Raw genomic sequence first — 57,671 nt, 5'->3', positions numbered from 1 at the left:
GGAGAAGTAAGTCATTTTCAAGCTTTAACTGCAGCATTATCAGCTACAGTTGGTTTAGGGAATGTAGCGGGAGTTGCTATTGCATTGTCTATCGGTGGTGCTGGAGCGACATTTTGGATGATTTTAGTTGGACTTTTGGGCATGGCATCTAAGTTTGTAGAATGTACACTTGGTGTTGCTTACAGGGAAATAGACGAAAACGGAACGGTTTACGGAGGTCCAATGTATTATTTGAGTAAAGGATTGAAAGAAAAAGGGTTAACTGTTTTAGGGAAGTTGTTGGCTGTTATTTTTGCAATCATGTGTGTAGGTGGATCTTTTGGAGGCGGTAATATGTTTCAGGCCAATCAGGCATTTAAATTATTTGAACATGTAACCGGTGCCGAAAATAGTTTTATTTACGGAAAAGGATGGTTGTTTGGATTAGTAATGGCAATTTTTGTAGGAATAGTAATTATTGGTGGTATTAAAAAAATAGCCAAAGTAACCGATAAAATTGTGCCTTCTATGGTGGTAGTCTATATACTAGCAGTCCTTACGGTGATAGTTATTAATTATAAAGTGATTCCTGATGCGATTTATGCTATCATTGATGGAGCTTTTAGTGCAGAAGGAATAACAGGAGGAATGATTGGAGTAATGATACAGGGATTTAGAAGAGCTGCTTTTTCTAATGAAGCAGGAATTGGATCTGCTTCCATTGCGCATTCAGCTGTTAAAACCAAATACGCAGCAAGTGAAGGCTTAGTAGCATTATTAGAGCCTTTTATTGATACTGTAGTAATTTGTACAATGACTGCTATTGTATTGATCATCACTGGACAGATTCAGGTAGGAGCAGAAATTTCTGATGAACAAGGAGTATTATTAACCGCAAGTGCACTAGAAAGTGGTATCTCCTGGTTCCCATATATCCTAAGTTTGGCTGTAATCCTTTTTGCCTTTTCATCTATGATTTCCTGGTCTTATTATGGATATCAGGCTTGGTCCTATTTATTCGGAAGGAAAAAATATGTGGAGTATATCTACAAGAGTCTATTCTGTATCTGTGTAATTATTGGTTCCGCAGCAAGTTTGACTGCTGTAACAGATTTTTCTGATGCTATGATCTTTTCAATGCTAGTTCCTAATATGATAGGATTGTTTTTAATGGCCCCGAGAGTAGCTAAAGAACTGAAGAAGTATAAACAAGCTATTTCTAACAATAAAACCTTATGAAATATTTATTTTGTTGGTTTTTGGCATAAGATTTGATATTATTTAGGTGTATAGAATTTATCAAGATCTTGTGTGAGGACATTGGTTCTAAGAACTAAAGATAGTACGGGAAAAAAGATAAGAAAAACGCTCGAGTAAAACTCCGAGCGTTTTTTTATGAATATCGATTAAGAGTTAATTTCTTTTCCTATTTTTAGGTGTAATTAAAAGAAATATGGAGAGAATACAGGAATATCTAGAGATCGCTGTTGATAAGATTGTGTTTTTTGCACCCAGGATTATTGGAGCTGCATTGATACTTTGGATAGGATTCAAAATTATTAAGAGAATACTTAAGCTTATAGAAGCTGCATTGAAGCGCATGAATATATCTGATACAATGCGGCCGTTTCTAGCCTCAATTATATCCGTATTATTAAAAATTGCTATTCTTTTTATTGTTATTTCTATTTTAGGTGCTGACCTATCTGGTTTCGTAGCAATTCTGGCAGCTGTTAGTTTTGCAATAGGTCTTTCTCTTCAAGGGAGTTTAGGTAATTTTGCCTCAGGTATACTTATTATGTTTCTAAAACCTTATCAAATAACAGATTGGATAGAAGTGGATGATAAGTTTGGTAAAGTACAGGAGATAGGTATTTTTAGTACTACCGTAAAAACACCAGGAAATAAAATTCTAATTATTCCTAATTCTAAAATAACAGATGATGTTGTAACAAATTATTCTAGAGAAGGGGTAATACGATTAGAAATTATTGTAACGATGCCTTACAGTGAGGATTTTCCTAAAGTAAAGAAGATTATAGAGGATACATTGAAACCTATAGAAAAAATATTAGACACTCCTATTCCTGAGATAGGAATAGAAAATTTTGACTCACATAGTGTTTTAATAGCGGTACGACCTTATGTAAAACCCGATGACTTTTGGCAAGTGACTTTTATTGCTCATCAGGAGATTAAAAGAGCCTTCAGCGAACATAATATCAAAGTGGCATACTCAGAGGGAGTAGAATTAGGAAGCATTGGAGCTTAGTCGGAATTCACAACTTTTGTAGTTAATAAAACAAATGGCACTTTTTTTGTAGCTTTTTGTCAATAAAACATTTTAAGGTGAAATCGTATTCTATTAAAACTATTCTATTTTGTGTGTTTCTGTGCTCTGGTATATTTATTTATGGTCAAAGCACATTGAAATTAAAAAAAGGAGAAGTAATTGATTCTCTTACTGTGCCTTCTAGTGAAGGAAGTAATTATAGTATATATCTACCCAAATCTTTTGATCTTAATAAAAGTTGGCCAATACTTTTTGGATTTGATTCGAATAACAATTCTAACAAAATAACAACTCTTTTTAGTAAAGCTGCAGAAGAATTAGGGTTTGTCGTGGTAGTAACCAATTTTTCCGAAAAATCAAGTATTAATGACAAATCAAAATATGTTGCTTTTTTTATGGAACATATTTTTAATCTCTTCCCAATTCAAAAAAGAAGAGTTTATGTTGTAGGAATTGGTAATGACGGACCTTTAAATAGTCTATTGCCTCTTATATATGAAGAGTTTAATGGCGTAATAGCCGTAGGAAATAGTTATTACTATAATGAGTCTGTTAAGGTGCGAAGGGATTTTTCTTATATCGGAATGGTTGGTAATAAAAATTATAGGTACCAAGACTTTTTTAACACGAAAAAGTACTTAAGACGACGAGCTGTAATTTCTGATATTTATACCTATGAAGGAAATGAAGAACTTCCTTCAGAAGATTTAATGGTAAAAGCATTGACTTCTTTTACATTACAAGATATGCTAAAAGGTAAAATACAGACAGATTCTATTTGGGTTAAGAATATTTTTAAAAAGAACTTAGAAGAGGTAACTCTATTGAAATCACAAGGTAAATATGTGATAGCTTATGATGAATTAACCAGAATGAGAGATAGATATCGTTTGTTTTTTGATGTTGATCAACTTAAAGAAGAGCAAAAGGGAATAAGAAAGATTAATAGCTATAAAAAGGAGAAAAGACTGAGATCAAAGTATCATAATAGAGAAAAATTATTACGAGAGACATTTATTTTGTCACTAGAAGAAGATATAGAGCTTAATCAATATGATAATTTAGGTTGGTGGCAGTATAGAATGAACGAACTTGATGAGTTAGGAAAAAGCAAGGAAAAGTATGCAACTAATATGGTACTGAGAATAAAAGATTTCCTAAAGAAGGTATTAGTAGATTATAAAACGGATACAGTTAAAGAAGAAAAAGAAATAGACAAAAAAATATTCGTAAACATCTTAAGCACTATAGTTGATAAAAATGATTTTGAATCTTATCGAAAAATTATTTCTCTAAGCGCTATAGATCAAGATAACTCTACTGCACTTTTTTATTTAGAAAAAATGCTTCAGAATGGATATAAAGAACTAGAATCGCTTTATAATATAGAAGGTACCTTAGCTCTAAGGATATCCAAAGAGTATAATAATATTATCAAAAAGTACTTAGGAACTTCAAAGTATTTCACATTCAATTAGTGGTTTAATAGGTTGAAGATGTATTTCAACGGTATTATTAAGCGTTTGATCGTTATTTTGTTAATAACTTTTTATTTGGTTACGGTTTTAACGCAATAAATAATATATCTTTATAACACGTAAAATATACAAGATGTGTATTACAGATTAACATATCAAGAAGTATGACGATATTGATTTGAAATTTTAATTTGGAATGCACATTGGGATAAATTAAGTGTGAGGACATTAGTCTAAAGACCCTAAATCTAAAAACTAAAGAGAGTACATAATTTGCCCGATAACAGAAAGCGACCTTTGTAAAAGGTTGCTTTTCTTTTTTTTGATACCTTCTATTCTTTTATTTCATGCTAAATCAGGGAATTAGTAAACGAAAAACAAATTAATAATTTCTTTCTGAAGACTATAAAAAGTAAAAAAATTGATGTTTTTGTGTATTTCATCGAATATTTTAGTTTTTTATCGTTATTTTTTTTGTATTAACAATTTTTTTATAATATATTTACATCAACATAAAAAACTATGATGTATGGCCAGAATTAACATTTTAAATTGTATGACGATATGGATTTAAAATTTTAGTTTGGAATACGTCAGGGCCTGTTAGGTGTGAGGACATTAGTCTGAAAGACCCCAAATCTGGAAGCTAAAGAGAGTACATAATTTGCCCTAAAATTGATGAAAGCGTTCTGTAAAAGGAGCGCTTTTATATTTTCAATCAATTTTTAGTGGTTATTTCGAAATTACTAAATGAGGAACATCTTCTAATTTCCAGTCAATTACAAGCCCTCCAGCTAATGATCGTGCAATTTCTGGTCCATATAGATATTCACACAGATATAAAGCTGCCTCAAAACTTTTAGCACCACCAGCAGAGGTGATGTATTTTCCATCGTGAACAAATAAAACATCTTTTCTAATATCAAGATCAGGAAACATACTCTGCATTTTATCTATATCGCTCGGAAAAGTTGTAGAAACTACATTGTTTAGTATTCCAGCTTTAGCTAAAACAAAAGCCCCATCACAATGTGAAGTCATATAGATAGCAGTTTGATTTACTTTTTTTACGAAATCAATCATGGCTTTATCGTCTAAGTCTGTATCTAGATGATGTTCTGCAGAGGGTATAACCAGAATATCAATTTTTGGTAAAGAATCTTTTAAATAATTATAATCAGGTATGATCTTCACTCCTTCAAAAGTTGTAATAGGTGCATCCGTTTTCGCTACCGTAAAAACATTCATCTGCTTAATGTTTTTACGATATTGTGTATGCTGAAAAATATCAAAAGGCGCAGTGAATTCTGTGTTATAAGTACCATTCATTACTAAGAAAGCCACATTGTATCGGTTAGGCTCTAACGTAGGAAATGTCTTTTGGGTTTCCACTGTTTCAATTGATTTTTCTTGTTTTTTTTCTTCTTGACAACCAATAGTTACTATGGATAGAATGATGTATAATATGTGTTTCATGATATTGTTTTTTAAACAGGTTTAAGCGTACGTTTCGTGTCTTCTTTATTCACTTTTAGCTTTACAATAAACAACAAAAATGTTCCAATTGATGCGATTCCAGCCATTAATAACCAGGTATTATTATAACCATATTGATTAATAAATTGCATCCCTGAGTTATGTCCGAATATATGAGCTAGAGAAAATGACATACTATACATGCCCATATAAGCACCTTGTCTTCCTCTCTTAGCTCTATCTAAGGCAAATGCATTTCCAAATGGGAACGAGATCATTTCTCCGATCGTTGCTATGATCATACCGATAATAACAATACCGATCCAAGGAGTAATTAATAAAAGTATAAAACTAATTCCAGTAAGGATAAATCCACTAATTACACTGCCGATTTTAGAAAATGAAGTAGACTCTAGATATGCTATTAATGGCATTTCAAAAATAAAAATTAATGCTCCATTTAATGCTAATATGAATCCTATATTCCTTTCAGATAAAAAATGCACTTCTTTATAATATAGAGGAATCGTTGAGAAGTATTGCACAAATATGAATCCAAATAAAGTTAATGCAATAAGAAAAAGGATATAAACTCCATCGCTGTGAGCAGGAGTAGGATTGTCTATTACAACTTCTTTATCAATTATTCTGGCTTTTTTGGGATTCAATGTTTTGATCATAATGAAACTGGCAATGATACACGTAATTCCGTCTATCCAAAATAATCCAGAATAACCAATAGTAGCAATAATTAAACCACCCAAAGCTGGCCCCATTGAAAACCCTAGGTTTATAGCTAATCTTATAAAAGTTAATGATCTTGTCTTGTTTTCTGGTTTGCTATATGCACTTAATGCAACAAAAAATGCTGGACGTGCGGCATCCGCGATTGCAATGAGGACAAAAAAACTAATACAGATACTCCAGAAACTCGAAAAACATTGAACAACAAAAAATGAAATACCAGTTAATAGAAGAGATCCCAAAATTACTTTATAATATCCAATTCGATCACTTAGTTTACCTCCAGTCCATGCTCCTAATAAAGAACCTAAACCATAACTAGTCATTACCCAACCTATCTGACCAAATGAAAAGCATAACTCATCAGAAAGATATAATGATAAAAAAGGTATCACCATAGCGCCCATTCTGTTAATCAATGTAATAAGTGCTAACCACCAAACTTCTTTTGATAAACCAGAAAAAGTATCTATATAATTTAATAAAAGTTTCTTCAATGTATTGGAAGTTGGTTTGTTAACAACCGATAAAAGTAACTTTTTGTCGAAAAACTAGATACAATTTTAGAGAAAATTAACTTGTTTATTACTAATGCTTTGTACTTTTGCAAAAAAATAGGGGACAGTGTACAGATTATCTTTTTTACTAATGCTATTCTTTAGCCATATAGTGGCTCAGGATTCTACAACTATTAAAAAAATATTAGCATTTCAGGAAGAGCTTAATAAAGAATTTTCTTCCGAAGAAAAATCACCGTTAACACCAAAAGATTTTAAAGCATTTAAGGAGTTAGATTTTTTTGATATAGATACTTCATATAGTGTTTTGGCAAAATTTCTCAGAACACCATACGAGACTCCTTTTATTATGAAAACTACTACAAATAGAGAACCTGTGTATGTTAAATACGGTGAAGCTCATTTCATACTACAGGAAAAAGAATGGATATTGAATATATATCAAAGTCAAGGGTTAAAAACACAGCCTGAGTATGAGAATTACCTTTTTCTTCCTTTTTCCGATTTAAGTAATGGAGAAACTAGTTACGGAGGAGGACGTTTTATAGATCTTAAAATTCCTGAAGGGGATATGATTTTGATTGATTTTAATACTGCCTATAATCCATACTGTGCTTATAGTGCCAGGTATTCGTGTCCGATTCCTCCAGAAGAAAATCATTTAGAGTTGGAGATTCCTGTCGGTGTAAAAAAGTATAAAAAACACGAAGCAAATAGATAAAAAAAAGCACTCTGATAATTTCAGAGTGCTTTTAGCATAAACAAACAATATATTAAACTATAATATATTAAAACTTATAGATTGCTCCAAGAACAAAAGAAGAAAGGCTACTTGAGGCTTCAAGATCTTTATTTATAAAAGCATCATCAGAAGAATCTATTCTGAATTCTGGCTTAAAAGTAAGATCACCTACAGCATAACTTCCTGTAAGTGTTATAGCCGTTACATCAACATCATCTATTACATCACTATCCACAAACTGATTAAAATATTCTCCTCTTAATCCAATAGCAAAGCTTTCTGTAGCCTGAAACTGAGGATATATAGCAGCTCCGTAGAATCCTGACCCATCAGTGTCTAAATATGTTCCGTTAAAGCCTAAATAAAATTTCTCTGATAAATCCCATCCCGTAGTCAAATCTACTTGAAAAGTTGGTTCAGAAGGTCCTGGCTCTCCTTCATTTCCGTATCTAAAGTTAAGATAAGCACTACCATTATCAGCAGCATATCCTACTTGTGCTCCAAAAATATACGTATCGAACGGATTATTTTCTGTATAATCTGTTGGATTCATAATCGCTACCATTGCGGACCAATTATCATTGATTGTAAAATCAGCCTTCAGTCCTGTATGAGAGAAAGGTCCAAAAGAGAACATGTACGAGGTAGAGTAATTAAAGTTACCTGTTGGAGAAATTACCTCATAACCTAAATAGGTATTAAAGTTACCAATGGTAAGCTTGAATTTTTCAGTAACATTCCAGTAGGCATACAATTGATTCACAATGTTTGCAGAACCAGTAGAATTGAATACAGCGTCTTCACCTCTTGGGCCATATACAAGATCTGCTACAAATCCTACTTTTTCTCCTTCATACCCAAGAATTACATTGGCCATACCTAAAGAGAACCCAGATTGATTAGCAAATGAAGTACCTGGTGCTATAAAGGAATCAGCAGTTGTAGGATCATTATCAAAATCCCTAGCATTATTAGGAGCTCCAATATTAGTTCTAAAATATCCATCTACAGATCCGTTAACAGAAAAGTTATCGAACCATTTTTTTTCTTCTTCCTCTTGTGCGATAGACGCAAAGCTAATAAGTGCTAAAGAAAAAAGACATGCTTTTTTAAAAAGTTTTGTTACGGTTTTTGTTTTCATAATAAACATTAATTGGTATTAATTTGTTTTAATTGGAGCTGTAAAACTATGTTAAAACATTTTTACCCCAATAAAAAAAAGGGTATAAGGTGTTATTTTTGTATATTTTTAATTTTATACCCTATAAAAATTAGACATTAATGTTTATTTAGTGGTTTTTTGAGAATTTGAAAGTGCATATTTGATACTTTACAGGTTTAATATATAATAAGTATGTAAAAAGTGTAAAGTATTGTTAGAAAAAAGTGACTTATTAAGTTAAAAATCTCAAAAAAAAACCTGCTCTATGAGCAAGTTTTTTTTTGAAGTATATGTGATTTCAATCTAGTTTACCGCCTGATTGCCGTGTTCTCCTGTTCGAATTCTGTAGGTGTTCTGTATATCGGATACAAAAATTTTCCCATCTCCCACTTCTCCAGTTTTAGCTGTGTCCATAATTGTTTGTACGGTTTTTTCTTCGAATTCATCAGATACAACTATAGAAAGATATCTACGTTGTATATCTGATGTACTGTAACTAATTCCTCTGTATACTTGTCCTTTTTTTTCATTGCCTACACCTGTTACATCCCAGTATGTAAAGAAGTTTACTTCTATTTCATGCAATGCATCTTTAACCGCTTTAAATCTTGATTTACGTATAATAGCTTCTATTTTTTTCATGTAATGTTAGTTGTTTTAGAGGTTGAAAAAATTTAAAAAATTGGAGCACAATCCAGAAAGCAATATATTAATATCAAAATGAGTTCATTAAAGGTTCAAATACTTTGATTTTCAAATTGTTTTCGACAAGCTCAGATTGCTAAGTTTTTATTCTTATAACTTTTTAGGTGGTCACCTTTATTTTACAATCCACATACCTAAAAATACTAAAAGAAATCCTATAACGAAAGAACAAATAGTGTAGATACTAAAACTCACGAAATCACCTGATCGCAAAAGCATGTGATTTTCATAAGCAAAAGTAGAAAAGGTAGTGAACCCTCCACAAAACCCTGTAGCGAGTAATAAAACCGAATTTTGCGACAAGACATTGTTTTTAAGTGCTAGCCCCAGAATAATACCTATCAGAAAGCTTCCAAGAATATTAGCAGTAAAGGTTCCATAAGGAATTCCATTAGTGTCATTATTTAGATACTTACTGATAAGGAATCTGGCAACGCTACCAGTCCCTCCTCCAATAAATACTAGTATTAACTGTTTCATTTGTGAATGTAGTTGTCGACTAGATGAAAAATTATTTTTTACTTTATAGGGATGTATATTTCTGTAATCCACTCAGCAGGATTAGGCTGCAGACCTGGGTCTACTCTATACACTTCAAAAGCAGGCGATATCGAATTAAGTTCTAAACCATTATCATTAATATATTTATAACCTGTTTCCCAAGCTTCTTTTAGATTTGCATAATCTCCTTTTAACGTAGTTTTCACCACTTTTTGTTTTGGTAAAAAGTCACATCGTATATTGCTATCTGCAGGAGTGATTACTTCATCCCGTACTGGTATTGCGGTTGAATAAATAGCGGTTCCTTGTTCTTCATTAAATTCATTATAAATAGTTAACGGCATTCCAGTTTGAGGTAGATTGTTTTGTCTTACATATGCCATTACTGCAGGTAACATTTGTGCCATTTTTTGAGAAATATCGGCAATGGGTGATGCAGTTGCGCTATACATATAAAAACCACCACGATGTTCAGTTATTCCGTCTACGCTTATAGAATGTTCTTTCATTTTTTCATTAACGAAAACGTCTAGTTTTTCTAATCCTTTCTGATACATCGGTTTAATGCTTTGAGATAACGTGCTGTCTTGAGTCATCCAGAATGCTTTTTCCATAAAAGACTGTTCTCCTTTCATACCCCAAGTTACTTTGGTTTTTTTGTTTTCTAACTTCTCAAATTTCCAGTATACATCACTAATACTTTCTCCCATCGGGGTAATAAAAGTAATTTTTTGGTCGATACTGGTAAACGGAGCTGTTTTTATAGTTTTCATACTTCCATTTCCTTGAGTTTCACTTTTCCAACTGTAAGACGCACCATCACCACTAGTTTGATTGCTGTACTCCATAATCATATCATCCGAATCATCCATCCAAGGACCCCACTTTTCCCAAGTCTTGTATTCATTAATTGTATTGAAAACCAATTCATCCGGAGCATCAATAACTCTACTTTCTTCCGCTTGATAGTTACCGTCTTTTGTTACAACGTATACACTTCCTCCAATAACTATGAGCAATAAGAGAAAAAATAAATATTTTATGATTTTCATGTTAGTTAGTTTAGATTGTTTCTGTAGCTAATATAGTCAATTTTTGAGATGGTTTTTTAGTTTAAAGATTTTGAGGGTGTTGGCTGTTTTGGTTTTGAAATCTCACAACATTATGACGAATTATAAACTAAAAATCTTGATTTTTTTTATTTCGTTACTTTTGCTGGGAACAATAAACATAAACAAATGAAACTTAATCGTATAATATTTTTTATGACTGTTAGTACAATGCTAATAGGTTGTAAAAAAGATCCAAGTATACAGGATCAAATCAGTCAACAGGAAACTGAGCAAAAAATAGTAGAAGAAAAATTCGACTATGTTGTGGAGCAGTTTGCGGATATTAAAGTACTGAGATATCAAATTTCAGGATGGGAAAACCTTTCATTAAAAGAACAAAAGCTAGTATATTATCTTACACAAGCTGGTCTAAGCGGAAGAGATATTATGTGGGATCAAAATTATCGTCATAATCTCCAAATTCGTAAGGCGTTAGAAAAAGTGTATACCTCATATGCCGGAGATAAAACTAGTAATGATTGGAAATCTTTTGATACTTACCTTAAAAGAGTATGGTTTTCTAATGGGATTCATCACCATTATAGTAATGATAAGATTAAACCAGAATTTACGAAAGATTTTTTAGCTTCGCTTTTAACGGAAACAAAAACGGAGTTGTCTAAGGATGCAATTGATATTATCTTTAATAAAGAAGATGTTAAAAAAGTAAACCAAGCAAAAGGTATTGATAATGTAGCAATGTCTGCAGTTAATTTTTACGGACCTGGAGTAACTAATAAAGATGTTGAATCTTTTTATAGTAACATGAAATCTCCTGATTCTTTGAAACCATTATCTTATGGTTTAAATTCTCAACTAGTAAAGGAGAATGGAGAGCTTAAAGAAAGAGTATATAAATCAGAAGGGTTATATGGTGCAGCAATTGATGAGATTATCAAATGGTTAGAAAAAGCACAAAGTGTAGCAGAAAATAAAGCGCAAGGAGATGCATTGGCATTATTAATACAATATTATAAAACGGGTGATCTAAAAACTTGGGATGATTATAATGTAGCTTGGACCAAAGCAACAGAAGGGAATATTGATTATATTAATAGTTTTATAGAGGTATATAACGATCCTCTTGGGTATAGAGGTTCTTATGAAACAATTGTGCAGATTAAAGATTTTGATATGTCTAAGAAAATGGCGGTTTTATCAGAAAATGCACAATGGTTTGAAGACAATTCTCCATTAATGGATGAACACAAAAAAGATAGTGTAGTAGGAGTGACTTATAAAGTTGTAACGGTAGCAGGAGAAGCTGGAGATGCTTCACCAAGTACACCAATTGGAGTAAATCTTCCGAATGCGAACTGGATTAGAGCAGCTGTAGGATCAAAGTCGGTGTCATTGGGTAATATTATTGGAGCTTATAATAATGCAGGTAGTTCAGGTCGTCTTAAAGAATTTGTTCACGATGATGAAGAATACGAATTAGAAAAAAAATATGGGCAGTTAGCAGATAAATTACATACTGCGCTGCATGAAGTTGTAGGTCACGCTTCTGGTCAGTTAAACCCAGGAGTTGGCGAGACTAAGGAGACACTAAAGAACTATGCATCTACAATGGAAGAGGGACGTGCGGATTTAGTTGGATTATATTACTTAATGGATCCCAAATTACAAGAATTAGGATTAGTAGAAGACTGGGAAAAAGTTGGAAAAGCTGCCTATGATGGTTATATCAGAAATGGATTGATGGCTCAGTTAATACGACTTAACTTAGGAGATGATGTAGAAGAAGCACATATGCGTAATCGTCAATGGGTAAGTGCTTGGGCTTTTGAGCAAGGAGCAAAAGATAATGTAATTGAGAAAGTTACCAGAGAAGGTAAAACCTATTATAACATTAATGATTACGGAAAGTTACGTGAAATCTTTGGTCGTTTATTGCGTGAAACGCAGCGTATCAAATCTGAAGGAGATTTTAAAGCTGCCGAAGCATTAGTAGAAGGATACGGAGTGAAAGTTGATCAAGCAATTCACGCAGAAATTCTAAAAAGAAATGAACAGTTTACATCTGCTCCTTATAGTGGATTTGTAAACCCTGTTTTAGTTCCAGAAATGGATGAAAATGGTGAAATTACTAAGATCAATGTAACACAGCCTAAAGGTTTTGTTACTCAAATGTTAGACTATAGTAAAACTTATGGCTTCTTGCCTGAGGTGAATTAGTTGCTAAGACTATAATCATTGAAGCGTCCTTTAGATACCTAATTCTAAAGGACGTTTTATTTTTAGAATTTATAAGTAAGCCCCATTTTGAAATTTGTAAATCTATTGGCTGCATTAAAAAGTTGAACACCGTCGTCAGTATTGAAGAATTCACGTCTTGGAGCGTTAATATGGATATATCTAAATGACCCGGTAATACTTATGTTTTTATTGAAATTAATACTTGCTGAGCTAATCCATTCTACTCGATAATCAATTTTGCTATTTTCAAATTCATTTTCCAAAGTTATAAAAGTAACCTGGTTGTTTAGATCATTATCCGAAATACCAGGTTTAAAATAAAGTTTCGAATTAAAAGAAAATTGATCTAATTGAAGTTCAATATTTGGGCCGGCAACCAATCTAAAGATATTAACAGGGCTGAAGTTTCCAATAGAATCTATGTTGTTGCCAAAAAGTTTCAAATCATCACTTGTTTTTTCTGATTCATAATTAATCCCTAGCAAAAATGACAAGCGAACCTTACTTTCCATTTTTTGAATTGACTTAATGGACCTGCCGAGGCTCTTTTTCAATGCTTTACCCTCTTCTTCTGTGAGATTTGCTCGATTACAGATAGTATTGTTGCAAAAAGCGGCAAAGAAAACTTCATTGTTGTCAGATTCAAGGCTGCTATTGGTTTTTGTAGTCGAGTCGGTTTCTATCTCAAAATCTGTTATTTCTTTATACTTTAAGCTTCCTTTGGTAGTTAGTAGTTTCTGGTTTTTCTTATCTGTTCCTTTTTGTGCTCGCTTACCTGATAAGTATATATTCCAAACTGCTCCAATTCCAGTTTCGTATCGTTGACTAATATTTAGAAAATTATTTGTTGTTCGTTTTATAAATATATATCCTTCATAATTAAGTTTGTTGCCTATATGATGATCATATGACATGCTTAGATCAGAAAAGTTTTCTACAAAATTCCCATTTTGAAGTTGCACATTTAATTCAGAATTGAACTTAAAGTCTCCAGGAAAAAAACCTCTTCTTATTTTTGCAGATACATTGAATTGGGTTAAGTCTGTGTTTTGGGAGTTGTTAAGAGTCAATCCAAATCCGAATTTACCTTTAAATTGAGTTTCTGTTAATTCTTGATGTTTAGCATTTTTTAAAAACTTTGCATAAGGAGTAGGTGTTTTTATATTAGCATCTTTTTTATTTTTGTAATGATCTATAATTAATTTATCAAAGACAGTTATAGGGTCTGTTTTTTTTTGACCAGAAACTTTAATTGTTATTAAAACAAAAATTAGTAAAGTATATTTTTTCATTAGAACAGCGTTTTAGTTTCTCAAAACTACCTTAGAATCAAGCACAAAAAAATACCCGTAGCAGGGTATTTTCGGTCAGGTTTTTAACAAGCCTCAGTCTTCAGAAATCATACTTTTTCTCAATGGCATATCGTAATAATTCTCCTTTTCCATGAAGTCCAAGTTTACGAATAATGTTTTTGCGATGTGTTTCTATGGTAGATACAGAGTTAAATCGAATGGCTGCAATTTCTGAGGAAGTTTTTCCTTGTCCGATAAAGGTTAGGATTTCTCGTTCACTTTTTGATAAAACCTGTTTTTTTGATTGTTGTTCGGTGTCTTCAGAGAAAAAAGAAGGATCAATAGTGGCATCATAATAGGTGTTTCCTTTCATTACTTCTTGGATGGCAGTCAGTACTTCTTCTAGTGGAGAGTTTTTAAGTAAATAACCCGAAGCACCTGCTACTACCATTTGTCTCACGGCATCTTCCTGATCAAACATAGAGAAGGCTATAATCTTAATGTGCGGTAGTTCTTTTTTAATTATTTTGGTGGCGGCAATTCCATCGATTTTAGGCATACGAATATCCATGAGTACAACTTTGGGTTGTTTTCTTCTTACGATGGCTAATAATTCTTCACCGTCATTAGCCATACCTACAATACTGATGTCTTCTTCATATTTTAGTAATAAATGAATACCATCGATTAAAGATTGGTGATCTTCGGCTATAGCTACGGTAATCATATCGGTATATTTATGATAATATTAGTTCCTTTCCCTAAGGTAGAATCAATCTCAAAAGTTCCTTCCAAGTATTCTATACGTTTTTCAATACTTTTTAGTCCCATTCCATCTTTTTCTGGCAGTATTTTAGCATCAAAGCCTTTTCCATTGTCCTCTACAATAATATTAAGTAGCGAATCATGATTGGTCAGGGATATATTGATTTCTGATGCATTAGCATGTTTAATAATATTAGTAATGAGTTCTTGTATCATCCTAAAAATGGAAATTTCTAGGGTATTATCCAATCGTTCATTCAGTCCATAATCTTGTACTTCAATTTGCAATGCATTACCATTAGAAGCTTTTTTTGTTAGATTTTTAATGGCTGGTAATAATCCCTGTTTCGCCATTACTCCACTATTCTTTTCATGGGCTATAGTTCTCACTTTCTCGTAGGCTTCATCGAGTAGGTTATTTGTTTTACTGTATAGCTCTTCTATGTTCCCTACTTTAGGATTGTTTCTATTGTTTTTTAGATGATCAAAATGTAGTTTAACAGTGGCTAGTGTACTACCTAAGTTATCGTGTAGATCATTCGCTAATCGTTGCCGTTCTTTTTCTTGTCCGGAAATCATGGCATCAATTGCTGTGAGTTCTTGTTCTTTAAGTAGTTTTTCTGTTTTTTGAATTTCTATTTCGCGCTCTTGTTCTGCAATACGTTGTTTTCGTTTGGTGTTTTTATAGGTTAGAAAGGCGGTTACAGCTCCAAAAAGTAGTAGAACTAATGAACCAATTAACAGGTTTCTGTTTTTAATTCTTTTTGCTTCTGTCTTAAGGTTTGTATTTAGAAGTTGAACTATTTTTTTTTCTTTTTCCGTGGTTTGATATTTAGTGGTAATATCAGACACAAGATTTGCCCTGTCTATTAATTTTAAAGTGTCATTCAAGTGATACTTTTTTTCTAGGAAATAAAGTGCGCTGTCCAATTGATTTTGATTCTTATAAGTTTTATACTTATAATCGTTAATAAAGATTAAATCTTTATAATCTCGATTTTCTATTGAGGTTTCATCTATCTGATTTAGATAAAATAAGGCTTTTTTGAAGTTTCCGTTTTTCTGTTCAACTGTTCCTAAATTATATAAAATATCATGAATGTGTTTTTTTCCGTAATCATATTCTATCTTACGATATGAGTTAATAGCTTCATTATAAAATTCCCTTCCAATTTCAGGCTTTTTAAGAATTAGATCATAGTGGACTCCTAGTAATTGAGCGAATCTACCTTGAAAAAAAAAATTATTATTTTTTTTAGAAATTTCTAAATTTTTTTTTCCTACCGGTAACGGATCTTCGGAGTAATCTTTTAAATGATAAATCTTGCCTAAAATACTTCCCATATAGAAATAATTAGCATATAATCGTTCGTGTTTATCATAGGCTAATTTCTTATATTTTTTTGCATACCTACTAAACGCTGGAATATCCTTTTGATTTTTAAACTGATAAACCAAAATACGTTTAAGAGCTTCACAGACAATAACTTTATCATTCAATTCTTCAGCAATTCTTAATGCATTAAAATAGTTGGAAAAAGCAATGCTGTCGGACTTTTCATCGGAAATACTTCTTATGTAATAATCTCCCTGTGCAAGATGATAAAATGTTTTTTGCTTTTTTGAAAAAGCAGTTATATCGAAATTTTTACTAGAAGGATCTAAAATTTCACCATACTTAAGATAAAGATATTGTTGCTTGAGGAAAAAAACCTTTGGTTTTGATTCCGTAAAAAAATCTATACTGATACTGTCAATATTAAATGTTCTTATAGCATCAAAATAATCATTTGAATCTTGTGAAAAACAAATACTGGATGAAAATAGAAATAATGTAAGGATTCTTTTGTGCAATTTTTATGAGCTTATTTGATTTTGACAAATTTTTGGACCTATGGTAGGTTTATGTAAATTATTCACCGTAATTTCTATTTGGTCATTTAAATTAAGGTTAGGGATAATAACAGGTTTTTCATATGTTACCTCATCATTTTCGGGAATATCTTTTATTTTGTCAATTGTGATTCTTATGATATGTTTATATGTGCTATTTCCATCGATATTCTCATCAATGCTTACGATTCCATAGTTCTTGCCTGAAAGCCTTCTTAAGGTAATATTATCAAGCTTAACATTGGAATATCCCGTGTCACTCTCATTTTTATCCGCTTCGATTCTTGTTCCAATTACAAAAACATCACCAGAATTATCATCAGGAGATTCAATAAATATTGTTTGAACTTCATTATTATAAGGTGAATCACTATTAAGACTTAAAGTTAAATAAAAGCGTTTTTTAGACTCGGGTTCTCTATTTGTACAACAACCAACTAAATTTATAACAAGGGAAATTAAGAGAATAGACCGTATTAATGTTTTCATAATTTGATTTTTTAATAAGTTACATTATAATTAAATATTTAAGCAATTCTGAATTGGCAAATTTTAGGGCCTATTTTATCAGGATCTGTTATAGGTTTTGGGTTTGAATCAATAATTGTAACATCAAATGAATCATTTGACAAACATCTTTTAAGTTCTATTTTGTTTAGAGGTGTTGGTGTGTAAAAACTTTCAGTATCATTACTGAGATCATCTTCTACAAATACTTTAAGTTCGTATAAAAATGGATCCTTATTTGAAACACAAACTTTCGCGTCATAATTTTTTTTACTTTCTCCGCTAATCTTTTTTAAAATTAGTTTTGAAATGGATACTTTATCAAATGAGTTTCTGCCTGTTCCTGGAATTTCTCCATTTGGAATGAAGCAAGCCCCAATAGCATAAACTGAAGTAGTAAATGTTTCAACGTGTATAACTTGATATTGATCTTTTATAGAATTATGATCGTGTCTTGCATCAATGTTAAGAAAGAGCTGTGTATTACTAGAATTTGACATTATAGATTTTTTTATTTTTTAGTCATTCCAAATCTCTCCAAAAAAGTAACACCATCCCATACCCAATACAAGGTATTTTTATCTTTTTTTAAGATAATAAAACCCAAAAAGATATTTTACCAGTTATTAAATGATACTAGCGTGAAAAACAATTACTTGATTGAAAACTAGGGGTATAGTTTGTTACTCCGGCCTTAAATACGTTTTTAAGACAAAAAGTAACAAAATAAAGATAATAAAACCGAGGAGAATAAAAATACTGCCTTTGTAATATTTGCGGTGTAGTTTAAGATCTTTTCGGTAACTAAATATCATTAAAATGACAAAAGCAACTACAAAACATCCTGCAAATATCAACTGACCTGTACTAAACATATTTTGTTATTTTTACGGCAAAGATAATTTACATTATACAAACTTTTAAAATAAATTACACAAACCTTTGCGTCTTTTTCTGTTATGGAGAAATATGAATTGGAGATACTAAAAAAATGTATATTTTTTTTAAAAGTTTTTTAAATAGAATTTTATGAAAGATAAAATTGCCGCTGTACAAGAATTTCATACAGCTTTTGAGATTGGGTATAAAAATGAGCCAATTGCGGATTTAGGTGAATCTAAAAATACACTTCGTTTTAACCTCATGAAAGAGGAAAATGAAGAATATCTAGAAGCTGCTCAGGATAATGACCTTGTTGAGGTTGCTGATGCGTTAGGAGATATGTTATATATTTTATGTGGTACGATTATAGAACACGGGATGCAACATAAAATAGAAGAGGTGTTTACCGAGATTCAACGTAGCAATATGAGTAAGTTGGGAGAGAATGGTAAGCCAATTTATCGAGAAGATGGTAAGGTGCTCAAAGGGCCTAATTATTTTAAACCAAACATCAAAGAGATTCTTGATCGATAATTATAAAACAAAAATGCCTCGAGAGTTTTTCTTGAGGCATTTTTAGTTATCTAAGCTTGTAATTCGTCAATCCTTAATTCAGTAATTACACCTTCACTCTCCATCCAAAAAGATCTTCAGCTTTATTGTATTGTATATTCATTAGTTCCTTCTTAAAATGAGAAGCATAAGAGTTTTCTTGTTTTTCTAGTTCGTAATGCTCTCCTTTATAGCCAAAAGCCTTCACGGGGCTTACCACAGCAGCAGTACCAGCTCCAAAAATTTCTTTTAAACTGCCATTTTCAAATGCTTCTACGATTTCACTTACTTTTATAGGTCTTACCTCTACATTGTATCCTTGTTTCTCTGCTAATGCAATTAAACTTTTACGAGTAATTCCATCTAATATTCGATCACTAATAGGAGCTGTTAATAAAGTATCGTTTACTCTAAAAAAAACGTTCATCGTTCCTGCTTCTTCTACATATTCATGTGAGTTAGAATCTGTCCAGATGATTTGTTGATATCCTTGCTCTTTAGCTAGTTTGGTAGGATAAAATTGACCTGCGTAATTACCAGCTGCTTTGGCATATCCAAACCCTCCACTAGCCGAACGACTAAATTTCTCTGCAACCAATACACTTACATCTCCACTGTAATAAGATTGTGCTGGTGAACAAATAATCATAAAACGATATTCATCCGCCTCAGATGCAGAAACACTTGCTTGCGTAGCAATTACAAAAGGTCTTATATATAGTGAATTTCCAAAACCGGATTTAATCCACTCATTATCTAATTTTAATAGATTATTTAGTCCATCAAAAAAATACTCCTCAGGAAATTCTGGCATTGCCAAACGTTCCGATGATTTATTGATCCTCTTGAAATTTTCATCAGGTCTAAATAAGAAAGTGTCTCCATCCTCATCTTTATATGCTTTCATTCCTTCAAAAACAGCTTGTCCGTAATGAAATACTCGAGCAGACGGATCGAGTGTAAGAGGCCCGTATGGGACAATTTTTGGTGTTTGCCATTCGCCATTGAGATAATCACATATAAACATATGATCTGTAAAAATTTTACCAAAAGCTAAATTTTCAAAATCTACTTGCCCAATTTTGGATTGATTTACTTTGGTAATTTCAATCTCTTGCGGAACTGCATTTCTCATCCGATAGTTATTTATAAGGTTGTGAAATTTTTTATTATCTACTATTGTATTTTTTATTAATTATGTCCTAAAACAGATAAGAAACTTACAATAGTTAATATTTTAAACAAAAATACCCTTTTCTGATAAATTAAGAATTTTAAAAATGTTTAATTTTGCTAAACATCATTAATAATAATGTATTATGAAAAAAATAGCACTGTTTTTTGCGGGATTGTCATTTATAATAGGTTGTAATTCTGTACAGAAAGGAGAAGAATCTTTCTCAGTTAACGATATAGCGCTAAGTGAATATGACAATTTTGGAGGAAAAATTTCATCAGAAGCCATCTTGTATAAGGATGCAATAGCAGAGAAATACGATAATCTTAGTGAAGGAGATACAATAGACATTGCTTTTTCTAGTACAGTAAATGGTGTTTGTAAAGCCAAAGGTTGTTGGATGAAGATTGCTTTAAATAAAGAAGAAGAAACGATGGTAAAGTTTAAAGACTATGGCTTTTTTGTTCCCAAAGATATTGAGAATGATACCATAATTGTTCAAGGAAAAGCCTATGTTTCTGAAACTTCTGTTGATGAATTACGACATTTGGCGCAAGATGCAGGAAAATCTGAGGATGAAATAGCCGCTATTACTACTCCTAAGAAAACGTATTCTTTTATGGCAGATGGAGTGTTAGTAAAGCAGTAATGAAAAGAGATTTAAAACGCGAGATTATTACCACTTCTGATGGCTCTACAACTATTCACTTTCCTGAGTTAGATGAACAGTATCATTCTAAACACGGGGCTATTAATGAAGCAAAGCACGTTTTTATCAAAAGTGGTTTTGATCATATATTAGCTTCCAGAAAATTTCCTGAATTGAATATTCTAGAGATTGGTTTTGGAACAGGTTTAAATGCTTTTATTACCTATCTAGAAGCTTTCAAAAATGACCAAAAGATTAATTATGTTGGAATAGAAGCGTATCCAGTTCCTTTGGATGAGGTAAAGTTTTTGAATTACGTAGCTCAATTATCTGCTGTAAACGAGCAAACAATTTTTGATATGATGCATAAATCTCCATGGGAAGATCTGAATAGGATATCATCTTCTTTTTTTCTTACCAAACGTAAACAGTTTTTTGCGGAAATAGAGGATAAAAATTGCTTTGATTTAATTTATTTTGACGCTTTTGGTGCAAGAGTACAACCAGAGTTGTGGGGTGTTGATATTTTCTTAGTAATGTATGAAGCACTAATGGATAAGGGTGTTTTAGTTACTTATTCTGCGAAAGGTAGTGTGAGACGTGCAATGCAAGAAGTTGGTTTTGTTGTAGAAAGGCTTCCTGGTCCGCCTGGTAAAAGAGAAATGCTAAGGGCAACAAAAAATTAGAGGTTATTTACGTTTTTCTTAGTCGATGTTTTAATATTTGTTAAACCTATAATAAAGAGGTAGGTTATGTTAAAATCGGGTGTTATTTTGCACGAAATAACTCAACGATGAAAGTTTTAATTACTGGTGCAACTGGACTTATTGGTCAGGAAATAGTAGGACTATGCCATCAATCAAAAATTGATGTACATTATCTTACAACTAGTAAAAATAAACTTACATCAGAAAAGAATTATAAGGGGTTTTATTGGAATCCTTCAAAAGGAGAAATAGATTCGAAATGCTTTGAAGACGTAGAGGTAATTATTAATCTTGTTGGTGCTACAGTAGCCAAACGTTGGACAAAGAGGTATAAGCAAGAAATTATTGATAGCCGTGTTGATACTGCTTCCCTCATTATAGAATCACTTAAAAAAGTAAAACATTCCATTCGCCATATAGTTTCTGCAAGTGCCATTGGGATTTATCTTGATTCTTTTCAGAATTATTATATGGAAGAATCTTCTAAGGAAGATACAGGTTTCTTAGGAGAAGTAGTCAAAAAATGGGAAGCAGCAGTTGAGGAGTTTAAAACATTAAATATTGAAGTAAGTCTTCTTAGAATTGGATTAGTACTTTCTAATAAAGGTGGAGCGTTTCCAAAAATGGCAAAACCTATTGAGAAAGGAGTAGGAGCGGCTTTTGGGAGCGGAAAACAGTGGCAGAGTTGGATTCATTTAGAGGATTTGGCACGTATGTTTATATATGTAGTAGAAGAAGAATTGACGGGAATATACAACGCTGTAGCACCTAATCCCGTTTCTAATAATAAATTAACGCGTGTGGTAGCGGATCAAATGAGTAAAAAAATAATACTACCTAATGTACCTAAATTTATGATGAAATTGATTCTTGGAGATATGCACGTATTGTTGTTTAGTAGTCAGAGAGTGTGTAGTGATAAAATTTTAGAAGCAGGTTTTCAATTTAGATATGATAATATTACTCAGGCAATAGAAGAACTTATTTGATATACAAGTAAATCATAAAATATAAAAAAGGTCAACATTCTAGAATGTTGACCTTTTTTATATGATAGTTTTTTTGAATTAAGCTTTAGTAGCTTTTAGACTAATCTTAAGTTCGATATCATCCATAATAAACTTATCACCTAAGTTTTCGAAAACAGATTTAGATCCATAATTCACACCCCAATCTGTACGATTAATTGTAAACACTTCACTGTTTAAAGTCATTGTATCTCCTTCTAAAGCTGATGTTGCTGGGAAAGAAATATTTTTCTTAATCTCTTTGATCGTAAGATTACCTTCGATAATTGTTTTACCTTCTTTTTCTGAAATTCCAGTCACTTCAAAAGAAGCATTAGGAAATTTAGCTACATTAAAGAAATGATCTTCTTTACCTTCTCCTTCTCCTTTAAGATGTCCTTCAAGACCTGCTTTTTGATCACCTTCTAAATCGGTTACATTAATTGAAGCCATATCAATCACAAAAGATCCACTTTGGATTTTTCCATCCTGTGTTTTTACTTTTCCTTTTGCAATGTTAATAGTTCCTGTATGGTTTTCTGTTGGTTTTTTACCAACCCATTCAATAGTACTAGCAGCATTGTCCACAATATAAGTTATTGCTTCTGCAGGTGCTTCTACTACCTTTTCTGCAGTAGTAGCTTCGGTTTCATTTTTTTTCTCGCCTTTACAAGAAGATGCTGCTATTATAATTGCAGTAATAGCAAATAGGTTTATTAATTTGGTTTTCATAATAATTCTAGTTTATAGTTTTAAAAAATCAAAATTATTTTTTTAGAAAATGAATACTCTTAAATATATACTAAAATATTCCTGTGACATTATGACATTTATTCAAAAATGGCAGTACTTTTGCATCTTCAAAAAAAGAAACTTATAAAAGGTACTAGTTACATGAGTAAGAAAAATAAAAATACAGAAGATGTAAAGGATCAAGTAGAAGAAGTACTTGATAAAGTTGTAGAGGAAACCAAGGTAGAAGAGGTGGATGCTGAAACACAATTAAAAGAGGATCTGAAAAAAGAAAAAGACAAGTTTTTGAGACTTTTTGCAGAGTTCGAAAATTACAAAAAGCGTACTTCTAAAGAAAGAATAGAGTTGTTTAAGACAGCTGGCCAGGATGTTATACAATCTATGCTACCAGTATTAGATGATTTTGATCGTGCCAAGAAAGAGATTGAAAAATCTGTTGATAAGGATTTACTGAAAGGCGTCGAACTGATTCATAACAAATTAAGAGAAACATTAAAGACTAAAGGGTTGTCTGAAGTAGAAGTAGCTGCTGGCGATGTGTTTAATGCAGACGATCATGAAGCAATAACCCAGATTCCAGCACCTAGTGATGAGTTAAAAGGGAAGATTGTAGATGTTATAGAAAAAGGATATAAATTAGGAGATAAAGTAATTCGTTTTCCTAAGGTGGTAACTGGACAATAAGATAAATAGAGATGAAAGAAGATTTTTATGATATTTTAGGCCTTAGTAAAAACGCCACAGAAGCCGAAATTAAAAAAGCATATCGTAAGAAAGCGATAGAGTATCATCCAGATAAAAACCCAGGAGATGCTTCGGCAGAGGAGAAGTTTAAGAAGGCAGCAGAAGCATACGAAGTATTAAGTGATCCTGATAAAAAATCTCAATACGACCAATTTGGGCATCAAGCTTTTGAAGGCGGTGGTGGTTTTGGCGGCGGTTTCGGCGGCGGCGGAATGAATATGGACGACATATTTAGTCAGTTTGGAGATATTTTTGGCGGCGGTGGTTTTGGCGGCGGTTTCAGCGGCGGAGGCGGAAGACAACGTCGTGTAAAAGGAAGCAATCTGCGCATACGTGTAAAACTTACATTAGAAGAGATTGCTAATGGAGTAGAGAAAAAAATTAAAGTTAAGCGTAAGATTCAAGCTCCCGGAACTACTTATAAAACCTGTTCGACATGTAATGGTAGTGGTCAGATGACTCGAATTACGAATACTATTCTAGGACGAATGCAGACATCTACCACATGTTCTACTTGTGGAGGAGCTGGACAGATTATAGATAAAAAGCCTGCAGATGCAGATGGTCAAGGTTTAAAAGTGTCAGAGGAAACAGTAAGTATAAAAATACCTGCTGGTGTAGAAGATGGTATGCAGCTCAAAGTTTCTGGAAAAGGAAATGAAGCACCGGGTAATGGTGTTCCAGGTGATCTTTTAGTGGCAATAGAAGAGCAAGATCACTCAGAACTACAACGTGAAGGAGATAATCTGCATTATGATCTCTATATTAGTTTTTCTGAAGCAGCACTTGGTGCGTCAAGAGAGATTGATACCGTATCAGGTAAAGTTCGTATTAAGATAGAAGAAGGTGTGCAGAGTGGTAAAATACTTAGACTAAGAGGTAAAGGAATCCCTAGTATTAATGGCTATGGAAAAGGAGATCTTTTAGTGCACGTAAATGTATGGACACCTAAAACATTGAATAAGGAACAAAAAGAATTTTTTGAAAGAATGGCTCAGGATGAGCATTTTAAACCTAGTCCAGACAGTAAAGACAAATCATTTTTTGAAAAAGTAAAAGACATGTTTTCATAAAAATAAGAATGGTACTTTTGTAAGTATAATCATTTTTAAATGCAATTTTTGTTTAATAAAAATTCGTATATTTGAAACATCACTAGCGCATTTAGTGATAATTTTTCTTTTTCATAGCAATTTTTTTCCCATCCTTAATACTTGTATTTAGGGTGGGTTTTGTTTTTTTATAAGATTAAAGTTTTATGAATAGGTTAAATATTGATGCGTTATCATTATATCAATTGCATGTCCTTAGTATCTATTGATTCTTTTAAGTAGTACTATTTATTTCATTTCATTAATATTTTGACTTACTTAGCATAGTTTTTTTAATTTCAGAACAAATCACATTTTTCTATATGACCAATCTTTTGGAGGTACGACAAGCAACAAAACAGTTTGGAGACTTTATTGCTCTAAATAATGTTTCTATTAAAGTGCCAAAAGGAAGTATTTTTGGATTACTAGGTCCTAATGGGGCTGGTAAAACAACCTTGATCAGAATTATTAATCAAATCACGCTTCCGGATACAGGAAGTGTATTTCTGGATGGAGAGCCATTACAATCTCATCATATTAAAGATATTGGATATCTGCCGGAAGAAAGAGGATTGTACAAATCAATGAGAGTAGGTGAACAAGCATTATATCTTGCTCAACTTAAGGGGTTAAGCAAAAAAGATGCAAAGGAGCGACTAAAATATTGGTTTGATAAATTTGATATATCACATTGGTGGGATAAGAAAATACAAGAGCTCTCTAAAGGAATGGCACAGAAGGTGCAATTTATTGTGACGGTATTGCATAAACCTAAGCTATTGATATTTGATGAGCCTTTTAGTGGTTTTGATCCTATAAATGCTAACGTAATTAAAGACGAAATTCTTCAGTTGCGTGATGAAGGTGCTACTGTAATTTTCTCTACCCATCGTATGGAAAGCGTAGAGGAGTTGTGTGATCATATGGCTTTGATCAATAAATCCAATAAAATACTAGAAGGGAAAGTTTCTGATATCAAAAAAGAATACAAGGCAAATATATTTGAAGTAGGGTTATTGTCAGAAAATAATACAGAATTACAAGAAGCTTTGCAAAATAAGTTCGTAACAGAACCGGCAGATTTTAAAACAATAGAAGATCAGTTGAAACTAAAAATATCTTTGGATAAAGATGCTTCTCCCAATGATCTACTTAGATTTTTATCCGAAAGAGCACAAGTTGTTCGGTTTAACGAGGTAATACCAAGTGTAAACGAAATATTCATTAAAACCATTACAGAAAATGAGTAATAATTTACAGTTAATCATAAAGAGAGAGTTTATATCTCGCGTACGTAATAGAACATTTGTAGTGATGACGTTTCTTAGTCCGTTAATCGTAGTCGGAATGATCGCATTAATAGCTTGGCTAACCACTATTAATAATGATGAAGTTAAGAAAGTTGCCTTTATTGATGAAACAGAATTGTTTGTTACAGATCTTAAAGATACTGATGCAGTAGAATATATTAATTATAGTAATTATGATATCGAAACAGCAAAGGATTCTGTGATTTCTAAAAAACTATATGGATTATTATATATTCCTAAGAAATCGTCTAATAAAGAACTTTCGAAATCTATTCAGTTTTATGCAGAAGAATCACCGAATTTTTCAATACTAAATACTATAGAAGGAATTATTGCAAATAAACTAACAAATCAAAACTATAAAGCCGAAGGTCTTAATTTAGAAACCATAGAAAACTCTAAAGCAAAAATAAATATTCAGATAGAAAATTTTTCTGGAGAGAAAACTTCTAAAATGTCTAATTATGTGAAGATGGCATTTGGAGGGTTCGCAGGATATTTATTGATGATGTTTATCATTATTTATGGGAATATGGTGATGCGATCAGTAATAGAGGAAAAGACAAACCGTATTATAGAGATCATTATTTCTTCTGTAAAACCAATGCAATTGATGATGGGTAAAATACTAGGTACTTCTTTTGCTGGTATTTTACAGTTTCTTATTTGGGTGTTTTTAGGAGGTGTTCTTCTTTTCGTAGCTACATCATTATTTGGAATGGATCCACAACCTGTAGGAGTAGATCCATCTATCGCGTTACAAGAAAATAGTCAAGAAGATATTCAACTTCTAATTCAGGATATACTAAAACTTCCATTACTAACCTTAGTACTTTCTTTCTTTGTGTATTTTATCGGAGGATACTTTTTATATAGTTCAATATATGCGGCTATAGGTGCAGCCGTGGACAGCGAAACAGATTCTCAACAATTTATGTTACCTATTTTGTTACCATTAATGTTAGGAATTTATGTTGGTTTTTTTGCTGTGATAGAAAATCCGCACGGAACTGTTTCTACCGTGTTTTCTATGATTCCTCTTACGTCGCCTATTGTTATGTTAATGAGAATACCTTTTGGGGTTCCCTGGTGGGAGATTTTGATTTCCATAGTATTACTGATAGGTAGTATTATTTTTATGGTATGGTTTGCCGGAAAAATCTATAGAATAGGTATCTTGATGTATGGTAAAAAACCTAGCTATAAGGAATTGTTTAAGTGGTTAAAGTATTAATATGATCCAAGAGGAGATTACAGAACAGGTTAAAGAAGTGATCCAGGAAGATGTTTGGGGCAACATCAAGAAATTTTTGGACTTCGAAATTTTTCATTTAGGGCCGGAGAAAGACCCAATAGTACTTACGGTAGGATTATTTTTGTTTGTAATTTTTGTTCTTTTTGTTACATCTTTATTTCTGAAATTTATAAGAAAAGTCGTTACCAGAAAACTTCCAAGAGAGGATAAAGTAAAATTTGTTTCTGTATTTTCTTTCGCCAAATATTTTGTTTATATTATTATAGTTCTGGTTACACTGGATAGTATTGGATTCAATATTACTGCGATTTTTGCAGCATCAGCAGCGTTGCTGGTTGGTGTTGGTTTAGCGCTACAGACATTAATACAGGATATAATATCTGGAATATTTATTTTTATAGACCAAACGGTACATGTTGGTGATATTATAGAATTAGAAAGTAAAATCGGTAGAGTAGAAGAAATTAAATTAAGGACTACTCGAGCTGTAACTATAGACAATAAAGTACTGATCATACCTAATCATAAATACCTTACTTCTACTTTGTATAATTGGACTCAAAATGGATCGATTACGAGAGAATCAGTTGAGATTGGGGTTGCATATGGTAGTGATGTGAATCTTGTTAAAGATTTACTGATTAAAATAGCAAATGATAATGAGAAAGTTTTAAAAACTCCTGAACCATTAGTGTTGTTTACAAATTTTGGAGATAGTTCATTAAATTTCAGGCTCGTTTTTACAATGAACGATAGTTTTCAAGCTGGAATTCCAAAAAGTGAAATAAGATTTGAGATTGATCGTTTGTTTAGAGATAATAAGATAAATATACCATTCCCTCAAAGAGAAGTTACCATCTTAAAACCAAAAGAATAGTATAGTATTAAAGCCCCTAGATAATAAAAAAAATGAATAATAAGAACCTGCTGATGATTTGCATTTTGATCTGTTGTGTTGTTAACACAGTAAGATCTCAGGATACGAACTTAGCAAGGGCAGAATATGTATACTTACCTCAATCAAAAAGTGACAACGTTTACAGTGGTTTTAGATTTTCGGGAAATTATCCTATTAAAATGAACGACCGTGGAACATATCTTGTTATGTCTTTTCAGTATAGGTTGAATAATTTGGAGCTAAACGATGATTCTATTATCGTAGACAAAATTGGATTAGAAGAATTTCATACAATTGGATTTGAATTAGGGTATACGTACAAGATGAAAAATAATTGGAGGTTTGGAGCTAAATTAGGTACTAGGCTCTCTTCTAATTTAGAAGCTTCAGGAATAGATGGAGATGATTTCAGATATATAGGGTCTATATATTTTGTGAAAAGTTATGGAAAAAAAACATCACCTAAAACTGCAAGATTAGTTTTAGGATTGCGATATGCCTCTCCTGCGAGTATTAATTTTCCGTTACCTATTATTAATTATTCTAAAAGATTTCATCCAAGCTGGTCGTATGCTTTAGGGACTCCTAAAACCAGTATTAAATATTTTTTTAACGAAACCAATACTTTACAAGCATTTATAGGGTTAGATCGTTTTTATGGAAATATACAGAATAATAGAATGTTTATCGATGAAAACGGAGATACTAAAGTAGCAGAAAACGCATCTATGTTGGTTATTAATAGTGCCTTGGGATACGAATATTATTTTACGGAACACTTATTGTTCTTTACATACGCAGGATATACATTAAGTAATGAAATTCGTTTGAGAGACAAAAATCAAGAAAATGTTCTAATTCTCAATGATAGAAACACATTTTATCTACGAGGTGGAATTAAATTAAAATTATAATGGCAAAAATATTAGTTATAGAGGACGAAGCAGCAATCAGGAGAGTACTGGTTAAAATATTATCAGAAGAAAATGATAAGTATGAAGTTTTTGAGGCTGAGGATGGATTGGTAGGAATTGAAAAAATCAAGAATGATGATTATGATTTGGTATTATGTGATATCAAGATGCCCAAAATGGATGGAGTAGAAGTATTAGAGGCTGCAAAAAAAATCAAACCCGAAATACCTATGGTTATGATTTCTGGACACGGAGATTTAGATACAGCGGTTAATACAATGCGATTAGGTGCCTTTGACTATATTTCCAAGCCACCGGATCTTAATCGATTGCTAAATACTGTGCGTAATGCCTTGGATCGAAAAGAATTAGTGGTAGAAAATAAAATGCTGAAGAAGAAAGTCTCTAAAAATTATGAGATGATCGGAGAATCTGATGGGATTTCTGATATTAAAAATATTATAGAAAAAGTGTCAGCTACTGATGCCAGAGTACTCATTACTGGACCTAATGGAACTGGAAAAGAATTAGTAGCTCACTGGATACACCAAAAAAGTGATCGCTCAAAGGGTGCGATGATAGAAGTGAACTGTGCAGCGATTCCAGGAGAATTAATTGAAAGTGAATTATTTGGACATGTAAAAGGAGCATTTACATCAGCGAATAAAGATCGTGCAGGTAAGTTTGAAGCAGCTAATGGAGGTACAATATTTCTTGATGAAATAGGAGATATGAGCCTTTCTGCACAAGCTAAAGTACTAAGAGCATTACAAGAGAATAAAATCCAACGAGTAGGTAGTGATAAGGATATTAAGGTAAATGTTCGAGTAGTTGCAGCAACTAATAAAGATCTTAAAAAAGAAATAGCGGAGAACAGATTTAGAGAAGATTTATACCATAGACTCGCAGTTATTTTGATTAAAGTACCTGCCTTAAATGATCGTAGAGAAGATATTCCTTTATTAATAGGTTATTTTACGAAGAAGATATCTACTGAACAAGGTTCGCCAGTAAAGACATTTTCTGATAAAGCAGTTAAACAATTACAACAATATGATTGGACTGGTAATATTAGAGAATTGCGTAATGTTGTGGAACGTCTTATCATCCTTGGAGGTAAAGAGGTGAGCGAAGAAGATGTTAAACTTTTTGCAGCTAAGTAAGGAGAATCCTTATTTTACGACCCATCTCTAATATTAGTTATCAATTAAAATGCGCTAGAAAAGGGAATGACTCTAACTAGCTTATTTTAATTGATATCATATATATTGTCTCTAAAATGAATAGAATACTGTTTGTCATAATATTCTTCTGCCTTTCGTTTACAGCGACTGCGCAATATGAACCAAGTGCTATAAATTATGGTTTAGTAGCTATCAAGAGTTTTGGTACTGTTGAGGAGATTGGTTTAGGAGCTAGAATAGAATATGCTTCCAATTGCTACACAACTTTTATAGGAGAATATAATCGACTATTTTCAATAGGTACGGATGAAGAAGTAGATGGATACAATGAACTTGCTCTGGGAGTAAATTTGATTTTGTTTAATTGGTATCCTACTACAATCACTGCTGGATTTGGTTACATAGGAAATGATTCAAGTGTTTTTGAGGAAATTGAGGATGATGCATTAATTGCTTTTAGAACAGGTAATTTTAATCATGGAGCTCAGATCAAAATAAGAGCTTTACATCAGATTTCTGTTCCTGTTCATATTTTTGCCGAATTAAATATTAAAAGTTTAGGAAGGCAATATGATACATTTCTCGTAGGATTCAGTTATGATTTTGATGCAAGATAGATATTCTATTATACCAATATTTATAAAAGCAAGGTGTTTATCAGTTTTGTTATGTCTTACCAATAATATTGAAAGAAGGATAGTATTTTTTTGATTTAGGGTTTTTATCAGTATTAGCTTGTATATTTTTTTAGGATTTATCTTCCTTAACACATTTCTTTTTTCACCAATCTAAAACTTTAGTATCTTACCAGAGATAATACATGTAATATTATGATTAAAATAAACCACGAAGACTTCCGAGTTTCTCAGCCAATAGAATTATCAAAGATCCCTACTATATATGATCTTAATGAAAGCGAGAAAAAAGTTGAAAAAGAACTGGAAAAGGTTAGAGAGAAATTAGGTGAATTTCAGGATACAATATATGCACATGATAAGTATGCAATCCTAATTTGTCTGCAGGGTATGGATACAGCAGGAAAAGACAGTCTAATTCGAGAAGTTTTTAAAGATTTTAATACTAGGGGAATAGTTGTTCATAGTTTTAAAGTGCCTACAGAATTAGAGTTAGGACATGATTACTTATGGAGACATTATATTGCATTGCCACAACGAGGTAGATTCTCTGTCTTTAATAGAACACATTATGAAAATGTTTTAGTGACAAGAGTACATCCGGAATATATTATGGGAGAAAATTTACCAAATGTAAATTCAGTTGAAGATATTGATGATGCATTTTGGGAAAAACGTTTTGAACAAATTAGAAATTTTGAAAAGCATATTGCAGAAAACGGAACCTTGATTTATAAGTTTTATTTGCATTTATCTAAAGATGAGCAAAAGAATAGATTACTTCGTAGGTTAGAAAAAAAAGAAAAAAACTGGAAGTTTTCCTCGGGAGATCTTAAAGAACGAAAACTCTGGGATACGTATCAATCCTGCTATCAGGATGCTATAAATAAAACATCTTTACCCAATGCACCTTGGTATATAATTCCTGCAGATGATAAACCAACGGCGAGATATATTGTTGCCAGAACACTTTATGATACCTTAATAAAGCTTGATGATATAAGAGAGCCGGAATTAGATGAGGAAACAAAATCAAATATAGAACTGTATAAACAACAGTTAGAAAACGAATAAAAAAGCGACTGTATTGGTAGCTACATAATACTATATAAAAATACTTCTGTGAAAAACGTAACCCTTATTATATGCTTGTTTTTTTCTTTTATCTCCTTTTGCCAGAAAGATGATACTAAAGAAGATTCTATAGCGATTAGAAATTTTTACAATACCTCATTATTAAAAGGTAAAAGTTATGCTTGGTTAGATCATTTATCTAATCAGATTGGAGCTAGGTTATCAGGTTCATTAAATGCTCAGAAAGCCGTAGAATGGACAGAACAAGAATTAAAAGATGTCGGAATTGATAAAGTTTGGTTACAGTCAGTTATGGTGCCAAAGTGGACGAGAGGAGTGACTGAGTTTGCTTATATTGAAACAGAACCAGGAGAGACAACCAATGTGCCTATTTGTGCACTTGGAGGTTCAGTGCCGACCTCTATTGGAGGAGTGAAAGCAGAAATTGTGGAGGTGAAAGGCATAGAAGACCTTCGTAAATTAGGAACGAGTCAGATAGAAGGTAAAATTGTATTTTATAATCGTCCGATGCAAGCAGATCTAATAAATACTTTTGAGGCGTATGGTGGATGTGTTGACCAAAGATATTCGGGAGCTGCAGAGGCTGCTAAATTTGGAGCGGTTGGTGTAATTGTGCGATCTATGAACCTAAGGTTAGATGATTTTCCGCATACGGGAACTATGAGTTATGGAAATTTGACTAATCTAGAGAAAATCCCGGCAGCTGCAATAAGTACAAATGGTGCAGAATTACTACATTCCATGCTAACATTAAATCCAAAGATTAAGTTTCTAATGAATATGAATTGTCGTAGCTGGAAAGATGTAGAATCTTTTAATGTAATAGGTGAGATTAAAGGAAGTGAGTTTCCGAATGAATATATGGTAGTTGGAGGACATCTCGATTCTTGGGATTTAGGCGATGGTTCACATGATGATGGTGCTGGAGTAGTCCAATCTATGGAAGTACTAAGATTGTTTAAAGAAACTGGATATAAACCTAAAAGATCCATTCGGGTTGTCTTATTTATGAATGAAGAAAATGGATTACGAGGAGGTAAAAAATATGCTAAAATAGCTAAGAATAAAGGAGAAAATCATGTTTTTGCTTTAGAAAGTGATGCGGGCGGTTTTACACCTAGAGGCTTTTCTTTTGATTGTAACGATGAAAACTTCACTCAAGTCCAAAATTGGAAATCACTGTTTGAACCTTATTTAATTCACTATTTTGCTAAAGGTGGCAGTGGGGCTGATATTGGCCCTCTTAAAAAAGATGGAATAGTTTTGGCAGGATTACGTCCTGATTCTCAACGCTATTTTGATTATCATCATGCTAAGAATGATACCTTTGATGCTATTAATAAACGTGAATTAGAATTAGGAGCTGCCACTATGACGAGTTTAGTGTATCTTTTTGATAAGTATGGAATTAAATAGTCTAAGAAAGATACATATACTAATGAGTCAATAATTAGAAATCTTTTTATAGCCTACTCACATTATAACTACATATATACTAAATTATTATTTATAAAAGAATAACACCTAAGGCTCAAATTCTCTTCTTTTACTATAGTATGGTTACGAAATAACGTAATTGTAATGATTTATATTTTCTTATTCCATGTCTACTCAGGAATTAAAAAGATATAGTGGCAATATTTTGTTGTAGCTTGACATTACTTATATAATAATGGAATCCTTTACAATTATAAGATAAATGAACAATGATTATGGTTTATAATTATAGAAAATTTTACGCATTTTATCTGATAATTTCTAAAAATACAAAAACAGTGTAAGTTGTTTCTTGTTTAATTTTTTAACGTTTTTAACAAAATTTTCGTAAGTAATATTCTTTAAAAATGATTTTTTGTTAAATTTGTTTATGGTTTTACCATTGACCAGGTTTTCTTTTTTTGTAAAACGTCTTTTTTTTTGTCTTTTTTTTACTTCTTTTTTCTTAGCATCTTCTTAACAACCAAACTTTTTTGGTTTTTTAATTTTTAAGAAAAATAAAACAACTTTTCTTTTATAGCCTAAAAACAGTAAGCTCTGAGAGTAATAGTAAAAAATAATAAGTTGTAGATAAAACTTGTTAAGACGTAGTAAAGGTGAGTGGTGTTACTTTTTTACCTTGGAGTTGTCATAACTTTATTCAACGTTTCAAACGATATTTTTAGATCAAACCTTAATAATTAGATTAAGATTTGATAAAAGAGTTTATCGATGAACGGACAAGTAACGTAACAATCGTCATGTTAAGCATTTTCCCAATTTATGTTTGATATGGTTCTAATGACAATTAACTTAAAACTGAACTAACCTATGAATTGCCCTAAAGACAATAATCCATCAATATTAAGTAAGGTATCTTACGAAAAACAAACTGCACATTTCAAACGGAAACTAGAGATATAGACTGCTTTTATCTCTTCTAAGTATCCAATCTAAGGGAACTGTAATAAAAGAACGAATTTGAAAAGTAGGTGTATTAATACTTTTTAAAATTGGTCAACCAATTTATATAGCGAATACTAAAGAATTTAACACGAATTCTATTAGAATAGTATCACTTAATAATTAAAGTTGCTGAGCTAGTTCGCATAGAACTATTTTCATCTTTTGATTAACCTTAAAAACAATCATATGAACTAAACCCTAAAACAATTCAAAACAATTCAAAACAATTCAAGAAAACACAAATCTTAAAACTAAACTAACAATGAGAAATTTAATAAAAATAAGCATGATGATGTTTTGGTGCTTATTTTGTGCTAAATCATCAGCACAATATAATTATGGAGAAGCTTTGCAAAAGTCTTTGCTTTTCTATGAAACACAACAATCTGGAAAATTACCCGATTGGAACAGAATAAGTTGGCGATCTGATTCAGGAGTCAATGATGGGGCTGATGTAGGACTTGATCTTACAGGAGGTTGGAACGATGCTGGAGACCACGTTAAATTTGGTTTTCCAATGGCTTTTTCTGTAACCGCTCTTAATTGGGGATTTTTAGAATACAAAGATGGTTATGATGCTGCAAATCAAACCGAGCATTTTAAAAGAAATATTAAATGGGTAACAGATTACTTCATAAAATGTCATCCTTCACCCAATGTTTTTTATGCACAAGTAGCAGATAGTAAATCTCAAGATCATAATTTTTGGATGCCAGCAGAAATGGTTGATATACATCCAATGTATGGACAGCGTAAATCTTATGCGTTGACAACGAGTAATCCAGGCACAGATGTGGCCTGTGAAACAGCTGCAGCTTTAGCTTCTGCTAGTATTATTTTTAAAGACAGCGATCCAGCTTATAGTGCTACGTTATTAAGTCATGCAATTGAATTATATGAATTTGGTGATAATCACAGAGGGTTGTATACTTCTGATGGAAATATACCAGCAGTAGGAACTTATACATCAGGTAATTTTCAGGATGAACTTACTTGGGGTGCACTTTGGCTGTATAAAGCCACAGGAGATCAAAAATATTTAGATAAGGCTGAAGCAGAATATACACAACCAGATTTCTTATGGAGTCTTGTATGGGAAGATAAATCCTATGGAAATATGGTTTTGTTATCAATCATAACAGGGAAAGATACGTATAAGACTGATGCTGAACGTCATTTAGATTGGTGGCAAGAAGGAAATGGAGGAGTTAATTATTCTCCAGGAGGTCAGGCTCATTTAACACAATGGGGATCTTTACGTCATGCAATGAATGCTTCTTTAACGGCTCTTATTTATAGTGATAATGTGATTACACCTAAGAGCAGTCAATATCGAAATTTTGCTATAAATCAAGTTAACTATGCATTGGGTGATAATCCTAATAATAGAAGTTTGGTAACTGGATTTGGTGTTAATCCACCAACAAAACCGCATCATAGAGGACAACATTCTAGTTGGTCTAGAAGTAGTGCAAATCCTGTAGAATCTAGACATACTATGTGGGGAGCTTTGATGGGAGGACCTTCAGGAGCTGACGATGCATTTGAAGAAGATAGAGATGATTTTCAGGCTAATGAAGTAGCTACAGATTATAATGCTTGTTATCAAGGAGTATTGGCTAGGATGGTCATGGAATTTGGAGGATCACCATTACCTAATTTTCCACAACCAGAAACTCCGGGATTAGAGTTTGCGAATGAAGTTAAACTGAATAATGATCAGTCAAAATTTACAGAAGTAGCGATATGGTTAAACAACCGTTCTGGATGGCCTGCAAGAGTACCAAATACATTAACAGCTCGTTACTTTGTCGATATTTCAGAAGGTATTGCCGCTGGATTTAGTGCAAGTGATTATGAGCTTACTGCTCGTGGAGCAGGAAACACTACAATTAATAGTTTACAAGAGTGGGATGCTTCTAGTAATATTTATTATGCAGAAATAGAGGTTGATCAAGACAACATGCCTTTTCCTGGTGGACAAGGAGAATATAGAAGTGAGATTCAGTTAAGAGTCTCATTACCCACTAGTGCTCCCGAAACAGCTTGGGATGCGTCAAATGATTTTTCCTATCAAGGATTAACTAGTGGATTGCAAATTTCTGATAATGTACCAATTTATGCAGATGGAATATTGGTTGGAGGTCGAGAGCCTAATGGAGGTGAAGTCCCAACTGCGTCTTTTACAGCTACTCCAGAATCAGGAACGGCTCCATTAGAAGTTTCATTCGATGCTTCGGCTTCATCTGATCCTAATGGTGATTCATTGAGTTATAATTGGGATTTTGGTAATGGTCAGACATCTTCTGTAGGAGATCCATTAATTACATATACAGAAATTGGATCCTATTTAGTGACTCTTACTGTAAATGACGGGACTAATACTTCTTCGGAGTTTACTAAAACAATTACCGTGCTTGACGGAAATATAGCACCAATAGCAGATTTTTCTGCCACACCAACTACCGGTATAGCTCCAGTAACAGTGAATTTTGATGCATCAGCTTCTTCTGATGAAAACGATGATTCCTTAACTTATATATGGGATTTCGGTGATGGAGAATCAGGTTCTGGAGTAACAATTGCACATGAATACGCAGCTATAGGCGAGTATGATGCTCAACTTACTGTAAGTGATGGTAGTAAAGAAGATACAAAAACGATTACGATTACGGTTACCGATGGAAGTCCTGTTGCCTCTTTTACAGTGAGTACAGATTCAGGAATTGTACCATTAGATGTAAGCTTTGATGCTTCTGCATCTTCGGATCCTACGGGAGGAAATCTCACATATACTTGGGATTTGGGTAATGGTGATGTAGCCTCTACGGTAACAACATCTGCCATATATACTGAAATAGGACAGGTGAGTGTAACTCTTACAGTAACAAATGCTTTAGGAGATACCGATTCTGAAACAAAAACAATTAGTGTTACTGATGGCAGTGTAAGCTGCACTTTTGACACGCCGATACCTAATGGTTTGTCGTCTGTTAACGAAGAATTTCAATATATATATGTTTTAGGCGATGGAGGTCCTAACTTAGATAATATTGCTAAGTTTAATATTAACTGGAGTTTAGAAAATAATGGATTATATCAATTTTCTATGAATACCAATAACGGTACTCCTAGTTGGTGGAATGATTTGTTACCAAACGTTACCCAAAATTTTAATTCTTCTCAACCAGAAATTACAATTGCAGGTTCTGGTTTTGCAGGGCTAGATGGTTCATATTACGTAACAATTGATGAAGGTAATTTTGTATTGGTTTCTAAAACAGCTGGATTTACTGTTTACTTTAGTACTTCTGCAACTGCACCTGATTGTGATGGAGGAATTTCTAACCCGATTATAACTGATGGTGGTAGTATCACTGGTGGACCATTTGTATTTACTACAGGAGATAGTGTTCCAGATAATGTTTCAGGAATTACTTTAACAGGGAATATAGGTGGCAATTCTCAATGGGTGGTAACAGATGATCAGAATGTTATTCTGGGATTACCAGCAAATATCGAAGATGTTGATTTTGATGGAGCTGGAACAGGTACTTGCTTAATTTGGCATTTGAGTTATGAAGATGGGTTACAAGGTTTAGAAGCAAATAATAATGTTTCAGAATTAATTGGTGGTTTTGATTTCTCTAATTCAATAGCTGTTGTTAGAAACCCAGTGGATCAACCAGGACCTGATGGAGGAGTTATATCAGGAGGTCCATTTACTTTTACTGTAGGAGACGGTGTTGCAGACAATGTTTCTGGAATTTCTCTAGCAGGAAACACAGGTACTAATTCTCAATGGGTAGTAACAGATGACCAGAATGTTATTTTGGGATTACCAGCAAATATCGAAGATGTTGATTTTGATGGAGCGGGAACGGGTACCTGCCTAATTTGGCATTTGAGTTATGAAGATGGATTACAAGGATTAGAAGCAAATACGAATGTTTCGGCTTTAGTTGGAGATTTTGATTTCTCCAATTCTATAGCTGTTGTTAGAAATCCAGTTACTATTGGTGGCGATTGTACTTTTGAAACACCAATTACATCGGCTTTACCATCTATAGATAATAGATATACTAACGTATTTGTACTAGGCGATGGAGGTCCAGATCCTAGTAATATTCGCGAATTTACTATCAATTGGAATTTAGAAAATAATGGATTGTATCAATTTGCAATTAATACCAATAATGGAACTCCTAATTGGTATATTGATCTTATAGGAAATTTAACACACAATTTTAATGCTCCACAACCCGAAGCGGTACTTTCTGGTACTCAGGTTATTGGTTTAGATGGTGAATATTGGGTTAATGTAGATGGAGATAATTTTGTAATGGTTTCTAAAAATGGAGGATTTACACTTTATTTCAGTTTAACTGATACCGAACCGGATTGTAGTAATACTGGTGGAGGAAATACAGATCCAGTAGCAGACATTTCTGCAACACCTATTTCTGGAGAAGCTCCATTATTGGTAACTTTTGATGCAGTTGCTTCAATGGATGCCGATGGAGATGCATTAAGTTATAGTTGGGATTTCGGAGACGGGAATACGGCTAATGGAGTAACAGTAGAACATACGTTTACCTCTATAGGAACTTATTCTGCTACTTTAACAGTTAGTGATGGAAACGGTGGAATTGATCAGGCGGTTATTACCATTACAGTAACAGATGGAGATATTATTATTAATCCTCCAACAGGTGATAATGCATATATCAATCGCTTTATTGAGTTGAGAAATGAAATTTACAATCCAGAAAATGGATATTTTAGTGCAGATGGATCTCCGCATCATTCTATTGAAACATTGATCGTAGAAGCACCGGATTATGGACATGAGTCAACTAGTGAATTATATTCTTACTGGATGTGGTTGGAAACAATGCATGGTAGAATTAGTGGCGATTGGGCTCCATTAAGAGATGTTTGGGAAAAAACTGAACAGTTTATTATTCCGACAACAGCAGATCAACCAACGAATGGAGCATATAATGCCTCTTCTCCTGCTGCATATGCAAGTGAGTTTCCTTTACCAAGTGATTATCCTGCACCACTTAATTTTAGTGCTCCTGTAGGAGTGGATCCAGTATCACCTGATTTAACAGCTACGTATGGTGCTGATATTTATCAGATGCATTGGTTATTAGACAATGATAATTTTTATGGATATGGTAATAGAGGAGATGGAGTTAGTACGCCATCTTATATCAATACTTTTCAGAGAGGAGAACAAGAGTCGGTATATGAAACAGTTCCTCATCCATCTTGGGAAAGCTTTGATTGGGGTGGAACAGATGGTTTCCTACCTTTATTTATAGAAGATCAGAACTATGCACAACAGTGGAGATATACTAGTGCTCCTGATGCAGATGCCAGAGCTGTGCAAGCAATGTATTGGGCACAAGTGTATGCTAAAGAACAAGGAGCAAGTTTAGGAAGTTTAGATTTAGACAAAGCATCCAAAATGGGAGACTTTTTAAGACTATCCATGTTTGATAAATATTTTAAGCCCATGGGAGTACAAAGTGCGACCAGTGGAGCAGGATCGGGATATGATAGTGCGCATTATTTAATGTCGTGGTACATGTCTTGGGGTGGGTCTGCAGATCCTGCTTCGCAGTGGGCATTTAGAATAAGCTCTAGTCATTGTCATTTTGGGTATCAAAACCCTATGGCAGCTTATGCCTTAACACAGGTAGATGAATTAAAACCAATTTCTAGTAATGGAGAAAGAGATTGGAACGAGAGTTTAACTAGACAAATGGAGTTCTATACTTGGTTACAGTCTAGTGAAGGAGCCATTGCAGGTGGTGCTACGAATAGCTGGAATGGAGATTATAGCCCATATCCAGCAGGTAAATCTACATTTTATGATATGGCTTTTGATACGGATCCTGTATATCATGATCCAGGAAGTGGAACATGGTTCGGATGGCAAGCTTGGTCAATGGAACGTGTAGCAGAATATTACTACATAACAAATGACCCAATGGCTAAGAACCTGATGGATAAATGGACGACTTGGGTAAAAAGTGAAGTAAAACTTATTGGTACGGATGATTTTGAAATACCTGCAACATTAGAATGGACAGGAGAACCAGATACATGGAATCCTGATAGCCCAGGAAGCAATTCTGGTCTTAGCGTAGTCGTAACAGATTACGGAAAAGACCTTGGTGTAGCGGCATCTATGGCAAAAGCACTTATTTATTATGCAGCGGGAACACAAAAGCATGCTATATTAGATACAGATGCTCGCGATCTTGCTAAAGAAGTGTTAGACAGAATGTGGAATACCTATAGAGATGATAAAGGAGTTTCTTCTCCAGAGGATAGAGGAGATTTCAGAAGAATTTTTGAAGAAGAGGTATACATTCCTAATGGATTTAGCGGTACAATGCCTAATGGAGATCAGATCAAACCAGGAGTAACATTTCTTGATATACGATCTGATTATAAAAATGATCCTGAATTTGATAGATTAGAAGCTGCTTATAATGCAGGTGAAGATTTTACACAAAATTATCACAGAACTTGGGCACAGATGGAGGTAGCGCTAGCAAATGCAGAGTTTGGATTCTTTTTTGGAGATCAAGAACCTGGTGTCAAAGCTCCAGAAAATCAATTTAAAGTAACCGCATCACCGAATCCAGCATCAGATTATATTACTATTTCTACTAATTTTGATATGAATAATACTAGAATTAGAATAATGGATATCGCAGGAAATGTCGTTAGAGCAGAACCAATGTTGAATAAACAAAAGTCCGCCAGACTTTCTGTAAATGGATTACCTTCTGGTATGTATATCTTAGAAATTTTTGATATAACTACTGGAGAGAAATTCAGAAATAAGATTATTAAAAATTAATTATAAAAAAGAGAGAGGTTGTATAGCCTCTCTCTTCTTTTTTTTAGCTCTTTCAAGTTTAGTAGATAAAAACTTTATGATCGTTATTTTTAAAATCGAGAGAAAGGATTAAGAACACTTTCCATTCGATCATATTTCTATATAAACTTTTGATTTAATACATCACCACAATTGGTAAAAGTGAAAAAAATAAGTACATGAAACAATTCATAAATTATTTAGTAATTCTGTTATTGCTTTTCGGCAATATATCAGAAGTTTTAGGCCAACAACAAAATTTTTTAACAACATCCGGAAATAAGCTATATGATTCAACCGGAAAAGAAGTACGCTTGACAGGAGTAAACTGGTTTGGTTTTGAAACACAAAATTATTCTCCGCACGGGATATGGTCTCGAGATATGAAAAGTGTATTACAACAAATCAAAGATTTAGGTTTTAATACCATTCGTGTTCCTTGGTGTAACGAAATGTTAAATCCAAGTGCAACTATAGCAATCAACTCATATGGTACCGATCCATATACTGGAGTATCTCCAATGAACGAAGAGGAAACCACAGTCAGTAAACCAATTGAACTATTAGATATATTTGTACGCTGGTGTCAGGAAAATGACATGAAAATTGTTTTAGATAATCATTCTCGAGCAGCTGATGGATTTTTAAATGAAGCAGTTTGGTATACACCAGAGTATTCTGAAGAACGATGGATTAACGACTGGATTTTTATAGCAGATAGATATAAAGATTTTTCGGCTGTAGTAGCTATGGATTTGAATAATGAACCTCACGGATCTACTTGGGGCGATAGTAATCCAGCTTCAGATTGGAACAAGGCAGCAGAAAGGTGTGGTAACGCCGTTCTAGCGATAAACCCAAATGTTTTGATTATTGTAGAAGGAGTTGGAGAGTTTGAAGGAAATTCCTATTGGTGGGGAGGACAGTTAATGGGAGCAAAAAAATACCCTGTACAATTGTCGAATCCAAGTAAACTAATGTATTCTGCACACGAATATGGTCCAGAAGTATCACAGCAAGATTGGTTTACAGCATCAAATTTTCCACAAAATATGCCAGGATTATGGAATGATAATTTCCATTATTTATACGAAGAAGAGATTTCTCCTTTATTTTTAGGAGAGTTTGGAATAAAAAATCAAGATGCTTTTGGAGGTATAGCCTATACTTGGTTCACTGAATTCACAGATTTTATGGGAGATAGATATTCATGGACCTTCTGGAGCATGAATCCTAATTCTGGAGATACTGGCGGAATTTTACAAGATGATTGGACAAACGTTAATCAATGGAAATTAGATGTGCTAACTCCCCATTTGGCACCATTTATTCCAAATGTTGTAGGGGGAACAGGAAACCTTCCTCCTACAGCTAGATTTACAAGTAATATAACTTCTGGTGATGCACCATTAACTGTTTCATTTAACGCTTCAACTTCTTCAGATCCGGATGGTGATAATCTAACATTTAGTTGGAATTTTGGAGATGGAACCACAGCTACAGGAGAAAGTATTTCTCACCTGTTTACGGATATAGGAGAGTATCAAGTAGTTTTAACCGTAAGTGATGGAACTCTTAGTGATACAGAAACGGTATTAATAACTGCTAACGATGCAGATACTAATATACCAGTGGTATCGGCGAATATTTCTACTGATCTTACTGGTGGTATAGCACCAACAACTATAAACTTTGATGCTTCGGGTTCTACGGTATCTGATGCAAGTACATTGACATACAGTTGGGATTTTGGTGATGGAACGGCAGGTTCTGGAATGACAATAAATCACGAATTTGTTACTGCAGGTAGTTACGTAGTAGTTCTAACTGTCGCTAATACTGATGGGATATCGGATACTGAATCAATTACAATTGTAATTACAGCACCTAATAATGGGGGAGATTGTACTTTTGGAGCACCTTTACCAAATGCATTACCAACCATTCCAAATACTTCTTACAGTAATATGTACATATTAGGATCTGGTGGGCCTGATCTTAGTAATGTTACTGATTTTACAATTAATTGGGATTTACAAAATAGTGGATTATGGCAATTTTCTATGAATACCAATAATGGTGTGCCAAGCTGGTGGAATGACCTTAAAAGTAGTATAACCAGTCAGAATTTTGACTCTACACAGCCAAGTGTTATACTATCAGGAACCGGATTCCCTAATCTAGATGGGGCTTATAATGCGACTGTAGATGGAGATAACTTTGTATTAGTTTCTAAAAGTGGTGCTTTTACCATTTATTTCAGTAACAGTAGTACCGCTCCTAATTGCGAACAGCAATTAAAAGATCCGTTTACGGAGTATGAAGTAGAGGTTAAAGCATATCCGAACCCTGTATCAGATAAGTTAACGATTAGACACGCTGAGGTTCTTAAAAACGCAAGATTAGATATACTTGATGTATCAGGAAAAGTTGTTAAAAGAGTTCCCTCAATTACTGATACAAATACGGTAGAATTAAATCTTTCCGAATTAAAATCTGGAGTATATTTTATTAAAATCTTTAATCAAAAAGAAACCATAACAAAACAAATTATAAAACAATAATATGAAAAAAAAGAGGGAGAGATTCATACCCTGGACTCTTCCTTTTTTTTCAAATTGTCTTTAAATCAAAAGCCTTTCTCTAAACAGAAAGTAAGCAAAAAAATTTTCAAAAACTCACTACTTATTATGGGACCAACACCAAAAAATAAGTGTGGATGGCTTGCGTATATAAAAAATATCCGTAGAACGCTTTTTTACACAATAGCAATATCAATCTCATTCGGTCTTGCCGTCATATCTGTATTAGATGTATATGATGGAACTGCGGGACCATCGATGACAACACAAACCTGGCCAGCAGGAACTTTTCTTTCTAATTTTCCTGAAGGAGATAGAATCAATACATATCATCGTAACTATTTAATGATAAATGGCCAAGCGGGAACTGGTGTTTGGGATGTATCTAACCCAACCATTCCTAAGAGAGTACAATTTAGTGAAGCTGCCAATAATGGTCATCGCTGGTGGAAACTAGAGGGAGATTTATTTTATCGTGAGTATTCAGTTCCAGAAGTAGAAGGAACAGGATATAAATATTTAGATCTTTCTAATATGTTAGAAAGAAAGCCTATCACTTCATCAGATATTCTATATACAGTACAAGATGGGCAATCTAATTATGATAACCTGGAAACATTTCCTCACACTATAGACGGCAACAGAGTATTTGATATGAGAACAGGAGTTCAGGTGGATGATATACCTACTACTGTTTCTTTACCAGATGTGGTAGTTCGAATCGGAAATTACGTTTTTTATGCGCCACAAACAGGAGATATTAATGTATTTGATTTTGGAAATCCTGAAAACATTAAATTTCTAGGGTCTTTTGGAGGGGATATACCTCATGAACAATATAGTACAGGTTTTCAACTATGGAGAAATCACTTAGTCTTTATGAGTGGTAATGAAGGCCCTAATGCACTAGTAGCATTTGATATTAGTGATCCTACAGATGTAAAACTAGGGTTTAGTTTACATTCTGATCAGGTTACTTTAGGTCGATACATGATATTTCAAGATGAATTTGGTTTTTCTGGTCGTTTCGATAGAGGTGTGAAATTCAATTTTGAAACGATGGAAATTGAACAGGAGTTTTATCCACCTTCAAGTGATGAAACTTTACAGTTTATAGATAATCAGTGGATGCCAATAGGGCATATTTTAATAGCTAGTGGAGATGATAAAACTTCGATTTTTGCACATCAAGATGGTTTGGATGAAACATCTCCAACGGTAGGTCATCATTTTCCTGAAGTTGGAGCAATCAACCAACCAGTAACGTCTACTATAGGTTTTGTAATAAATGAAACTTTGGACGATCTTACCATAAATGATGAAACAATACAAGTAAGTCCTTTGGGAGGATCACCGATTGAAGGAGATGTCACAACAACTTCTTATCAGGTGATTAATTATGCGCCAAAAGAAAGCCTCCTACCTAATACAACATATGAAGTGAAGTTGTTAGAAGGAGGCATAAAAGATGCAGTAGGTAACGGAATGGAAGAGTATGTTTTCTACTTTACTACTGGTGGAGATTCTTCTAACCAATCACCAAATATTGAAGGAATAGATTTAAGTATTGCTTCTCCTGTGACTATTGGGACTGTAATAGATTTCACTGCGAATGCAACCGATCTAGATGGGAACACACTCAGTTATCGATGGGATTTTGGAGATGGTTCCCCAAAAACAGATTGGATAGGAAAAAACACTTCTCATATCTTCGCAGAAGCTGGGAACTATTTAGTACAAGTACAGGTGTCTGATAATAATGGTGGTTTTGTTGTAGGCTCTCAATCAATTGTAGTAGCCGCATCCATATCGTCAGATTTACCTACTCAATCAAGTCCAATAGCTATAGATGCCGATAATAGAGTGGTATGGTCTGTTAATCCTGATAATAATTCAGTTGCAATGGTCAATGCGGATAACTTATCTATGATCAGGGAAGTAACCGTGGGTAAAGATCCAGTAAGCATAGCATTAGACACTGATGGAAAAGCTTGGGTTACCTGTAGAGACTCTGATGAAGTATATGTAATTAAGAAAGACGGTTCTTTAGAAACAAAAATAGCATTAGATAGAGGGGCAAGTCCATATGGTATTGTGTTTACACCAGATGGTAGTAGGGGGTTTTTATCTGCTTTTGGATCAGGAAAAATCCTGGAAATATCTCCTGTTACTAACAGTATAAAAGCTACTTTGGAAATAGGAGCAACGCCTCGTGCATTAGCTGTCAGTGGTGATGGGACTAAATTATTAGTTACAAAATTTATCTCACCAGATGAAGAAGGGCAAATTTGGGAAGTTAATCTAGATACATTTACGTTAAATAATACAATTGCACTTCCTATAGATGATTTCACACAAGATAATGGAAATGAAGGCAGAGGATTGCCAAATTATGTTTCAGGAATCACTATACATCCAGATAATAAATCTGCCTGGTCGGTAGCTAAAAAAGATAATATTTTAAGAGGACTAAACAGAGATGGTAAACCATTAGTTTTTGATAATGTAGTACGTACGGCGATTTCACCTATTAATTTAATTAGTGGTAACGAAGATATTTCGAAAAGATTGGATATAGACAATCATGGTCAACCATCATCAGCACTATATACTCCAACAGGTAATTATTTGCTGGTTACAATGCAAGGAAATAATAGAATCGTGGTTATAGATCCTAAAAAAGGACTGGAATTACTAAAGAAAGATGTAGGTAAAGCACCTCAGGGACTAGCAATTGATCCAACCACAAATCGTGTTTTTGTAAAAAACTTTATGGATCGTAGCATAACGGTTTTTGATGCCGCAGATATGATTAAAACTGGTAGTAATACTTTAGAAGAGTTAGCTACGGTTTTTACAGTTACTAATGAAGAATTAAGTTCTGTTGAGTTAAAAGGAAAGCAAATATTTTATGACGCATCAGATTTAAAAATGGGAACTGATGGATATGTCAGCTGTGCTACCTGTCATCAAGATGGAACTCAGGATGGTCGAACCTGGGATTTCACAGATCGAGGAGAAGGATTACGTAACACCATCTCTCTTATCGGTAGAGCAGGAACTGGTCACGGAAGAGTACACTGGAGTGCTAATTTCGATGAAATACAAGATTTCGAAAATGATATGCGCTCTCATTTTAATGGACAAGGTTTTATGAGTAATGCCGATTTTAATGAAGGTACTACTGCACTTACTTTAGGAGATGCTAAAAAAGGAAAATCAACAGATCTGGATGCATTAGCAGCTTACATAGAATCTCTAAATAGTTTTAGCCCTAGTCCATATCGAAATAATGATGGAAGTTTAACAACCGATGGTATTGCAGGAAAATCTTTATTTGAAGATCTAAAATGTGCCTCTTGTCATAGTGGAGAAGCCTTTACAGATAGTAAAACAGGAAAGCTACATGATGTTGGAACCATTTCGGCCACAAGTGGAAATCGTCTTAAAAAAGAATTAGTTGGGGTAGATGTCCCTACATTAAAAGATGTATGGGCGACAGCACCTTATTTGCATAATGGAGTTGCTAAAACGATAGCAGAAGTGTTTACAGCCAATAATCTTAATGATGCACATGGAACGACCTCCTCTTTAAATGCTAATCAAATAAAACAGTTAGAGGCCTATATAAAACAGATTGATGGATCAGAAATAGCCCAAGAATCTCAACAAATACTTAAAATATCTTCACCAGAAGATGGGACTAATATAGATAAGGCTGATCCGATAAAATTAAGTGTGGAAACAAATATTGAAGGGATTACTAAAGTTCAATATTTCGTAGACAATATTATGGTGGATGAGGTAACCGCAGTACCTTTTGAGTCAACCTGGACTCCTGTCATTTGGAAAACCTATTCAATTTCCGCTAAAGTATTTTATAATAATGGAAATACGGGTTCTATTACTCCAGAATCTACAGTTAAGTATAAAAACACAATTAAGGTTATGTTTGTCGTTGGAGATAAAAATAACTTAACGTCAGAAGATCAAAGGATTAAATCTCGTTTGGAGCAACAATTAGGATTTAAAATTACTTTGTTCTCAGATGAAGAAGCGACCAGTCCTCAATCTGCTAATCCATTTGATATGGCATTAATTTCTTCTACTGTTGACCCTAGAGAACTAGGTAATGATTTAGAAGGAGCAAGAGTTCCATTAATGACTTGGAATCCATTTATGTATGGGAAATTGAGAATGACTTCTGGAGAATTGAATACAGATTTTGGTATAACACAAGATGGATTTTCTACAATTACAGTTTCTGATCCTACTCATCCTATGGCAGCAGGTGCAGGGGCAAGTACGGCTTTATATTCGATTACGCAAAGTCTACCTTTTGGGAATCCTACAGCAGAAGCAATTGTAATTGCGAAGGCAGGGACTAAACCTATTTTATTTGGGTATGAGGCTAGCATAGATATTCCTTCAAGAAGAGTAGCATTTCCTTTAAGAGATCAATTTATGCACTTATTAACAGATCAAGGACTTTCTATGTTTGATGCAGCTGTTTTATGGACATTACATGGAGGTGATGCAGATACACCAATCGGACCTTTACCTGATGTGTTTTTTCAATCACCTTTGAACGGGGAATTAGTTAATACTCCTTTAAACGTAGATTTTAATACCGAAGGATGGGATTTACCATCTCAGCAATATAAATTAAGGTTTAAAATAGATGGACAGGATCGTGGTTTGATAACTTCAGAAGGAGAATTTACAGATGGTACTGCTTTATCAGAAGGGCCACATGAATTATCCCTACAGATGGAACGAAGCGATAATTCTGTAACTGATTTAGGTGAGACAATTACAGTAATCGTTACCAACGAAACATTACCTCAGAACCCTACAGCAATTATTCAATCTCCATCAGATGGAGGATTGGTAGGGCCTGATTTCGAAATAGAATTTTCTACTTATAAATGGGATATTATTGCTGGTGGACAACATGTGAAGTATTTTATTGATGGAATAGAGAAAGGCTCAATGTTCGAAATAACACCAATACCAGTTTCAGGCTTGTCAGAAGGTACACATACCATTACATTATCGTTGGCAACTGAAAGTGGAGAAATTACTGGAGATTCCGCGGAGATTTCAATAACTGTTGATGAACGATTTAATAATCTTCCTGATACGGATTTTAGCATAGAATATAGAGATAATAGTTCTGGTGTGTCTACATCAGAATTAAAACCAGTATTTCAAATCGTAAGCAAATCATCAGAAAGTCATGCATTAAGCGATTTTAAGATTAGATATTGGTATACTCCGGAACACAGTCAAGCTATGAACTTTAATATTGATTATTCGGCTGTAGTAGGAACCACTGGTGTCTTTGATAACAATATGGAAAATAATTATGTAGAGATAGGTTTTAGTGGATCTTCTGGAAATTTAAATGCTAATAGTAAGTCTGGTCAAATTCAAACCAGATTGCATCATTCAGGTTTCCAGACTCATAATCAAGGAAATGATTATTCATACGATTCCGGAAAAACTTCTCTAAAACCACATGTATTAGCAACATTGTATTATAAAGATGAGCTGGTTTGGGGACTGGAACCAGTTGGTAATGAGGTGTCTAATAGAAAACCAAATGCGATTATAAATTCTAGTATCATATCAGGAGTGGCTCCACTATTGGTAGACTTCGATGCTTCAGCCTCTAGTGATCCAGATGATGATTCATTAAGTTATTCTTGGAATTTTGGTAATGGTAATACGGCTACAGGGATTACTAATCAGTTTACATTCGTTACTACTGGAGACTATGAGGTTGTGTTAACTGTTGATGATGGAAATGGTAAGTTTGATACCGAATCGATTGTGATTAATGTTAAAGATGAAACACCAACCTTAATTTCTAGTTTTACTGCAACACCAATTTCTGGAGATGTTCCTTTGTTAGTCAATTTTGATGCTAATGGTTCTGTTTATCCAGATGGTTCAAGTATTACATATATATGGGATTTTGGTGATGGTAACACTAGTGACTTAGCTAACCCTTCATATACATATACCATATCAGGTTCATATGCTGTTACTTTGACAATTAGTGATGGAATAGTTTCTGATACATCAGACCCAACAACAATAAGTGTTCTGGAAGGGAATGTTGCTCCCGGCGCTAATTTTGACATGTCGGTAACATCAGGAGTTGCTCCTTTGACGGTCAGTTTTGATGCTTCTACTTCTTCTGACATGAATGGAGATAATTTAGAATACTTCTGGGATTTTGGTGATGGAACAACAGGAAATGGAGTAAATGTCAATCATAACTATACGATTATAGGAGAATATGTTATTTCTCTAACAGTTAATGATGGGGTTTTATCGGATAGTAAAGTAAGTACGCTTACCGTGAGCGAATCAACAGGTACGACTACCTGTAGTTTTGGTGTTCCCATGGAAAATCCATTACCTACATTGTCAAATTCTTCCTATGATTATATCTATGTTTTAGGAGAAGGAGGTCCGGATTTGAGCAACGTGGCTGATTTTACGATTAATTGGGATTTGCAAAACAATGGGTTATGGCAATGTTCTATGAATATTAATAATGGTAACCCTGCTTGGTGGATTGATTTAACAGCTAGTATTGTAAGTCAAACATTCAATCAAGTTCAACCTACAATCACTTTTTCAGGAACAGAAATATTAAACTTCGATGGATCTTATGATGTAGCTATAGATGGAAATAATCTTGTATTGGTTTCTAAAAGCGGTACATACACTATGTATTTCAGTAATGAAAATAGTTCTCCAAATTGTGAAGGTTTACTAAAAGACCCATTTATAGAGGATGATTTGATTACAGTGAAAGCATTTCCAAATCCGGTTACGGATTACCTTACTCTGCAGAGTAATCAAGATTTTGAAGGAGCATTCATAAGTGTTGTAGATATAAATGGAAGAGTTTTATCATCTAAACGTATCCAAAAAAATCTAAGCGAAATTAAATTGGACATGAATATGTTTCAATCTGGAATATACTTTATTCAAATTAAGAAGAATCAGAAAACAGTAATTAAACAAATTACTAAATAAAGAAATCACTGTTAGATCTCCTTTTTGAATAGGAGATCTAACAGCGATTATAAAATAAAACTCTAAACAATAAACTTTTAAAAAAGAAAGAATTTAGAACACCTAAAATGGAGTGTTTTTAGAATCGGGGGATTCATAAGTAGTGAGTAGTTGGAATAATAATCAATTCAAATTTAGATTAACACACACACAACTAACTCTTTTAAAAATGAAAACTAACATTAAAATTTTATTAATAGCGAGCCTGCTTTTTAGTATGCATTTATTCGCTCAAAAACAAAAAGCTGCTCCGATGGGATTTGTATATGCAGAAGAAGAAAAATTCATGTTGGACGGCAGACCTTATTACTTTTCTGGAGCCAATGTATATGATTTTTTCACATATGGATCTTCTAGTGGCGATATTGAAACGCAGTTTATGGATAAAGATCGTATCGATGAACATATGCGAAGATTATATAAAAATGGAATTAGAGTTGTACGATTATGGGGATTTAGTCATGAAGATTGGCACGGTTTTGAACCTCAAAAAGGAGTCTATAGCGAAGGTCAATTTTCTCTATTCGATTATATAATCAAATCAGCAGAAGCTAACGGTATAAAACTGATTGTGGCGTTAGAAAATTATTGGAATGACTATGGAGGGATTAAAGATCGTCTTACATGGGAAGGAATCGATGTACAGGGAGGTGGAGAGCACGATCAAGGGCAGTTTTTTACTAATGCATCTGCTGTGCAAGGGTATAAAGATTATGTGGAGTATTTTCTTACTCGAGTCAATCATTACGATAATATAGAATACAGAAACGATCCTACGATTCTTGCTTGGGAATTAATGAATGAACCTAGGTATCAGGGATTTGGTGATGATGTCACTTCTGATGTTCTAAGAGCCTGGGTTGATGATATGGGTGCTTTTATAAAAGAACTTGATCCTAATCATTTATTAGGAACTGGTTTAGAAGCTCACGGAACGAAGTATAATTTTGGTGGCGATGAAGGAAATGACTTTATAAAAATACATGAATCTCCATATGTTGATTTTACATCAGCTCATCCATATATTAGAGAAAGTTGGTCCAATTTTACATTGGAACAAACCATGAAACTAATGGAGCAATGGGCAAATGAATCTCATAATATCATAAAAAAACCCTTGTATATAGGAGAGTTTAATGTAGAGATCCAAGAACGATATGAGTGGTGGGAAGAGATGTATACTTTTATTGAGGAAAATAAGATAGGAGCAAGTGGCTTCTGGTGGTTTCCTGATAATAATACACCAAGAGATAAGTTTGGAGTGTTCGAAGGTGATGTCGAAGTGGCTATTTATAAAGAGCATGCTCTGAGAATGGAAGAAATGTCAGGTGGAGAAACTATTTATTTGTCTTTATTATCTCCCAAGTCTGGAGATAAGTATGTTACTGGTAGTATTGTTCATATAGAAGCGAATTTGCTAAATGAAAATAATACCATTAATAAAGTAGAATTTTTTAGTAATGGAGAATTGATTGGAGAAGATACTACAGCTCCCTATGAGTTAGATGTATCAAGCTTGCCAGATGGTAATTATAGTATTACTTCTGTAGCTACAGGTATTAATGGGGTAACTAAAACATCAACATCTAGAAACATTCAAATAGGAGGAGATGGTGTGTTGTCGTTAGAATATAAGGATGCTTCTACAGAGGCTATAACTAATGTTATAAAACCACATTTTAGACTATTTAATAATTCATCTCAGGACGTTGCGTATTCAGATTTAAGTATTCGCTATTGGTTCGAGACAGAGGTTGATTTGCCACTTAGTTTTTTTATAGATTATGCAATGATCGGGAGTAATAATGTTAAAGGACAAATTGTTAATACAGAGGCTAATCAACATTATCTAGAAATTACATTCGACTCAGCTGCGGGAATATTAGGAAGAAACGCAGGTTCTGGTAGAATGGAACCTAAAATAGCAAATAGTAATTGGTCGGACACGGATCAAACAAATGATTATTCATATGACGGAACCAAAAAGGAATTTGCTGCTTGGGATAAAGTAGCCTTATATCTTAATGGAAAATTAGTTAGCGGTATTGAACCAGGAACAACAATAGATACACCAACGGCAGTAATTCAAGCTTCTACTATAAGTGGCGTTGAGCCCTTATCTGTTACATTTGATGGATCAGGATCCACAGATCCAAATGGAGATGTTCTAACATACAATTGGGATTTTGGAAATGGAGATATTGCTACAGGTGCAGTAACATTATATGAATTTACAGAATTTGGAGAAACCTTAGTTACTCTTACAGTAAATGATGGTAATGGAAACTCTGATACCGAAACGATTACAATTACAGTAACAGATTCAAATGTAGCACCGGTAGCTGTTTTTACAAGTGATATCGAAACAGGAATTGCACCAAAACTTATTACTTTTGATGCTTCAGAGTCAACGGATGCAAACGGCGATGTATTATCTTATCAGTGGGACTTTGGAGATGGTAATACGGCGACAGGAATGGTGGCAACATATCAATTTGAAACTGCTGGAGAATTTGATATAAAGCTTACTGTAAGTGATGGGAAAGTTGAAGATTCTACGGTAAGAAAAATTGTAATTTCTGATGGAAATCCTATTGCGAATATTATTGTAGATGTATCTTCAGGTTCTACTCCTTTAGAAGTAACATTTGATGGTTCGGGTTCTACAGATCCTTCTAATAATGTATTAAGTTACTCTTGGGATTTTGGAGATGGAATAACAGAAACAGGTCAAATAGTTGTGCATACCTTTGATAGTGTTGGATTCTATACGGTAACACTCGAGGTGGATAATGGACAGGGAGGAATAGATAGTGGTACAATAGTAATTCAAGTACAAGAAATACTTCCAGTTTCGGATATATCCTTAGAATATAAAGATGGAGGTAATGGTAGTGTAGTAGATAACATGATTAATCCACACTTTAGAATTCTAAACAATAGCGATCTTGCAGTTTCTTATCAGGATGTAACAGTTAGATATTGGTTTACTTCAGAGGGTAATAACAACCTTAATTTCTGGTGTGACTGGGCACAAATAGGAACTGGACTGGTTGACGGCGTTTTTGGTCAACAGAATAATGTAGATTATCTTGAAATTTCATTTGATTCAGTTTCAGGGACGATAATGCCTGGTCAGAATTCTGGATCCATACAAACAAGGTTTGCTAAAACCAATTGGAGTTCTTTTGATGAAAATGATGACTACTCTTATAAGCCTTTATTTGCCGATTTTCAGTTTAATAATGAGATGACATTATATGTGAATGGAAACTTGGTTTGGGGTACAGAACCCCCTACCTCTTTAGCAACAACAGATTTATTAGAAAATATAAAAGTGTATCCAAATCCAGCTAAAAACCGTATCAATATTTCAGGCTTTGAAGTTTTGGAAAAAACAGAAATAAAATTGACAAATCTAGTTGGAAATTTAATCCATCAAGCTAATCCAAATGAAAGACAATCAATAATCACATTTTCATTGGATAACCTAGAACAAGGAATCTACATTTTAGAGATTAAAGATGGTGTTCAAAACGTAACTTCAAGAAGAAAAATTATAGTTAACAACAGATAGTAAAACGTGGTATTGATATGGGTGATCAATTATAAATGATCACCTATATCAATCTTTAAAAAAGAGCCAATAAAATAGAATTTATTGGAAAAAAAAGGAAGCTTTTTAGATCTCAAATCGTTGATCGATTTAACGAATTCTAGCATAATACCTACGGTTAATAGAACAAGTAATACAGAAATAAGCGGTAATATTATTTTTGCCGAAAATAATCAAACTCAACAATTAACAATGAAAAATAATCAAACTTTTAAAATCTTTTTTCGAAAATGTATATGGATACTCTTATTCATATTTGTGTCTTCTTTACATGCGAAAAATATTTATGTAGCAAAAAACGGAAATGATTCAAATTCCGGAACACAATCAAGTCCATATAAGACAATTGGAAAAGCATCTGCAGTAGCACAAGCTGGTGATGTTATTATTATTGGACAAGGAACCTATGAAGAAATTGTTAGACCAGCTAGATCTGGTAGTGCGGGTCAACCGATAACATATATTGCTAAAAATGGAGAAAAAGTAATTATTTCTGCTATGCAAGCTTTAAGCGGTTGGCAGAAAGATAATGGAGCAATTTACAAGATAAAAGTAGACTGGGATTTAGGTCAGGAAAATTTTGTGTTAAATGGTAACACAGCTATGGATCTTGCTAGGTGGCCTAATAACACAGATGGTACACCTTTTACGTTGAATTCTCGCAGAAACGATGGAGGTAGTGGAGGTAATGTCGTTAATGGTGCATTTTTGACATCATCCCAAATCCCTAATATTAATTGGTCAGGTGGAACTGTATTTTTTTATGGAGATAAACCTGGGTCTGGATGGATTGCTTGGAAAGCACTTATTAATAGTAGTTCTCCCGGAAGAGTGAATTTCAAACTAGATAAAAATCCAAACTGGATACGTACGTTTCATGCCCCAAAAGATAAAGGAGATTTTTATTTAGAAGGAGTAAAAGGAGCATTGGATTATCAAAATGAATGGTGGTTTAATTCCCAAACCAAAGAATTATTTGTTCAAATGCCAAACGGTTCTGCACCGTCTAATGGAGCTGTGCAGATGAGAAGAAGAAAGGTAACTATTGATCTTTCTGGTAGAAGCTATGTACATATTAAAAATTTAGCTGTATTTGGGGGATCAATCGACATGCCTAGAAATTCGAATAACAATTTGATTTATGGAGTTTCTTCTTTTTATGGGAACCATATATTAGGTGTTCAAAAAGGATTTTCAGCCAATAAACAAAGTGTATTAATGGAGGGAAATAACAACGTAGTTGAACGTTGTGAAATAGCCTTTGGAGCAGCAAACGGTATTAAAGTAGGTGGAGATAAAAACAAGATTCTAAATTCTAGAATTCACGATTTTAATTACTTGGGATCTTATGACGCGCCAATAAATGCCAGAGGAGGTAAAAATACTTTGTTTAAGAACAATACTATTTTTAGAGGAGGAAGAGATGGGATTCAATTTTTTAATAATAATAGTGAATTTTCTTATAATGATATTTATAAGGCAAATTTGATTAATGATGATTGTGCCCTATTATACACTGTAGGAGGTCCTCATAATGGTAAGATTCATCATAATTGGTTTCATGATAATGAAGGTAGAGGAAAATTAAGAAAAGCAGCTGGGATTTATCTTGATAATGATGCAGAAGCTTTTTCGGTTCATCACAATGTGGTGTGGAATGTAGAATGGACCGGAGTTCAGATCAACTGGAATGGTAAAGACATTGATGTCTTTAATAATACTTTGGTAAAGGCTAAAGGTGGAGCAATGGGAGCTTGGCATAAGGAAGGAACAGCTTTTTCAAATGTGAAAGTATGGAACAATATTGCTGATGTTAGAACTGAGGATGACCCTTCTACACAAGAGGATGAAGGTACTTTCGAAAGAGATGCGGATAAACAAAATAATGTAATTACTCAATCAGGGTATACGAATTATAATGGTAATAAATTTACACTAAGATCTAATTCTCCTGCTGTAAACGCTGGTAGAAGAATATCGGGTATAACTGATGGTTTTGTTGGATCAGCACCAGATGCAGGTGCATATGAATTTGGAGGAGAAAATTGGGTGCCAGGAATTAACTGGAATCCCATTTTAGGTCCTACAGGTACTGGTTGTTACGGACTACCTGGTGAGGATTGTAATGATACTATTATTCCTGATGAGATAGCATTTGTAAATGCAGCAACATCAATTCAACCTCAAACCTCATATGAGTTTGATATTAAATATAGTGCACAAACAAACAGAGAAATTGTTGTTGAGTTCTGGTCAGGAACGAATTGGCTTGCTCAAAAAATGATGTCAGTAGAAAAAGGATCTCGGACTGTAACTATTACGGTTGATCTTCCTGTAGCCCCAGCGGTTGGTACAGGCTATGCTTATAAAGCACATATTAGGCCTGTTGGTAGTAGCTGGCAAGAAGCTTTGGATAGAGATCAAATCAATAATGTAAGTGTAGAGGAACAATTACTTGAAGATAAAATTTCTTTTAGTAATGCTCCTACAAGTATTGTACAAGCAAACTCATATCAAATAGATGTAAATTATGAAGCATCTACAAATAGAGAAATCATAGTAGAATTTTGGTCAGCTACCAATTGGATCGCTCAGCAAAATATTACTGTTTCTGCAGGAAAAGGAATAAAATCAGTTACTGTAAACCTTCCCAATGCTCCACAATCTGGTTCGGGATATATTTATAAAACTCATATTCGACCATTAAATACTTCTTGGCAAGAAGCAATTGATAGAGATCAGATTGATAATGTAACTGTCACTGGGGCATTTACACAACTCATAATAAATGGTTCATATCAAATAGAGTCTAC

The 57,671-nt window shown here is 33.5% G+C and carries 38 protein-coding genes (1 of these 38 running past the window's edge); 24 read left to right on the top strand and 14 right to left on the bottom strand.

The window, feature by feature from the left end; genetic code table 11:
- The 3 genes from Q0921_RS12550 to Q0921_RS12540 form a co-directional block, all read left to right on the top strand.
- On the top strand, positions 1–1,218 hold the 3' portion of the coding sequence (locus Q0921_RS12550) for a sodium:alanine symporter family protein (RefSeq protein WP_299257320.1). Its footprint begins 381 nt before the window's first position; 1,218 of the gene's 1,599 nt are visible here — the last part of the coding sequence; its start codon lies beyond the left edge, outside the window; the stop codon is at positions 1,216–1,218.
- A gap of 214 nt (positions 1,219–1,432) precedes the next feature.
- The gene (locus Q0921_RS12545; protein WP_299257318.1) at positions 1,433–2,251 is read left to right on the top strand and encodes a mechanosensitive ion channel family protein; all 819 of its coding nucleotides are present in this window, start codon (positions 1,433–1,435) and stop codon (positions 2,249–2,251) included.
- A 77-nt stretch (positions 2,252–2,328) separates the two neighbouring features.
- The gene (locus tag Q0921_RS12540) at positions 2,329–3,750 is read left to right on the top strand and encodes a hypothetical protein (protein ID WP_299257316.1); all 1,422 of its coding nucleotides are present in this window, start codon (positions 2,329–2,331) and stop codon (positions 3,748–3,750) included.
- Positions 3,751–4,482: 732 nt separating this feature from the next.
- Here the strand turns inward: Q0921_RS12540 and Q0921_RS12535 are convergent.
- The gene (locus Q0921_RS12535; protein WP_299257315.1) at positions 4,483–5,226 is read right to left on the bottom strand and encodes a DJ-1/PfpI family protein; all 744 of its coding nucleotides are present in this window, start codon (positions 5,224–5,226) and stop codon (positions 4,483–4,485) included.
- 11 nt (positions 5,227–5,237) lie between these two features.
- Positions 5,238–6,467 carry an MFS transporter gene (locus Q0921_RS12530; RefSeq protein WP_299257313.1) on the bottom strand — a complete coding sequence of 410 codons (1,230 nt, stop codon included), beginning with the start codon at positions 6,465–6,467 and terminating at the stop codon, positions 5,238–5,240.
- A 151-nt stretch (positions 6,468–6,618) separates the two neighbouring features.
- Here Q0921_RS12530 and Q0921_RS12525 point away from each other — a divergent pair, with 151 nt between their 5' ends.
- On the top strand, positions 6,619–7,209 hold the full coding sequence (locus tag Q0921_RS12525) for a DUF1684 domain-containing protein (protein ID WP_299258226.1): 591 nt from the start codon (positions 6,619–6,621) through the stop codon (positions 7,207–7,209).
- Between the two features lie 67 nt (positions 7,210–7,276).
- Here the strand turns inward: Q0921_RS12525 and Q0921_RS12520 are convergent, their stop codons facing one another.
- From Q0921_RS12520 to Q0921_RS12505, 4 genes are all read right to left on the bottom strand, one after another.
- Positions 7,277–8,371 carry an outer membrane beta-barrel protein gene (locus Q0921_RS12520; protein ID WP_299257311.1) on the bottom strand — a complete coding sequence of 365 codons (1,095 nt, stop codon included), beginning with the start codon at positions 8,369–8,371 and terminating at the stop codon, positions 7,277–7,279.
- A 324-nt stretch (positions 8,372–8,695) separates the two neighbouring features.
- Entirely contained in the window at positions 8,696–9,034 is a 339-nt protein-coding gene (locus Q0921_RS12515; RefSeq protein WP_299257308.1) for a P-II family nitrogen regulator, read from the bottom strand.
- Positions 9,035–9,211: 177 nt separating this feature from the next.
- Positions 9,212–9,577, bottom strand: coding sequence for a fluoride efflux transporter CrcB (crcB, locus tag Q0921_RS12510; RefSeq protein ID WP_299257305.1), 366 nt, complete (start codon positions 9,575–9,577; stop codon positions 9,212–9,214).
- 38 nt (positions 9,578–9,615) lie between these two features.
- Positions 9,616–10,650, bottom strand: coding sequence for a GyrI-like domain-containing protein (locus Q0921_RS12505; RefSeq protein ID WP_299257303.1), 1,035 nt, complete (start codon positions 10,648–10,650; stop codon positions 9,616–9,618).
- A gap of 186 nt (positions 10,651–10,836) precedes the next feature.
- Between Q0921_RS12505 and Q0921_RS12500 the strand changes: the two genes are divergently transcribed.
- Positions 10,837–12,888 (top strand): dihydrofolate reductase, encoded by a 2,052-nt coding sequence (locus Q0921_RS12500; protein WP_299257301.1) that lies wholly within the window; start codon positions 10,837–10,839, stop codon positions 12,886–12,888.
- Positions 12,889–12,950: 62 nt separating this feature from the next.
- On the opposite strand, the gene Q0921_RS12495 is transcribed toward Q0921_RS12500, so the two are convergent.
- From Q0921_RS12495 to Q0921_RS12470, 6 genes are all read right to left on the bottom strand, one after another.
- Positions 12,951–14,201, bottom strand: coding sequence for a hypothetical protein (locus Q0921_RS12495; protein ID WP_299257299.1), 1,251 nt, complete (start codon positions 14,199–14,201; stop codon positions 12,951–12,953).
- Between the two features lie 100 nt (positions 14,202–14,301).
- The gene (locus Q0921_RS12490; protein WP_299257297.1) at positions 14,302–14,928 is read right to left on the bottom strand and encodes a response regulator transcription factor; all 627 of its coding nucleotides are present in this window, start codon (positions 14,926–14,928) and stop codon (positions 14,302–14,304) included.
- A complete protein-coding gene (locus Q0921_RS12485; protein WP_299257294.1) occupies positions 14,925–16,820 on the bottom strand; it encodes a sensor histidine kinase in 1,896 nt (631 codons plus the stop codon). Before Q0921_RS12485 ends, Q0921_RS12490 begins: the two co-directional genes overlap by 4 nt.
- A gap of 3 nt (positions 16,821–16,823) precedes the next feature.
- Entirely contained in the window at positions 16,824–17,348 is a 525-nt protein-coding gene (locus Q0921_RS12480) for a hypothetical protein (protein ID WP_299257292.1), read from the bottom strand.
- Between the two features lie 38 nt (positions 17,349–17,386).
- On the bottom strand, positions 17,387–17,866 hold the full coding sequence (locus Q0921_RS12475; protein ID WP_299257290.1) for a hypothetical protein: 480 nt from the start codon (positions 17,864–17,866) through the stop codon (positions 17,387–17,389).
- Between the two features lie 183 nt (positions 17,867–18,049).
- Positions 18,050–18,241, bottom strand: coding sequence for a hypothetical protein (locus Q0921_RS12470; protein WP_299257288.1), 192 nt, complete (start codon positions 18,239–18,241; stop codon positions 18,050–18,052).
- A 154-nt stretch (positions 18,242–18,395) separates the two neighbouring features.
- On the opposite strand from Q0921_RS12470, the gene Q0921_RS12465 reads away from it, so the two are divergent.
- Complete coding sequence (locus Q0921_RS12465; RefSeq protein ID WP_299257286.1) at positions 18,396–18,782, top strand: nucleoside triphosphate pyrophosphohydrolase family protein; 387 nt, start codon at positions 18,396–18,398, stop codon at positions 18,780–18,782.
- A gap of 85 nt (positions 18,783–18,867) precedes the next feature.
- On the opposite strand, the gene Q0921_RS12460 is transcribed toward Q0921_RS12465, so the two are convergent.
- Entirely contained in the window at positions 18,868–19,935 is a 1,068-nt protein-coding gene (locus Q0921_RS12460; protein WP_299257284.1) for a branched-chain amino acid aminotransferase, read from the bottom strand.
- A 184-nt stretch (positions 19,936–20,119) separates the two neighbouring features.
- On the opposite strand from Q0921_RS12460, the gene Q0921_RS12455 reads away from it, so the two are divergent.
- From Q0921_RS12455 to Q0921_RS12445, 3 genes are all read left to right on the top strand, one after another.
- On the top strand, positions 20,120–20,626 hold the full coding sequence (locus Q0921_RS12455; RefSeq protein WP_299257282.1) for a DUF4920 domain-containing protein: 507 nt from the start codon (positions 20,120–20,122) through the stop codon (positions 20,624–20,626).
- Entirely contained in the window at positions 20,626–21,312 is a 687-nt protein-coding gene (gene mnmD, locus Q0921_RS12450) for a tRNA (5-methylaminomethyl-2-thiouridine)(34)-methyltransferase MnmD (protein WP_299257280.1), read from the top strand. The genes Q0921_RS12455 and mnmD overlap by 1 nt, the downstream gene beginning before the upstream one ends.
- A gap of 107 nt (positions 21,313–21,419) precedes the next feature.
- The gene (locus Q0921_RS12445) at positions 21,420–22,322 is read left to right on the top strand and encodes a TIGR01777 family oxidoreductase (RefSeq protein ID WP_299257278.1); all 903 of its coding nucleotides are present in this window, start codon (positions 21,420–21,422) and stop codon (positions 22,320–22,322) included.
- Between the two features lie 78 nt (positions 22,323–22,400).
- On the opposite strand, the gene Q0921_RS12440 is transcribed toward Q0921_RS12445, so the two are convergent.
- Positions 22,401–23,072, bottom strand: coding sequence for a YceI family protein (locus Q0921_RS12440; protein ID WP_299257276.1), 672 nt, complete (start codon positions 23,070–23,072; stop codon positions 22,401–22,403).
- A 162-nt stretch (positions 23,073–23,234) separates the two neighbouring features.
- On the opposite strand from Q0921_RS12440, the gene Q0921_RS12435 reads away from it, so the two are divergent.
- The 15 genes from Q0921_RS12435 to Q0921_RS12365 all read left to right on the top strand — a co-directional run.
- Entirely contained in the window at positions 23,235–23,777 is a 543-nt protein-coding gene (locus Q0921_RS12435; protein WP_299257274.1) for a nucleotide exchange factor GrpE, read from the top strand.
- Between the two features lie 11 nt (positions 23,778–23,788).
- Positions 23,789–24,910, top strand: coding sequence for a molecular chaperone DnaJ (dnaJ, locus tag Q0921_RS12430; protein WP_299257272.1), 1,122 nt, complete (start codon positions 23,789–23,791; stop codon positions 24,908–24,910).
- 341 nt (positions 24,911–25,251) lie between these two features.
- The gene (locus Q0921_RS12425; RefSeq protein WP_299257271.1) at positions 25,252–26,181 is read left to right on the top strand and encodes an ABC transporter ATP-binding protein; all 930 of its coding nucleotides are present in this window, start codon (positions 25,252–25,254) and stop codon (positions 26,179–26,181) included.
- Complete coding sequence (locus Q0921_RS12420) at positions 26,174–27,475, top strand: ABC transporter permease (RefSeq protein WP_299257270.1); 1,302 nt, start codon at positions 26,174–26,176, stop codon at positions 27,473–27,475. The genes Q0921_RS12425 and Q0921_RS12420 overlap by 8 nt, the downstream gene beginning before the upstream one ends.
- A gap of 1 nt (position 27,476) precedes the next feature.
- Positions 27,477–28,373: a mechanosensitive ion channel domain-containing protein gene (locus Q0921_RS12415; RefSeq protein WP_299257269.1), complete on the top strand. Its 897-nt coding sequence runs from the start codon at positions 27,477–27,479 to the stop codon at positions 28,371–28,373.
- Positions 28,374–28,405: 32 nt separating this feature from the next.
- Positions 28,406–29,308, top strand: a complete 903-nt coding sequence (locus tag Q0921_RS12410; RefSeq protein WP_299257268.1) for a DUF6268 family outer membrane beta-barrel protein — start codon at positions 28,406–28,408, stop codon at positions 29,306–29,308.
- Positions 29,308–30,471, top strand: coding sequence for a sigma-54 dependent transcriptional regulator (locus tag Q0921_RS12405; RefSeq protein WP_299257267.1), 1,164 nt, complete (start codon positions 29,308–29,310; stop codon positions 30,469–30,471). Before Q0921_RS12410 ends, Q0921_RS12405 begins: the two co-directional genes overlap by 1 nt.
- A gap of 116 nt (positions 30,472–30,587) precedes the next feature.
- Positions 30,588–31,109, top strand: a complete 522-nt coding sequence (locus tag Q0921_RS12400) for a hypothetical protein (protein ID WP_299257266.1) — start codon at positions 30,588–30,590, stop codon at positions 31,107–31,109.
- A gap of 213 nt (positions 31,110–31,322) precedes the next feature.
- Positions 31,323–32,201: a PPK2 family polyphosphate kinase gene (locus tag Q0921_RS12395; RefSeq protein ID WP_299257265.1), complete on the top strand. Its 879-nt coding sequence runs from the start codon at positions 31,323–31,325 to the stop codon at positions 32,199–32,201.
- A 75-nt stretch (positions 32,202–32,276) separates the two neighbouring features.
- A complete protein-coding gene (locus Q0921_RS12390; RefSeq protein ID WP_299258224.1) occupies positions 32,277–33,638 on the top strand; it encodes a M20/M25/M40 family metallo-hydrolase in 1,362 nt (453 codons plus the stop codon).
- Between the two features lie 1,288 nt (positions 33,639–34,926).
- A complete protein-coding gene (locus tag Q0921_RS12385; RefSeq protein WP_299257264.1) occupies positions 34,927–41,547 on the top strand; it encodes a glycoside hydrolase family 48 protein in 6,621 nt (2,206 codons plus the stop codon).
- 197 nt (positions 41,548–41,744) lie between these two features.
- Positions 41,745–44,129, top strand: a complete 2,385-nt coding sequence (locus Q0921_RS12380; RefSeq protein ID WP_299257263.1) for a cellulase family glycosylhydrolase — start codon at positions 41,745–41,747, stop codon at positions 44,127–44,129.
- Between the two features lie 126 nt (positions 44,130–44,255).
- A complete protein-coding gene (locus Q0921_RS12375) occupies positions 44,256–51,203 on the top strand; it encodes a PKD domain-containing protein (protein ID WP_299257260.1) in 6,948 nt (2,315 codons plus the stop codon).
- A gap of 208 nt (positions 51,204–51,411) precedes the next feature.
- Positions 51,412–54,819: a PKD domain-containing protein gene (locus Q0921_RS12370; RefSeq protein WP_299257259.1), complete on the top strand. Its 3,408-nt coding sequence runs from the start codon at positions 51,412–51,414 to the stop codon at positions 54,817–54,819.
- An 84-nt stretch (positions 54,820–54,903) separates the two neighbouring features.
- On the top strand, positions 54,904–57,671 hold a 2,768-nt coding region (locus Q0921_RS12365; RefSeq protein WP_299257257.1), incomplete at its 3' end, for a right-handed parallel beta-helix repeat-containing protein.

It is taken from the genome of uncultured Aquimarina sp. (assembly GCF_947496855.1).
Classification (GTDB): domain Bacteria; phylum Bacteroidota; class Bacteroidia; order Flavobacteriales; family Flavobacteriaceae; genus Aquimarina.
Note: the sequence above shows the minus strand (reverse complement) of the source record. Positions and strands in the feature narration are given on the sequence as shown.

Bases quoted from the DNA above. Each gene is read 5' to 3' on its own strand.
- Q0921_RS12545 (WP_299257318.1), top strand. From the start codon at position 1,433: ATGGAGAGAATACAGGAATATCTAGAGATCGCTGTTGATAAGATTGTG.
- Q0921_RS12535 (WP_299257315.1), bottom strand. From the start codon at position 5,226: ATGAAACACATATTATACATCATTCTATCCATAGTAACTATTGGTTGT.
- Q0921_RS12525 (WP_299258226.1), top strand. From the start codon at position 6,619: ATGCTATTCTTTAGCCATATAGTGGCTCAGGATTCTACAACTATTAAA.
- Q0921_RS12520 (WP_299257311.1), bottom strand. From the start codon at position 8,371: ATGAAAACAAAAACCGTAACAAAACTTTTTAAAAAAGCATGTCTTTTT.
- Q0921_RS12515 (WP_299257308.1), bottom strand. From the start codon at position 9,034: ATGAAAAAAATAGAAGCTATTATACGTAAATCAAGATTTAAAGCGGTT.
- crcB (WP_299257305.1), bottom strand. From the start codon at position 9,577: ATGAAACAGTTAATACTAGTATTTATTGGAGGAGGGACTGGTAGCGTT.
- Q0921_RS12505 (WP_299257303.1), bottom strand. From the start codon at position 10,650: ATGAAAATCATAAAATATTTATTTTTTCTCTTATTGCTCATAGTTATT.
- Q0921_RS12500 (WP_299257301.1), top strand. From the start codon at position 10,837: ATGAAACTTAATCGTATAATATTTTTTATGACTGTTAGTACAATGCTA.
- Q0921_RS12495 (WP_299257299.1), bottom strand. From the start codon at position 14,201: ATGAAAAAATATACTTTACTAATTTTTGTTTTAATAACAATTAAAGTT.
- Q0921_RS12490 (WP_299257297.1), bottom strand. From the start codon at position 14,928: ATGATTACCGTAGCTATAGCCGAAGATCACCAATCTTTAATCGATGGT.
- Q0921_RS12480 (WP_299257292.1), bottom strand. From the start codon at position 17,348: ATGAAAACATTAATACGGTCTATTCTCTTAATTTCCCTTGTTATAAAT.
- Q0921_RS12475 (WP_299257290.1), bottom strand. From the start codon at position 17,866: ATGTCAAATTCTAGTAATACACAGCTCTTTCTTAACATTGATGCAAGA.
- Q0921_RS12470 (WP_299257288.1), bottom strand. From the start codon at position 18,241: ATGTTTAGTACAGGTCAGTTGATATTTGCAGGATGTTTTGTAGTTGCT.
- Q0921_RS12465 (WP_299257286.1), top strand. From the start codon at position 18,396: ATGAAAGATAAAATTGCCGCTGTACAAGAATTTCATACAGCTTTTGAG.
- Q0921_RS12460 (WP_299257284.1), bottom strand. From the start codon at position 19,935: ATGAGAAATGCAGTTCCGCAAGAGATTGAAATTACCAAAGTAAATCAA.
- Q0921_RS12455 (WP_299257282.1), top strand. From the start codon at position 20,120: ATGAAAAAAATAGCACTGTTTTTTGCGGGATTGTCATTTATAATAGGT.
- mnmD (WP_299257280.1), top strand. From the start codon at position 20,626: ATGAAAAGAGATTTAAAACGCGAGATTATTACCACTTCTGATGGCTCT.
- Q0921_RS12445 (WP_299257278.1), top strand. From the start codon at position 21,420: ATGAAAGTTTTAATTACTGGTGCAACTGGACTTATTGGTCAGGAAATA.
- Q0921_RS12440 (WP_299257276.1), bottom strand. From the start codon at position 23,072: ATGAAAACCAAATTAATAAACCTATTTGCTATTACTGCAATTATAATA.
- Q0921_RS12435 (WP_299257274.1), top strand. From the start codon at position 23,235: ATGAGTAAGAAAAATAAAAATACAGAAGATGTAAAGGATCAAGTAGAA.
- dnaJ (WP_299257272.1), top strand. From the start codon at position 23,789: ATGAAAGAAGATTTTTATGATATTTTAGGCCTTAGTAAAAACGCCACA.
- Q0921_RS12425 (WP_299257271.1), top strand. From the start codon at position 25,252: ATGACCAATCTTTTGGAGGTACGACAAGCAACAAAACAGTTTGGAGAC.
- Q0921_RS12420 (WP_299257270.1), top strand. From the start codon at position 26,174: ATGAGTAATAATTTACAGTTAATCATAAAGAGAGAGTTTATATCTCGC.
- Q0921_RS12415 (WP_299257269.1), top strand. From the start codon at position 27,477: ATGATCCAAGAGGAGATTACAGAACAGGTTAAAGAAGTGATCCAGGAA.
- Q0921_RS12410 (WP_299257268.1), top strand. From the start codon at position 28,406: ATGAATAATAAGAACCTGCTGATGATTTGCATTTTGATCTGTTGTGTT.
- Q0921_RS12405 (WP_299257267.1), top strand. From the start codon at position 29,308: ATGGCAAAAATATTAGTTATAGAGGACGAAGCAGCAATCAGGAGAGTA.
- Q0921_RS12400 (WP_299257266.1), top strand. From the start codon at position 30,588: ATGAATAGAATACTGTTTGTCATAATATTCTTCTGCCTTTCGTTTACA.
- Q0921_RS12395 (WP_299257265.1), top strand. From the start codon at position 31,323: ATGATTAAAATAAACCACGAAGACTTCCGAGTTTCTCAGCCAATAGAA.
- Q0921_RS12385 (WP_299257264.1), top strand. From the start codon at position 34,927: ATGAGAAATTTAATAAAAATAAGCATGATGATGTTTTGGTGCTTATTT.
- Q0921_RS12380 (WP_299257263.1), top strand. From the start codon at position 41,745: ATGAAACAATTCATAAATTATTTAGTAATTCTGTTATTGCTTTTCGGC.
- Q0921_RS12375 (WP_299257260.1), top strand. From the start codon at position 44,256: ATGGGACCAACACCAAAAAATAAGTGTGGATGGCTTGCGTATATAAAA.
- Q0921_RS12370 (WP_299257259.1), top strand. From the start codon at position 51,412: ATGAAAACTAACATTAAAATTTTATTAATAGCGAGCCTGCTTTTTAGT.